Source organism: Caballeronia hypogeia, from assembly GCF_001544875.2.
Taxonomy (GTDB): domain Bacteria; phylum Pseudomonadota; class Gammaproteobacteria; order Burkholderiales; family Burkholderiaceae; genus Caballeronia; species Caballeronia hypogeia.
Genome location: NZ_FCOA02000026.1, coordinates 55,640 through 111,455, shown reverse-complemented (window position 1 = coordinate 111,455; position 55,816 = coordinate 55,640). Strand labels below are relative to the sequence as shown.

53 protein-coding genes, 1 pseudogene and 1 riboswitch (2 of these 55 cut by a window edge) are annotated in these 55,816 nt (G+C 63.5%); of the genes and pseudogenes, 20 read left to right on the top strand and 34 right to left on the bottom strand.

What is annotated here, in order from left to right:
* The 6 genes from AWB79_RS29015 to AWB79_RS28990 form a co-directional block, all read right to left on the bottom strand.
* On the bottom strand, positions 1-535 hold the 5' portion of the coding sequence (locus AWB79_RS29015; RefSeq protein WP_232471058.1) for an ABC transporter permease. Its footprint begins 416 nt before the window's first position; only the first 535 of its 951 coding nucleotides appear in the window; its start codon is at positions 533-535; its stop codon lies off the left edge, out of view.
* Between the two features lie 16 nt (positions 536-551).
* Positions 552-2,051: a sugar ABC transporter ATP-binding protein gene (locus AWB79_RS29010; protein WP_061170897.1), complete on the bottom strand. Its 1,500-nt coding sequence runs from the start codon at positions 2,049-2,051 to the stop codon at positions 552-554.
* Positions 2,052-2,067: 16 nt separating this feature from the next.
* Positions 2,068-3,087 (bottom strand): ABC transporter permease, encoded by a 1,020-nt coding sequence (locus AWB79_RS29005; protein ID WP_074169446.1) that lies wholly within the window; start codon positions 3,085-3,087, stop codon positions 2,068-2,070.
* Positions 3,084-4,163 (bottom strand): sugar ABC transporter substrate-binding protein, encoded by a 1,080-nt coding sequence (locus tag AWB79_RS29000; RefSeq protein WP_061170895.1) that lies wholly within the window; start codon positions 4,161-4,163, stop codon positions 3,084-3,086. Before AWB79_RS29000 ends, AWB79_RS29005 begins: the two co-directional genes overlap by 4 nt.
* A 62-nt stretch (positions 4,164-4,225) precedes the next feature.
* Positions 4,226-5,875 carry a GMC family oxidoreductase gene (locus AWB79_RS28995; protein ID WP_061170894.1) on the bottom strand — a complete coding sequence of 550 codons (1,650 nt, stop codon included), beginning with the start codon at positions 5,873-5,875 and terminating at the stop codon, positions 4,226-4,228.
* A 28-nt stretch (positions 5,876-5,903) separates the two neighbouring features.
* The gene (locus AWB79_RS28990) at positions 5,904-7,412 is read right to left on the bottom strand and encodes an aldehyde dehydrogenase family protein (protein ID WP_061170893.1); all 1,509 of its coding nucleotides are present in this window, start codon (positions 7,410-7,412) and stop codon (positions 5,904-5,906) included.
* Positions 7,413-7,564: 152 nt separating this feature from the next.
* Here AWB79_RS28990 and AWB79_RS28985 point away from each other — a divergent pair, with 152 nt between their 5' ends.
* On the top strand, positions 7,565-8,251 hold the full coding sequence (locus AWB79_RS28985) for a TetR/AcrR family transcriptional regulator (protein WP_061170892.1): 687 nt from the start codon (positions 7,565-7,567) through the stop codon (positions 8,249-8,251).
* Positions 8,252-8,278: 27 nt separating this feature from the next.
* Here the strand turns inward: AWB79_RS28985 and AWB79_RS28980 are convergent, their stop codons facing one another.
* Positions 8,279-9,790: an acyl CoA:acetate/3-ketoacid CoA transferase gene (locus AWB79_RS28980; RefSeq protein ID WP_061170912.1), complete on the bottom strand. Its 1,512-nt coding sequence runs from the start codon at positions 9,788-9,790 to the stop codon at positions 8,279-8,281.
* A 213-nt stretch (positions 9,791-10,003) separates the two neighbouring features.
* Between AWB79_RS28980 and AWB79_RS28975 the strand changes: the two genes are divergently transcribed.
* The 8 genes from AWB79_RS28975 to AWB79_RS28940 all read left to right on the top strand — a co-directional run bounded on the left by AWB79_RS28975 (position 10,004) and on the right by AWB79_RS28940 (position 16,154).
* Entirely contained in the window at positions 10,004-11,149 is a 1,146-nt protein-coding gene (locus AWB79_RS28975) for an acyl-CoA dehydrogenase family protein (RefSeq protein WP_061170891.1), read from the top strand.
* Positions 11,146-11,925: a 3-ketoacyl-ACP reductase gene (locus tag AWB79_RS28970; protein WP_061170890.1), complete on the top strand. Its 780-nt coding sequence runs from the start codon at positions 11,146-11,148 to the stop codon at positions 11,923-11,925. Before AWB79_RS28975 ends, AWB79_RS28970 begins: the two co-directional genes overlap by 4 nt.
* Before the next feature lie 6 nt (positions 11,926-11,931).
* Complete coding sequence (locus AWB79_RS28965) at positions 11,932-13,101, top strand: dihydrodipicolinate synthase family protein (RefSeq protein WP_061170889.1); 1,170 nt, start codon at positions 11,932-11,934, stop codon at positions 13,099-13,101.
* 20 nt (positions 13,102-13,121) lie between these two features.
* Positions 13,122-13,973: a sugar phosphate isomerase/epimerase family protein gene (locus AWB79_RS28960; RefSeq protein WP_061170911.1), complete on the top strand. Its 852-nt coding sequence runs from the start codon at positions 13,122-13,124 to the stop codon at positions 13,971-13,973.
* Between the two features lie 16 nt (positions 13,974-13,989).
* The gene (locus tag AWB79_RS28955) at positions 13,990-14,964 is read left to right on the top strand and encodes a Gfo/Idh/MocA family protein (protein ID WP_061170888.1); all 975 of its coding nucleotides are present in this window, start codon (positions 13,990-13,992) and stop codon (positions 14,962-14,964) included.
* A 38-nt stretch (positions 14,965-15,002) separates the two neighbouring features.
* Positions 15,003-15,212: a hypothetical protein gene (locus tag AWB79_RS28950; protein ID WP_232471057.1), complete on the top strand. Its 210-nt coding sequence runs from the start codon at positions 15,003-15,005 to the stop codon at positions 15,210-15,212.
* A gap of 113 nt (positions 15,213-15,325) precedes the next feature.
* On the top strand, positions 15,326-15,568 hold the full coding sequence (locus tag AWB79_RS28945; protein WP_061170910.1) for a hypothetical protein: 243 nt from the start codon (positions 15,326-15,328) through the stop codon (positions 15,566-15,568).
* 367 nt (positions 15,569-15,935) lie between these two features.
* Positions 15,936-16,154: a hypothetical protein gene (locus tag AWB79_RS28940; RefSeq protein WP_061170909.1), complete on the top strand. Its 219-nt coding sequence runs from the start codon at positions 15,936-15,938 to the stop codon at positions 16,152-16,154.
* A 78-nt stretch (positions 16,155-16,232) separates the two neighbouring features.
* On the opposite strand, the gene AWB79_RS28935 is transcribed toward AWB79_RS28940, so the two are convergent.
* Complete coding sequence (locus tag AWB79_RS28935; RefSeq protein ID WP_061170886.1) at positions 16,233-16,745, bottom strand: flavin reductase family protein; 513 nt, start codon at positions 16,743-16,745, stop codon at positions 16,233-16,235.
* A 372-nt stretch (positions 16,746-17,117) separates the two neighbouring features.
* Between AWB79_RS28935 and AWB79_RS28930 the strand changes: the two genes are divergently transcribed.
* A complete protein-coding gene (locus tag AWB79_RS28930) occupies positions 17,118-17,531 on the top strand; it encodes a DoxX family protein (RefSeq protein WP_061170908.1) in 414 nt (137 codons plus the stop codon).
* Positions 17,532-17,948: 417 nt separating this feature from the next.
* Here the strand turns inward: AWB79_RS28930 and AWB79_RS28920 are convergent, their stop codons facing one another.
* The 7 genes from AWB79_RS28920 to AWB79_RS28890 form a co-directional block, all read right to left on the bottom strand.
* Positions 17,949-19,352 (bottom strand): ATP-binding protein, encoded by a 1,404-nt coding sequence (locus AWB79_RS28920; RefSeq protein ID WP_061170884.1) that lies wholly within the window; start codon positions 19,350-19,352, stop codon positions 17,949-17,951.
* Positions 19,349-21,010 carry an FAD-dependent oxidoreductase gene (locus tag AWB79_RS28915; protein WP_061170883.1) on the bottom strand — a complete coding sequence of 554 codons (1,662 nt, stop codon included), beginning with the start codon at positions 21,008-21,010 and terminating at the stop codon, positions 19,349-19,351. Before AWB79_RS28915 ends, AWB79_RS28920 begins: the two co-directional genes overlap by 4 nt.
* Before the next feature lie 89 nt (positions 21,011-21,099).
* Positions 21,100-22,542 (bottom strand): ATP-binding protein, encoded by a 1,443-nt coding sequence (locus AWB79_RS28910; protein WP_061170882.1) that lies wholly within the window; start codon positions 22,540-22,542, stop codon positions 21,100-21,102.
* A gap of 38 nt (positions 22,543-22,580) precedes the next feature.
* The gene (locus tag AWB79_RS28905) at positions 22,581-23,720 is read right to left on the bottom strand and encodes a patatin-like phospholipase family protein (protein ID WP_061170881.1); all 1,140 of its coding nucleotides are present in this window, start codon (positions 23,718-23,720) and stop codon (positions 22,581-22,583) included.
* Between the two features lie 179 nt (positions 23,721-23,899).
* Positions 23,900-25,219 (bottom strand): MFS transporter, encoded by a 1,320-nt coding sequence (locus tag AWB79_RS28900; RefSeq protein WP_061170880.1) that lies wholly within the window; start codon positions 25,217-25,219, stop codon positions 23,900-23,902.
* A 57-nt stretch (positions 25,220-25,276) separates the two neighbouring features.
* A complete protein-coding gene (locus tag AWB79_RS28895; protein ID WP_061170879.1) occupies positions 25,277-26,056 on the bottom strand; it encodes a sugar phosphate isomerase/epimerase family protein in 780 nt (259 codons plus the stop codon).
* On the bottom strand, positions 26,053-26,898 hold the full coding sequence (locus tag AWB79_RS28890; RefSeq protein ID WP_061170878.1) for a shikimate dehydrogenase family protein: 846 nt from the start codon (positions 26,896-26,898) through the stop codon (positions 26,053-26,055). The genes AWB79_RS28895 and AWB79_RS28890 overlap by 4 nt, the downstream gene beginning before the upstream one ends.
* 93 nt (positions 26,899-26,991) lie before the next feature.
* On the opposite strand from AWB79_RS28890, the gene AWB79_RS28885 reads away from it, so the two are divergent.
* Complete coding sequence (locus AWB79_RS28885; RefSeq protein ID WP_061170877.1) at positions 26,992-27,909, top strand: LysR family transcriptional regulator; 918 nt, start codon at positions 26,992-26,994, stop codon at positions 27,907-27,909.
* A 45-nt stretch (positions 27,910-27,954) separates the two neighbouring features.
* Here AWB79_RS28885 and AWB79_RS28880 read toward each other — a convergent pair whose 3' ends face one another.
* On the bottom strand, positions 27,955-28,389 hold the full coding sequence (locus tag AWB79_RS28880; protein WP_061170876.1) for an ATP-binding protein: 435 nt from the start codon (positions 28,387-28,389) through the stop codon (positions 27,955-27,957).
* A 56-nt stretch (positions 28,390-28,445) separates the two neighbouring features.
* On the opposite strand from AWB79_RS28880, the pseudogene AWB79_RS28875 reads away from it, so the two are divergent.
* Positions 28,446-28,670, top strand: a pseudogene (locus AWB79_RS28875) (pirin-like C-terminal cupin domain-containing protein); the annotation flags it as partial.
* A gap of 223 nt (positions 28,671-28,893) precedes the next feature.
* Here AWB79_RS28875 and AWB79_RS28870 read toward each other — a convergent pair.
* Positions 28,894-30,096: a helix-turn-helix transcriptional regulator gene (locus AWB79_RS28870; protein WP_061170874.1), complete on the bottom strand. Its 1,203-nt coding sequence runs from the start codon at positions 30,094-30,096 to the stop codon at positions 28,894-28,896.
* Positions 30,097-30,365: 269 nt separating this feature from the next.
* Between AWB79_RS28870 and AWB79_RS28865 the strand changes: the two genes are divergently transcribed.
* Entirely contained in the window at positions 30,366-31,442 is a 1,077-nt protein-coding gene (locus AWB79_RS28865) for a hypothetical protein (RefSeq protein ID WP_061170873.1), read from the top strand.
* A gap of 41 nt (positions 31,443-31,483) precedes the next feature.
* Here AWB79_RS28865 and AWB79_RS28860 read toward each other — a convergent pair whose 3' ends face one another.
* The 3 genes from AWB79_RS28860 to AWB79_RS28850 form a co-directional block, all read right to left on the bottom strand.
* A complete protein-coding gene (locus tag AWB79_RS28860) occupies positions 31,484-32,281 on the bottom strand; it encodes a DUF2182 domain-containing protein (RefSeq protein ID WP_061170872.1) in 798 nt (265 codons plus the stop codon).
* A complete protein-coding gene (locus AWB79_RS28855; RefSeq protein ID WP_061170871.1) occupies positions 32,278-32,880 on the bottom strand; it encodes a DUF1326 domain-containing protein in 603 nt (200 codons plus the stop codon). Before AWB79_RS28855 ends, AWB79_RS28860 begins: the two co-directional genes overlap by 4 nt.
* 254 nt (positions 32,881-33,134) lie before the next feature.
* Positions 33,135-34,073 carry a metallophosphoesterase gene (locus AWB79_RS28850; RefSeq protein ID WP_061170907.1) on the bottom strand — a complete coding sequence of 313 codons (939 nt, stop codon included), beginning with the start codon at positions 34,071-34,073 and terminating at the stop codon, positions 33,135-33,137.
* A 598-nt stretch (positions 34,074-34,671) separates the two neighbouring features.
* On the opposite strand from AWB79_RS28850, the gene AWB79_RS28845 reads away from it, so the two are divergent.
* Together AWB79_RS28845 and AWB79_RS28840 are read left to right on the top strand one after the other, a co-directional pair.
* Positions 34,672-35,799 (top strand): YncE family protein, encoded by a 1,128-nt coding sequence (locus AWB79_RS28845; RefSeq protein WP_061170870.1) that lies wholly within the window; start codon positions 34,672-34,674, stop codon positions 35,797-35,799.
* 226 nt (positions 35,800-36,025) lie between these two features.
* The gene (locus tag AWB79_RS28840; protein WP_061170869.1) at positions 36,026-38,419 is read left to right on the top strand and encodes an EAL domain-containing protein; all 2,394 of its coding nucleotides are present in this window, start codon (positions 36,026-36,028) and stop codon (positions 38,417-38,419) included.
* Between the two features lie 63 nt (positions 38,420-38,482).
* Here AWB79_RS28840 and AWB79_RS28835 read toward each other — a convergent pair whose 3' ends face one another.
* The 4 genes from AWB79_RS28835 to alr all read right to left on the bottom strand — a co-directional run bounded on the left by AWB79_RS28835 (position 38,483) and on the right by alr (position 43,144).
* Entirely contained in the window at positions 38,483-40,060 is a 1,578-nt protein-coding gene (locus tag AWB79_RS28835) for a S53 family peptidase (RefSeq protein ID WP_061170868.1), read from the bottom strand.
* Between the two features lie 294 nt (positions 40,061-40,354).
* Positions 40,355-40,669, bottom strand: a complete 315-nt coding sequence (gene flgM, locus AWB79_RS28830; protein ID WP_061170867.1) for a flagellar biosynthesis anti-sigma factor FlgM — start codon at positions 40,667-40,669, stop codon at positions 40,355-40,357.
* Between the two features lie 217 nt (positions 40,670-40,886).
* Positions 40,887-41,915, bottom strand: a complete 1,029-nt coding sequence (locus AWB79_RS28825; RefSeq protein ID WP_061170866.1) for a MerR family transcriptional regulator — start codon at positions 41,913-41,915, stop codon at positions 40,887-40,889.
* Positions 41,916-42,049: 134 nt separating this feature from the next.
* Entirely contained in the window at positions 42,050-43,144 is a 1,095-nt protein-coding gene (gene alr / locus AWB79_RS28820; RefSeq protein WP_061170865.1) for an alanine racemase, read from the bottom strand.
* 156 nt (positions 43,145-43,300) lie between these two features.
* On the opposite strand from alr, the gene AWB79_RS28815 reads away from it, so the two are divergent.
* Positions 43,301-43,696 (top strand): DUF6632 domain-containing protein, encoded by a 396-nt coding sequence (locus AWB79_RS28815; protein ID WP_061170864.1) that lies wholly within the window; start codon positions 43,301-43,303, stop codon positions 43,694-43,696.
* Between the two features lie 16 nt (positions 43,697-43,712).
* Here the strand turns inward: AWB79_RS28815 and mntP are convergent, their stop codons facing one another.
* The 3 genes from mntP to AWB79_RS28800 form a co-directional block, all read right to left on the bottom strand.
* Positions 43,713-44,282 carry a manganese efflux pump MntP gene (mntP, locus tag AWB79_RS28810; RefSeq protein ID WP_061170863.1) on the bottom strand — a complete coding sequence of 190 codons (570 nt, stop codon included), beginning with the start codon at positions 44,280-44,282 and terminating at the stop codon, positions 43,713-43,715.
* Positions 44,283-44,290: 8 nt separating this feature from the next.
* A riboswitch (yybP-ykoY riboswitch) is annotated at positions 44,291-44,483 on the bottom strand.
* 31 nt (positions 44,484-44,514) lie between these two features.
* Positions 44,515-44,994 carry a hypothetical protein gene (locus AWB79_RS28805; RefSeq protein ID WP_061170862.1) on the bottom strand — a complete coding sequence of 160 codons (480 nt, stop codon included), beginning with the start codon at positions 44,992-44,994 and terminating at the stop codon, positions 44,515-44,517.
* A gap of 236 nt (positions 44,995-45,230) precedes the next feature.
* Complete coding sequence (locus AWB79_RS28800) at positions 45,231-46,925, bottom strand: outer membrane protein assembly factor BamB family protein (RefSeq protein WP_061170861.1); 1,695 nt, start codon at positions 46,923-46,925, stop codon at positions 45,231-45,233.
* Positions 46,926-47,114: 189 nt separating this feature from the next.
* Between AWB79_RS28800 and AWB79_RS40195 the strand changes: the two genes are divergently transcribed.
* Positions 47,115-47,252 carry a hypothetical protein gene (locus AWB79_RS40195; protein ID WP_198399121.1) on the top strand — a complete coding sequence of 46 codons (138 nt, stop codon included), beginning with the start codon at positions 47,115-47,117 and terminating at the stop codon, positions 47,250-47,252.
* A gap of 30 nt (positions 47,253-47,282) precedes the next feature.
* Here the strand turns inward: AWB79_RS40195 and AWB79_RS28795 are convergent, their stop codons facing one another.
* From AWB79_RS28795 to AWB79_RS28785, 3 genes are all read right to left on the bottom strand, one after another.
* Positions 47,283-49,844 (bottom strand): membrane-bound PQQ-dependent dehydrogenase, glucose/quinate/shikimate family, encoded by a 2,562-nt coding sequence (locus AWB79_RS28795; RefSeq protein ID WP_061170860.1) that lies wholly within the window; start codon positions 49,842-49,844, stop codon positions 47,283-47,285.
* Positions 49,845-50,005: 161 nt separating this feature from the next.
* Positions 50,006-50,329 (bottom strand): hypothetical protein, encoded by a 324-nt coding sequence (locus tag AWB79_RS28790; protein ID WP_061170859.1) that lies wholly within the window; start codon positions 50,327-50,329, stop codon positions 50,006-50,008.
* Between the two features lie 57 nt (positions 50,330-50,386).
* Positions 50,387-50,635: a hypothetical protein gene (locus AWB79_RS28785; protein WP_061170906.1), complete on the bottom strand. Its 249-nt coding sequence runs from the start codon at positions 50,633-50,635 to the stop codon at positions 50,387-50,389.
* A 120-nt stretch (positions 50,636-50,755) separates the two neighbouring features.
* Here AWB79_RS28785 and AWB79_RS28780 point away from each other — a divergent pair, with 120 nt between their 5' ends.
* Entirely contained in the window at positions 50,756-51,133 is a 378-nt protein-coding gene (locus AWB79_RS28780) for a hypothetical protein (RefSeq protein ID WP_232471056.1), read from the top strand.
* A gap of 16 nt (positions 51,134-51,149) precedes the next feature.
* Here AWB79_RS28780 and AWB79_RS28775 read toward each other — a convergent pair whose 3' ends face one another.
* Both AWB79_RS28775 and AWB79_RS28770 read right to left on the bottom strand, forming a co-directional pair.
* Positions 51,150-52,349, bottom strand: coding sequence for an amino acid aminotransferase (locus tag AWB79_RS28775; RefSeq protein WP_061170858.1), 1,200 nt, complete (start codon positions 52,347-52,349; stop codon positions 51,150-51,152).
* Positions 52,350-52,372: 23 nt separating this feature from the next.
* Positions 52,373-53,779 (bottom strand): amino acid permease, encoded by a 1,407-nt coding sequence (locus AWB79_RS28770; RefSeq protein ID WP_061170857.1) that lies wholly within the window; start codon positions 53,777-53,779, stop codon positions 52,373-52,375.
* Positions 53,780-54,122: 343 nt separating this feature from the next.
* Here AWB79_RS28770 and AWB79_RS28765 point away from each other — a divergent pair, with 343 nt between their 5' ends.
* Both AWB79_RS28765 and AWB79_RS40190 read left to right on the top strand, forming a co-directional pair.
* Positions 54,123-54,365, top strand: coding sequence for a hypothetical protein (locus AWB79_RS28765; RefSeq protein WP_061170856.1), 243 nt, complete (start codon positions 54,123-54,125; stop codon positions 54,363-54,365).
* Between the two features lie 80 nt (positions 54,366-54,445).
* Complete coding sequence (locus AWB79_RS40190) at positions 54,446-54,601, top strand: hypothetical protein (protein WP_198399120.1); 156 nt, start codon at positions 54,446-54,448, stop codon at positions 54,599-54,601.
* Positions 54,602-54,660: 59 nt separating this feature from the next.
* On the opposite strand, the gene aroQ is transcribed toward AWB79_RS40190, so the two are convergent.
* The gene (gene aroQ, locus AWB79_RS28760; RefSeq protein ID WP_061170855.1) at positions 54,661-55,107 is read right to left on the bottom strand and encodes a type II 3-dehydroquinate dehydratase; all 447 of its coding nucleotides are present in this window, start codon (positions 55,105-55,107) and stop codon (positions 54,661-54,663) included.
* A gap of 28 nt (positions 55,108-55,135) precedes the next feature.
* Positions 55,136-55,816, bottom strand: the 3' portion of a protein-coding gene (locus tag AWB79_RS28755) for a Gfo/Idh/MocA family protein (protein WP_269768012.1). It continues 378 nt past the right edge of the window; the window shows 681 of its 1,059 coding nt (coding positions 379-1,059); its start codon lies off the right edge, out of view — the gene reads right to left on this strand; its stop codon occupies positions 55,136-55,138.

The following is a 55,816-nucleotide window of genomic DNA, read 5'->3' as shown; positions in this document are numbered from 1 at the left end:
GCAGGAACACGCACAATGCGAAGACCGCCGCGCCCAGCAGGATTTCGTGCGGCACGCCGAAGGACGTTCCCGTGGTCCAGCCGAGCGATGCATTGCGCATCTCGTCGCTGATGCCGATGGACCTCGTACCCGAAAGCGTCAACGCGCAAGCCGACGCGATGCCGCCGACGGCGAGCGTTGCAATGAAGGAAGGAATGCGCAGCACGGTCTGCAACACGCCGCTCAGCAAGCCGATGCCGAACGATGCCGCGAGCGCGACGACGGCAGCCATCGGACCCAGACGCGGCAGCAGCATCGCGACGATCACGCTCGCCAGCGACGCCACCGCCTGCAACGACAGATCGATACTGCCGAGCAGCACCACGAAAGTCGTCCCGGCGGCCATGATGAAGAGGGTCGAGCTATCCGCGAGCAGGCCAAACTGTGTGGAGAGCGTGAAGAAGCTAGGCTGCGCGAGTTCGATCGCGAGATACAGCGCGATGAGCGCGGCGAACGGCGCGTTGTCGCCCAGCCTGGCCTTGATTGATGGATTCATGTTCCGCATGCTGACCTCACACCATATGTTCGACGATGTCCACCTGCGAAGGCTTGCTTCCGACCTCGCACGGCATGATGACTTCGGCGCGGCCGTCGCGCATGACCATCACGCGATGACTGAGACCGAGAATTTCCTCCAGCGTGTCGCCCGTGAGCACGACCGCGACGCCCTCCGCCGTGAGCTCGCGAATGAGCTGGTAGACCTCTTCCTTCGCGCCGACATCGAGACCCCGCGTCGGGTGATCGAGCACGAGGATCGTGCTGCCCGCGAAGCGCCACTTCGCGAGCACGACCTTCTGCTGATTGCCGCCCGACAGGTTCCGGCACGATGCATCCGGTCCGGGCGCCTTGATATGCAGACGTTCGATCCATTCATCCGCGAGCACGCGTTCGGCCGACTTGCGCACCACACCCGCGCGGCTCACCGCGCCGAGACGGGGCAGCGTGAGGTTCTGCGCGACGCTCATCTGCGTGACGAGCCCTTCGAGCTTGCGCTCGCGCGGCACGTAGCCGATGCCCAGCGCGACCGCATGATTCGCGTTCGGTTTGAGCCGCGTCTCGCCGACGAACACGTCGCCCGAATCGAGCTTCTCCAGACCCGCGATGACGCGGCACAACTCCTCGCGCCCCGAGCCGACGACGCCCGCCACGCCGAATACTTCGCCGCGATGCACATCGAACGAAACGTCTTTCAGCGCGTTCGAAAGCGACGCATGACTCACGCTCAACGCGACATCCGCGCGACAGGGTTTCTGCAGGTTCTCGCGGTAGTACTCCCCGTTCAGCGAGCGCCCGACCATCATCTCGTGCAGCTTGCCGACCGACGCCGACTGGCTCGCCATCTCGGAGACGACCTTGCCGTCCTTCATCACATAGACGCGGTCGCTCAGGGCAAGCAGTTCGTCCAGCCGGTGCGACACGAACACGAAGGATGCGCGCGTCTTCAACTCGCGCACGAGGCGGAAAAGAATCTCGATCTCCGCGGCTTCGAGCACGGACGTCGGCTCGTCCAGCAGAACCACGGGCATGCCGTTCGCGCGGCTCGCGAGCGACAGCGCCCGCGCCAGTTCGATCATCTGCCGCTGGCCGAACGAAAGCGATTCGCAGAGCGCGAGCGGGTCCACGTCCAGGCGCACGTTGGCGAGTTCGCGTTGCGCCGCGTGTTTCAGCTTCGTCCAGTTGAGTCGGCCGAACGATACGAACTCTTCTTCACGCCCGAGGAACAGATTCTCGGCGACCGTCAGGTTCGGCAGGATCGACTGCTCCTGATACACCATCGCGATGCCCTTCGCCGTGGCGTCGCGCGGATTGCGAATGGAAAGCGGCTGGCCGTTCAGTGCGATCTCGCCCGAATCCTGACGGTATGCGCCCGTCAGCAGCTTCATGAGCGTGGACTTTCCCGCGCCGTTCTCGCCGATCAGACCGACGATCTCGTTCGGCCTGATTTCGATGCTCACGTCATCCAGCGCGAGCACGCCGGGAAAGCGCTTGGTGACGTTATTGAGTGTCAGCATGTCGTGTCTCCCGTCCTTATTTCACGATGCGCCGGCGCGAGCGGTTCAGCGCGAGCGTCACCGCAGCGATGATCAGCACGCCCTGAATGCCCTGCTGCACGTATGGCGGCACGCCGAGCAGCACCATGCCGTTGCCGAGCACCACGACGATCAGCGTGCCGACGAGCGTATTCAGCGGGCTGCCGTTGCCGCCCGCGAGCGAGGTCCCGCCCACCACGATCGCCGTGATCGCGATGAACAACTGGCCGCTGGCGATCATCGCGTGTCCCTGTCCGTACTGCGCCACGGCGAGAATGCCCGCGAGACCGTAGAACGCGCCGGCCAGCGCGAAGATCGCCACGCGCACCTGACGCACCTTCACGCCGGAGAGGCGCGCGAGATCCTCGCCGCCTCCAATGGCGAGTGTGTGCCGCCCAAGCAACGCATGCCGATGCACGCCCCAGGCGACGGCCAGCGCAAGCAGCGCGATCCACACCGACAACGGCAAGCCCGCATAACGCGTGATCGAAATGGAGCGCAGCGCCATGTCGCTCACGCGAATGGTGTTGCCCGACAGCCATGCCGTGCCGATACCCGACGCCACGAAGCCCACCGCCAGCGTCGTGATGAACGACGGAATGCGCAGGAACACGTGCAGCACGCCGTTGGCGAGCCCCAGCGCCACGCCCGCCGCAATGCCCACGGCGAGCACCCACAGGCCGAAGTGATTGTCGTTGTACGAGTTCTCGACCAGCATCGAAATGGCGATGGCCGCCACAGCGACGATTCCCTCCGCCGACAGATCGATACTGCCGAGCTGGATCACGAAGGTTCCGCCGAGCGCGATGGTGAGCGGAATCGCCGCCGAAATCGCGATGCGCGACAGGTTCATCGGATCGAAGAAGTCGTGATTGAGCGCGCCGATGCACAGGCCGAGCGCGACCAGCACGAGCAGTGGAGAAAAGCGCCGCAACGCCGATCGCGCGGCGGCGCCCCTGATCCCGGTCATGACTGGAGCGATGGCCTGCCGGGAAGGCGCCACGGTGAGCTTGTTCATCGGTACACCACCGGACCCGACACGCGGGCATAGACGTTATTCCAGTCGGCGGCGGGCTTCGATGCGCGCGCCATGACCTCCTGCACGTTGGCCTTCGTCACGAAGGTCGCCTTGCAGAACGATTCGCGCTTGTCCTTTGCCATGCTGGCGACATCGAGCTTCTTGTCCTTCGCCTGCAAACCCATGGACAGGCCGATGCCGCCGAGCCAGTACGGGTCCCAGTCCACCGACGCCACCAGTTCGCCCACCTTGATGGCGGCGAGTCCCGGCTGCGTGCCGTCCATGCCGGTCACCGGAAGCTGCCCCGCCAGCCCTTCCGCGCGCAATGCTTCGATCGCGCCGAGCGCCATGTCGTCGTTCGCGGCCCATACGCCCTTGATCTTCGAATTGAAGCGCGTCATCCAGGCCTGCATGATCGGAAACGCCTTCTGCGAGTTCCAGTCCGCCACCTGGAAATCGAGCAACTGAATGCCCGGATACTTCTTCAGCGCAGCGTCTAGACCGGCCTTGCGCTCGATCGCGGGCACGTTGCTGAAGATGCCGCCGAGCGCGACGACGCCGCCCTTGCCGCCCATCGCCTCGAAGAGCTTCGTCGCGCACTCCTCGCCGTAGGCAACGCCGTCGTATGAAAGATGCGCCACGTAATTCGGATTCGCGTCCCACGGATGCAGATCCTTCGGCTTGTTCCAGATCGTCGTCACGAACGCGCCCGCCTTCGAGCACGCTTCGACGATCACGCGGGCGTCGGCGGAATCGTTCGGATCGACGTTGAGCACGAGATTGCCGCCGGTCTTCTGCAGCAGCGCGCGGATATCGGCGATGCCCTTCTCGGAGCTGCCTTCGGTCGTGAGCGGCACATACGGCAGGCCGACGCTCTTCGCGAAGTTTTCGGCGCCTTTGTTGAACGCGCTGTAGTAGGGGTTGGTGAGCGAGCGGAACGAGCACGCGAGCGTGGTCTGTCCCGCACCGAACGAAAGACCCGAGAGGCCTCCGCCCGCCACGGCGAAAGCGGCGCCGGCGCCGAGCCTCATGAAATCGCGGCGCGAGAAAGTCGAGTATGAGTCGTGTCGTGACATGATGTCTCCTCCAGGAGAGCAATAAATATCTGGATATTTACTTAACAGTCGCGTCGCGACGATCAGCCTATGATCGCCGGCATGTCGCGCTTCTTTTCGGCGGACGCATCCACGCGCGGCGCACGACCGCGAATCAGGTCGGAGGCTTTTTCCGCGATCATCAGCGTCGGCGCGTTGGTGTTGGAACTGACGATGCGCGGCATCACCGACGAATCGGCCACGCGCAGTCCTTCGATGCCGCGCACGCGCAATTGCGGATCGACCACCGACATCTCGTCGACGCCCATCTTGCAGGTGCCGACCGGGTGATATCCGGTGCGTCCGTATTGCTGCGCGTAGGTTTCATAGTCGGCTTGGGTGCGCACGCTGTCGCCGGGAAAATGCTCGCGCCGGATGTACTTGCGCAGCGCGTTCTGATTCATGATCTCCCGGCTCTGGCGAATCCCTTCGACCGCCACCTTGAGGTCATGGGGATCGCGGATATAGGCCGGATCGATGATGGGCGCGTCGGCGGGATCGGCGCTGTGCAGCGTGACGTGGCCACGGCTACGCGGGCGCAGGAAATACGAATTCAGCGTGCAACCCGAACCCGAAGGCACTGGCGGCACGCCCGCCTCCACGCCCGCGCCCGGCAGGAAATGGAACTGCAGATCGGGCGTCGCCACGCTCTTGTCCGAGTACCAGAACGCCCCGCCTTCCGCGATGTTCGAGGTCACCGGCCCCTTGTTGAACAACTTGTACTCGAGGCCCGCGAGCAGCATCATGTGCTTCTTCGCGTACTTGTCGAGACTGTACGGACCGTTCAGCTCGTAGACGATGTCGATATCGAAATGGTCCTGCAGGTTCTCGCCCACGCCCGCAAGCGCATGCAGCGGCTTCACGCCCGCGCGCTCCAGCGCGACGGGATTGCCGATGCCCGAGAGCATGAGCAGCTTGGGCGAGCCGATCGCGCCGGCGGTCACGATCACTTCGCGTTCCGCGCGCGCGACGATCGCATCGCCGCGCGCGTCCCGGTCCGCATACTCCACGCCCACCGCGCGCCCACGCTCGATCACGATGCGCGCAACCAGCGCATTCGTTTTGATCGTCAGATTCTTTCGCGCACGCGCTTCGCGCAGATAGCCGACGGCGGCGCTGCATCGCCTGCCGTTGCGTTGCGTCACCTGATACACGCCGACGCCTTCCTGACGCTCGCCGTTGAAGTCGCTGTTGTACGGCATGCCGGCTTCCTGCCCCGCGCGCACGAACGCCTTCGTCAGCTCGTTCACGCTGATGAGATCGGACACGCCGAGCGGCCCGCCCGTGCCGTGATACTCGTTGCAAAGACGCTCGTTGTCCTCCATGCGGCGGAAGTACGGCAGCACGCCGTCGCGAAAGCTCCAGCCGGCACAGCCGTCGCTCGCCCAGCCGTCGTAGTCGGCGGCCTGGCCGCGCGTGAACACCATCGCGTTGATGGAGCCGCCGCCGCCGAGCACGCGGCCTTGCGCGAACGGAATCTGCCGGCCTTGCGTTTCAGCCGCCGCCGCCGTGCGATAGCCCCATGTCAGCGGGCCGCCCGTCATCTTGAAGAAGCCGACCGGCATGTGGATGTAAGGGTCCGTATCGGGCGGGCCGGCTTCGAGCAGCAGCACCCGGTTGCCGGCGTCCTCGCTCAGGCGCGCGGCAAGCGCGCATCCCGCCGCGCCGCCGCCCACGATCACATAGTCATACATGGTTGTCTCCGATGCTCATATCTTGCTTTCAGCCGATCCAGCGCGTCCGGTTGCCGAGTTGCACATGGGCCGATTTCAGTTCCGTGTATTCATCGACGCCATGACGCCCCGTCTCGCGCCCGATGCCCGACTGCTTGAATCCGCCGATAGGCAGCTCCGGGCCGCCGGTGATCGTGCAGTTGATCCACACGCGTCCCGCCTGCACTTCGCGCATGCTCTTCATCGCGCGTTGCAGATCGCGCGTCCAGATGCTCGCGGCGAGTCCGTACGGCACGCCATTGGCGAGCGCGATGGCTTCATCGAAGCTGTCGAACGTGCTGACCGCCAGCACGGGACCGAAGATTTCCTCCTGCGCGAGCGTGCTGCGCGGATCGACGCCGCGAAACACCGTCGGCTCGATGAAGAAGCGCTCGCCCTCGCTGCTCGCGCGGCCGCCGCGCACGAGTTGCACGCCGTCCCGCTTTCCCGCTTCGATGAAGCCGCGAATCTTCTCGAACTGCCGCGCCTCGACGATCGCGCCGACATGATTCGACGCATCCAGCGGCTCGCCGACGCGCACTTTCTCGAGCAAAGCGCACACGCGCTCGACCAGCTCGCCCTCGACCGACCGATGCACGATCAGCCTGCTACCCGACACGCAGCATTGCCCCGCATTGAAGCTGATGCCGAACGCGATGGCATCGGCGGCGTCGTCGAGGTCCGCGTCGGCGAATACGATCTGCGGATTCTTGCCGCCCAGCTCCAGCCCGACCTTCTTCATGTTCGCGCCGGCCGCGGTCATCACCGCGCGACCCACGGGCGTCGAACCGGTGAAGGAGATCATGTCGACGTCCATGTGCTCGGCGAGCGCCTGTCCGACGACGGAGCCCAGGCCCGTCACCACGTTGACCACGCCGTCGGGCAAACCGGCTTCGGTGAGCAGCGCGGCCAGCTTGAGCGTCGTGGTCGATGTCAGTTCGGCGGGCTTGACGACGACCGTGCAACCCGCCGCCAGCGCGAACGGCAAGCGCTCCGAGAGAATGAAGAACGGAAAATTCCACGGCGTGACGATGCCCACGACGCCGACCGGCTGACGCATCACGAGTCCGAGCACGTCGGGGCCGAGCGTGTCGTGCGTATCGCCGTGCACGACGCGCGCAAGACCCGCCGCATATTCCCAGATGCCCGCCGCCGCGTTGATCTCGCCGCGCGACTGCGCGATCGGCTTGCCGCTTTCCAGCGTCTCGAACCACGCGAGCGTCTCGCAGTTGGCGCGGATCAGCCGGGCCGCTTCGAGCAGCACGGTCGCGCGCTCTTCGCCCGAGATGCGCGACCAGCGTCCGTCGTCGAAAGCGCGGCGCGCGGCGGAGACGGCCAGGTCGAGATCCTTGCGGCTGCCGCGCGCCGTTGCCGTCACCGGCACGCCATGACCCGGACTCCTGCGCGTGAAGAACTCGTGTTCGGCAGTGGCGTAATGCTTGCCGTCGATATACATCGGCGTGCGTATCGCCTCGCGCGGAAGATTCAGGGCTGCTTTCGATTCACTCGTCGTCACCATGTCTGCCTCTTTGAAATTGCCTGACCGAAGCTTCGGATCTCCGGTCGCTTATGTACTATCCGGTTACTCTCTTGAGACGACCGTTTTGGTTTATAGTCGTCGCCAGAACGCCGGTATTCGCCGGCTCCCGGACTCTTGCGCATGAGAACCCCATGACCATTGCGACTACGCCAGAAAAAGCCGCCGCCAAAGCCGCCAAAGCCACCCCCACTCGTCAACCCAGACAGCGCGACCCCGAACTCACGCGCGCCCGAATCCTCGAAGCCGCGAAGAAGGAGTTCGCGAAACTCGGTCTCGATGGCGCTCGCGTCGAAGCCATCGCCGCGCGGGCGAAGTCCAACAAGCGGATGATCTATCACTACTTCGGCAGCAAGGAGAATCTGTTCCTCGAAGTGCTGGAGGACGTCTATGCCGACATCCGCACCGCCGAACGCAAACTCGATCTCGATCACCTGTCACCGGAGGACGCGATCGGCGCCCTCGTCACGCATACCTGGAACTACTACCTCCGCAACCCGGAATTCCTGAACCTCGTGAGCAACGAAAATCTTCACAAGGCGCGTCACGTGAAGAAGTCCGCGCGCTTCAAGGAACTGCATCAGGGCTTCACTTCGATGCTGCAACGCATACTCGATCGCGGCGTCGAATCCGGCGCGTTCCGCAGCGGCGTCGATCCACGACATCTGCACATCACCATGGCCGGCATCAGCTACTACTATCTGACCAACCGTTTCACGAGCGGTCTGATCTTCGACTTCGACTTCATGGACAAGGAAGCGCTCGATTCCCGCCTTGCCTTCAACATCGATACCGTGCTGCGGACGATCCGCAAGTCCTGAGCGCATCACGCGCGCCGAGAGCGCGGCTCATGCGCTTTCACCTTCCGCCGCGACGAGAAGCCGTTCATCGATGAGCGGACGAAACGCCATGCGCGCCAGCACATCGCGCTCGATATCGATGCCGGGCGCCACTTCGATCAGACGCACGCCCGCATCTTCCAGACGGAACACCGCGCGCTCCGTCACGTAGAGCACTTCCTGACCGGTGATGCGCGCACGCTCCGCGCTGAACGTGATGTGCTGAACGCGCTCGACGAGCTTCGGCACGCTGCCCGGTGAACGAATGCTCACGCGCCCTTCGTGTTCCTCGACCACGAGTCCCTTCGCCTCGAAGCTGCCGCAGAACACGATCTTCTTAGCGCCCTGCGTGATGTCGATGAACCCGCCCGGACCCACGACCGTCGCACCCAGCTTCGACACGTTGATGTTTCCCGCGCGATCCATCTCCCCCATGCCGAGGAAGGTCACGTCGACGCCGCCGCCACTGTAGAAATCGAACTGATCGACGCTCGACAGGATCGCGTCCGCGTTGCGCGCGGTGCCGAACATCGCGCCATCGAGCATCGCGCCGTTGTGAATGCCCTGCTCCACCGAGCCCCAGAAGCTGCCCATGCGCCCCTGATCCGCGAGCAGGGCGGGAATGCCACCAGGAATGCCGAAGCCGAAATTGGCCGACTGTCCGGCCTGCAACTCGCGCGCCGCACGCGTGGCGATGATGCGGCGGATGCCCGTAGGCAGTTCGTAGAAGCCGTCGTCGATCGGCGTCTGCACTTCGCCGCTGATCGCCGGGTCGTATTCCGCCACCGCGCATTGCACCTGCGGCCCGTGTTCGACGAGCGCATCGACGAGAATGCCGGGAATGCGCACGAGCCGCGCCGGCACGTAGTCGTCCTGCGCCCGCGCCTTCACCTGAACGATCACGCGGCCGCCGCTGTTGTGCGCCGCGAGCGCCGCGGCGTAGACATCGAGATCGGCCGGCTCGCGACGCAACGTGACGTTGCCAGCCTCATCGGACGTGGAGCCGCGCACGATCGCGAAGTCCACCTTGAAGGGCTTGTAGCGAAGGTATTCGCGACCATCCAGCTCGACGAGTTCCACCAGATCCTCGGTCGCGCGGGCGTTGATCTTGCCGCCGTCGATGCGCGGGTCCACGAAGGTCCGCAGCCCCACATGCGTGACGAGGCCCGGGCGTCCCGCGCCGATCTCGCGCAGCAAGGTCGAGATCGCTCCAGCCGGAAAGCTGTACGCCTCGATCGATTCGTCCTGCGCCAGTTGCTGCATTGCAGGCGACCAGCTCCAGTGTCCGCCGATCACTCGTCTGACCATTCCCTTATGCGCCAGGCGGCCTAGTCCGCTGCCTTTGCCATCGCCTATGCCGAGTGCGTGAACGATCGTCAGATCGCGCGGATGCCCGGTCGCAAGGAAACGCTCCTCCAGCTTCGCGAGCACCGCGTCGGCTTCCAGCAAACCGCCGCCGGAACCGGCCAGCGCGATCGTCGCGCCATCGAAAATTTGCCCGACCGCGTCCGCGGCCCGCATCCACTTGCTCAAGTCATCCTCCTTTCTGATCGGCCGCGAAACTCGTTGACAGCGCCGATCCGTTGGTCTTAAATAACCCACCAGATGGTTACTTGTTGCGAATACTGGCACACGAAACCACGTAATTCAAGGGCTTTTGCGAGGCGCTCGGGTTTACCTGAACCGGTCGGCCGAACGCAAATTCCGGGCCCTTCCCTATCGATTGGAGACGACATGAAACTCTCGGAAACACATCAGCAGATTCGCGACACGACGCGCCGCTTCGCGCAGGAAGTCATTCGTCCGCTCGCGGAAGAACTCGATCGCGAGGAGCGCTTTCCCGCGGAGATTTATAGGCAGATGGGCGAGCTCGGGCTGTTCGGCATCACCGTGCCGGAAGATTTCGGCGGCGCGGGGCTCGATGTCGCCGCGTATGCGCTCGTCATGGAGGAGTTGTCACGCGGCTATGCGTCGGTGGCGGATCAATGCGGCCTGCTCGAACTCGTCGGCACGCTGTTGAGCGTGCATGGCAGCGAGGCGCAGCGTGCGCAGTACATGGAGCCCTTGTTGCGCGCCGCGCTGCGGCCGGCCTATTGCATCACCGAATCCGATGCGGGCACCGATGTCTCCGGGATCCGCACGACCGCCACGCGCACCGCCGACGGCTGGGAACTCAACGGCGCGAAGCTGTGGATTCATAACGCGCCCGTCGCCGATGTCGCGTTCGTGCTCGCGCGCACGAATCCGGCCGCGGGCAAGCGCGGCATGAGCATCTTCATCGTCGACTGCCATCTCGATGGCGTGTCGAAAGGCCCGAAGGAACACAAGATGGGGCAGCGCGCGTCGCAGGTGGGCGAACTGCATTTCGACCGCGTGAAGCTGCGTCATGACGCGTTGCTCGGCGAGGAAGGACGCGGCTTTCACATCATGATGAGCGTGCTCGACAAGGGCCGTGTGGGCATCGCGGCGCTGGCGGTCGGCATCGCGCAGGCCGGTCTCGAAGCCGCGCTTGAATATGCGCAGACGCGCAAGCAGTTCGGCAGTCATCTCGCGGAGTTCCAGGGCGTGCAATGGATGCTCGCCGACATGGCGAAAGACATCCAGGCCGCGAGGCTGCTCGTGCACGACGCGGCCGAACGTCTCGATGCGGGCGACCGCGCGAGCATCGCCTGTTCAATGGCAAAGTGCTTCGCGGGCGATACCGCCGTGAAGCACAGCGCGAACGCCGTGCAGATTTTCGGCGGCAGCGGCTACATTCGCGGCTATGAAGTGGAGCGCCTGTATCGCGACGCGAAGATCACGCAGATCTACGAAGGCACCAATCAGATTCAGCGCACGATAATCGCGCGCGATCTCGTCGTGAACGGAGCATCGCTGTGAGCGCGCGGCCCATTGCACTCGTCACGGGAAGCCGGCGCGGCATTGGACGGGCGATCGCCATCGAACTCGGGCGCGCGGGCTTCGATATCGCCCTTACCGATATCGCCGCAAGCGACGAACTCGATCACGCCGTACGCGAAGTCGAAGAAACCGGCGCGCGCGCGATTGCCGTGGTGAACGATCTCGCTGATCTGCAAAGCCATCGCGCGATGCTGCTTGAGATCGAAGCGCGCCTCGGCAGCACGATCGATTGTCTCGTGAACAATGCGGGCGTCTCGGTCATGTCGCGCGGCGATCTGCTCGATGTCACGCCCGAGAGCTTCGACCGCTGCATGACGGTGAACACGCGCGGCACGTTCTTTCTCATGCAGACGTTCGCGAAACACATGCTGGCGCGCACGCGTGCGAGCATCGCGGCGCATCCGAGCGTCATCACGATCACGTCGTCGAACGCGGTCGCGGCTTCGCCCGCGCGCAGCGAATACTGCGTCTCAAAGGCCGGGCTTTCTATGGCGAACACCTTGTTCGCGTTGCGGCTCGCGCCGCACGGCATTGGCGTGTACGAGGTTCAGCCGGGGCTCATCGCCACCGAGATGACCGCGCCATCGAAAGAACGCTACGACGCGCAGATGGAGCAAGGTCTCACCGCCATCAAACGCTGGGGCACGCCGCAGGAAGTGGCCGTCGCCGTGCGCACGCTCGCGACCGGCGGTTTGCCCTATAGCGTTGGCCAGGCCATCCGCGTCGATGGCGGCCTGCTCGTCACCAAATACTGATCCGACATGAAATCGACCATCAAACTCCCTACCGCTTGCGGCGCACTGGAAACGTATCGCGTGCAAGGCGTGCCGCTCGATGTGCGCACGCCTGTCGCGCCCTTCAGCCGCATCGCCTATTCGGCGGCGCATGTCGTCGCCGATCCACTGCGTGCGGGCGAGCTGAACGGCGCGCCCGCCATCGACTGGACGCGCACGCTCGAATATCGGCGTTACCTGTTGCAGCAGGGATTGGGCATCGCCGAAGCGATGGACACCGCGCAGCGCGGCATGGGCCTGCCCTGGCCGAGCGCGCTCGAACTGATCACGCGCACCATGGAAGGCACGCGTGACATTCCCGGCGCGCGAATCGCTTCGGGATGCGGAACCGATCATGTCGCGCCCCAGGACATCTCCACGTGCGATGAAGTCATCCGCGCTTACGCACAGCAACTCGAAGCCGTGCAGCGCGTGGGCGGCCGCGTGATCCTGATGGCGAGCCGCGCGCTCGCGAAAGTCGCGCGCACGCCCGATGATTACCGCCGCGTCTATCGCGAGGTGCTCGCGATGTGCGATCAGCCGGTGATCCTTCACTGGCTCGGCGAGATGTTCGATCCGGAACTTCGAGGCTATTGGGGCGCGGATGAATATCCGGACGCGGCGGGCGTCTGCCTCGATGTCATCGGCGAGAGCGTGGACAAGGTGGACGGCATCAAGATCTCGCTGCTAGACGATGCGAAGGAAATCGCGTTTCGCCGGAGTCTGCCGCCCTCGGTGAAGATGTACACGGGCGACGACTTCAACTATCCCGGTCTGATCGCCGGCGATGAACACGGCTATTCGCACGCGCTGCTCGGCATTTTCGATGCGATAGCGCCAGCGGCCTCGCAAGCGCTCGCGGCGCTGGCCAGCGGCGACGTTGAGACTTATCACGCGCTGCTCGCGCCGACCGTGCCGCTCTCGCGCCATATCTTTCGCGCGCCGACGCAGTACTACAAGACAGGCGTCGTGTTCCTCGCCTACCTGAACGGCTTCCAGGACCACTTCTTCATGCTCGGCGGCCATCATGGCGTGCGGCCGCCCGCCTATCTCGCGGACGTGTTCCGCTTCGCGGATCAGGCGCGCCTGTTGCGCGATCCGTCGCTTGCAATCGAACGCATGGGGCGCGTGCTCGCACCGCTCGGTCTCGATGCATGAACACGCGAGAACAGCACATCATGCGCGATCTACATCAACGGCTCGACCTGTGCTCGATCAATACGGCGACGCTCGGTCATCGCGAACCGATTGGCCGCGTGATCGATCGCGTGGCGGACGCCGGCTTCGGCGGCATTGCGCCGTGGCGTCGCGATCTGGAAGGCGAGGACGTGAGCGCCATCGCGCGACGGATCGAGGCGCGTGGTCTCACCGTCACCGGCTACTGCCGGTCCACCTATCTGCCCGCCGCGACGCGCGAGCAATTCGCCCGCAATATCGCCGATAACAAAGCCGCGCTGCACGACGCGGCCACGCTCGGCGCGCGGTGTTTCGTGATGGTCGTGGGCGGCATGCCCGATGGATCGCGCGATATCGAAGGCGCTCGCGCGCAAGTCTCGGACGGCATCGGCGCCCTGCTCGACACCGCGCGCGAGTTGCGCGTGCCGCTCGCGCTCGAACCGCTGCATCCGATGTACGCGGCGGACCGCTCGGTGATCAATACGGTCGCGCAGGCATTGCACCTGTGCGAGGCGATCGATCCCGGAAGCTCGGGCTTTCTCGGCATTGCCGTCGACGCCTATCACTGCTGGTGGGACCCGGCGCTCGCCGATTCGGTCGCGGCGGCGGGCCGCGCGGGACGGCTGCTGGCGTTCCACGTGTGCGACTGGCTGCGTGATACGCGCGACATGCTGCTCGACCGCGGCATGATGGGCGACGGCGTGATCGATCTGCGCGCGCTGCGCCGCTGCGTCGAGGATGCGGGTTACGACGGGCTCGTGGAAGTCGAGATCTTCTCGCAAGCGAACTGGTGGCGGCGCGAAGCCGTCGAGATTCTGGGAACGTGCGCGCATCGGCTACAGGCCGTGTGCTGATACAGGAGCGAATCGAATGCCGGAAATGATCAGATGGGGCGTGCTCGGCGCGGCGAATATCGCGGACAAGTTCGTCGTGCCCGCGATTCAACGCTCGCGCAATGGACGCGTGACGCACGTCGCCGCACGCGATGGCGTGCGCGCGCAAGCGTTCGCCGCGAAGCACGATATTCCCGCGACGTGCGCGAGCTACGACGCGCTGCTGCACAGCGATGACGTGGACGCCGTGTACATCCCGCTGCCCACCGCGAGCCATTTCGACTGGTGCAGGAAGGCGCTCGAAGCGGGCAAGCACGTGCTGTGCGAAAAGCCGATCGCGATGAACGCCGTGCAGGTGCGCGAGCTCATCGCACTGCGCGACGCAACCGGTCTGCTGTGCGTCGAGGCGTTCATGGTCGCGCATCATCCGCAGTGGCGATATGTTCGCGAACGTCTCGCCGCTGGCGTCATCGGCAAGCTGGAACACGTGGAAGGGAGCTTCACCTATTTCAACGACGATCCCGACGCCCTGAAGAACAACCGTGACCTGGGCGGCGGCGGCGTGCGCGATATCGGCGTGTATCCGGTCGTCACCACGCGTATCGCCACCGGCGCGGAGCCGCTCGACGTGCGCGCCGCGGTGACGATAGATCCTCGCTACGGCACGGACAAGCTCGCCGTCTGCGATGTGCGATTCGACGCATTCTCACTGCATTTCTACTGCGGCACGCAGCGTGCGCGCCGGCAATCGATGGTCTTTCACGGCACCCGCGGCTGGATCGCGCTCGATGCGCCGTTCAATCCCGGCGTCTACGACTGCGCGCGCGTGCGTACGAGAACCGACAGCACGGGCGAAGTCGAAACGGTCACGTTCGACGACACCGATCAATATCGGTCGATGGTGGAGAACTTCTGCTCGAAGCTCCTGGGCGAGGATACGGAAATCGCGTTTGCGCTTGAAAGCTCGCTCGCCAATCAGGCGGTCATCGACCGGATTCTTTCTTTCGCCTGAACGGCAATCTTACTTTTTGCTCAATGGACAACCGGACAATGCGTGCAAATCGCGCGCACGCGGCGGCGCTCGCCAATGCGGAAGATGCGTCACTCTGGCGATGGTTCTCGGCATTGCTCGATGCCCGCGACATTCGATGGTGTCTCTCGGAACAGGGATGGCTTGTCAGCGTGAGGCATCGGCATGTGGCTACCGCTGCGAGCTTCGACGAAGCCATCAGAGCGGCGAAGGCGCGCAGCGATACCTGAAACTGCCCGGTCGGAATGCTTTATCAAGCAGTTAAGTGAAAATGGTAAAAGGCCTTGCGACCCATCGCTGTCCGACTAAAGTCTAGGTGTTCGAGACGCAATTCGATATCGCCATGCTCTTCTACCACCACGGTGCTGCCGTGCACCCCTCCGCGGTGCGGGTGGGAAATGCTTTCGTCGCCCGCGTGATTGTTCGGAAGAAAGAGGGAGAAGTCAACTCGCTGATCAACCTGGGCACGTTCGCCAGTCGAACCGCAGCCGTACAGTTCGCTATCCGTTCCGGGATCGCATATGTCGACGAGCGGCCACTGCCCGCTGCTCCGTTTCAGCGAGACAATGACAGCGAGCGGGAATAGCAAACAAGCCAGCGCCGAAGTGTGCGCTGGATACCCGCCGGCGAAAAGGTGAACTCGCGGACGAAGTGCGTACCGTTCGTTAGCCGCGCGATCATGCAGGCAACCGTACCGGCGGCGCGACCCTGGACTGCGCCGTCGATCACCTCGGCGGATAGCCCCTGGCGCTGACCGCTCACACAACGCGGCCACTCCTGCCCGCCACACGGAACTTCTCGATCAGCGGTTCGTTCACACCGCCTGAATGGTCCTTTGTCAATCAATTCACACCAACGACGGATGCCTCGCCGGCCAACGCGCCGACGAACTCGACCATGGACGAGGGTGTACTTCGTATCTCGGCTATGCCGACGATGATCTGGAGACGATCATGAATTTCGACTACCGGCAGTTCCAAATTGAAGCATTCTGTCTTGAGGAGGGTGGCCATTACTACGCACGCGCAAAAATCTTCCGGCGCGCTCAGGGGGATATGAATGCCTCCGAGGTCAAGTGGTCGGGCGATATCGGCGACTATCGAAGCGACGCGGATGCCGTCGAAGCGGCTCAGAGATGGGCGATTCAATGGTGCGACGGGCACGAGCACTGAAATTCAGGCTCTTCCTTTAGCCTCGAGACGGCGTCGACGTTGCCCACAGTCGCGAGCCGCACTTGCTCCACGTGCCGCTTACTTCCAAGAGTTGAAATCCTTCGCGTAGAGATCGGCGCTCCGATCCAGGTCACCGGTCGCCGCATAGATCAACTGCTCGGCATCCGGACAAAGCACCGCTCCGTCGACGACTCGACCCACGACGAGACGATGATCTCCAGCCTCGATTTCGCTATCCACCTGACAGTCAAAATAAGCTAGCGCGTCGAGCAGCAACGGCGCTCCGCTCCGGCCTGCTCGCCAGGCTACCGAGGACAGTTTGTCGACCGAGCGGCCCGACTGTGTTCCGAAGTGCCTGGCCAGCGCCAGATGTTCTGCGCGCAACACGTTTATCGCGAACACCCGGCCGCTATTGAGAATCGGATAAGACGCGTGAGTCGGGTTGATGCCAAGCGCGACCATGAGCGGGCGAAAGGAAACCAGCATTACCGAACTTGCCGTGAATGCATTCCGGAGGCCGCCATGGGCGACGCCGATCACATAGACGCCTGCAGTTAGACGCCGGAAGAGGTCTGCCATGCTGTCAGCCATAGCGCTTCCCGTTGAATTCCAGGTTCTGCGATTCCACCGCGACGCATCCCGGCCGAGCCTTCGGCGCGCAACGAGCACGAACGGTGCGAGGCCGTTGTACACCGAACCGCTCGTGAACGTTAGCGAACCGGAAGGCATGTCGCAGAAATTTCCGAGAGCTTCTGCCTCTCGGCGAGAGAGCGTCAATCATTAATTCTCCGTATTGCCCGATAAGGAAGCGCTAGACTGCGACGACCCGGCCGGTCCGTTTGGCATCCGCAAGCGCACGGGTTTATTCGAATGTCGCGCGCTCGAAGAATGTGGATAGGCTTCACATCAGCCGGCACTGTTGACCAGCGCATGTTTGGCGCTCATCAAGATAAGGAGCTTGCCATGCGATATCTGACTTTCGAACAACGGAACGACTCGCTCATCCTCGTCGCCCGTGTATTGCTGATGGGCCTCTTTATTCTCTTCGGCTGGAAAAAGCTCATTGGATTTTCGGGCACGGTCGCCTACATGGCGTCGACCGGTGCACCGGTTCCAACGATCTCCGCCTTCATTGCGGTCGTGATGGAATTCGTGGTTGGCATTGCGATCGTGCTTGGCTTCTTCACACGCCCGCTTGCGCTGCTCCTTGCGCTCTATACGCTCGGCACGGCCTTGATCGGTCACCACTTCTGGACAATGCAAGGCATGGAGCGGTACGCGAACACGATCAACTTCTACAAGAACATCAGCATCATGGGCGGACTGCTTTTGCTGTTCGTCACGGGCCCGGGGAAGTATTCAATCGATCGAAGATAGGGCGGCGCGACGCGATCCTGTCTCATCGACCCGCGCCGTGGCGTCGGGATACCTATATGCCCGCCCATTGGAAAGCCGACCTCGTCCATCTCGACGACAGTCGACGTTGCGGCGATCCGACCTAGTGCAGCTTCCCGACCGATTGCAGTACTGCGCGCCCTTGCTCCGTCAGGCGTCGATGTTCGATCCCGGACGTCAGCTTTTCCAGTCGAACAAGCTGTCGCTCGCATAAGGCGTTCAGATCGCAAAGATCGAGTTCGCTTTGGAAGGGGTTTGCATCGAGCAGCATCAGCGCTGCGATCTCATGTGGACTCAGCATCTTCGTCTCCCGTGATCCGCGTATCGCTCGCGGCCGATAGAGACAGAGTAGTTCCTCAGCACTTCATCGCGACGCGCGAATTGTCGCACTGGAAGGAGCTAACCGCCGGGCGCGTGCCGATGCACGAGTGGAAGGCGCACCTGAAACGTCGTTCCGACTTCGGTCGCCACGACGCCGAGTCTCCCCTCGTGCCGATGCACCACTGTCCGGTAAGCGATATGCAGCCCGAGACCGTTACCCTTGCCGGGCGGCTTGGTCGTGAAGAACGGCTCGAAAAGGCGCGGCAGGACATCCGCGGGAATGCCATGCCCGGTGTCCGTGATTTCGATCACCGCGCAGTTGCCTTCGCGATGCGAGCGAATCGTGAGCTCGCCGCGCTCATCCATCGCGTCGATGGCGTTGTCGATCAGATTGGTCCACACCTGATTGAGTTCGCTGCCATAGACCGGCACGGGCGGCAACGCGCGATCGTAGTCCCGCGTGACGACGACGCCGTGCTTCAGCCGATGCTGCATGATGGTCAGCGTATCCTCGATGCCGCCATGGATGTCCACTTCCTGCAACGGCGCCTGGTCCATGTAGGAGTACGACTTCATCGCCTTGACGATCTCCGAGATGCGCTCGGCGCCGAGCCACGTCTGTTCCGACAGAAAGCGCATCTCGAATGTCGCGGCCAGCCAGCGGATGCCCGCGCTGAATTGCTCGCGGCTCACACGGGCCGTCAAGGGCTCGAATTCTTCCGGCGCGAAGCCGGCAGCCACGAGCCGCGGCGCCATCAGCCAGGGTTTGTCGATACCGTGCGTGGACAGCCACTGCGCGAAGCGGTCTTCCGCTTCACTCCGACGCAGCGAGCCGGCAGGCGTGGCGTCGATGGCGGGCGGGGCGCGGCGCGCCCATGTATCGAGCGTCTCCATCACGTCGACGGGCATCGCGCAAAGCACCAGCGCGCGCGTCGCGCGATGCAGGCTGTCGAGCGCGTCGCGCATGCCGTCCGCCGCGCGCGCGACGGCCGCCGCCGGGTTGTTCAGTTCATGCGCGAGGCCGGCCGACAGCCGTCCCAGCGCGGCCAGTTTCTCGCCGCTGAGAATGAACGTGTCGTAGGCGCTGATGCGGCCGTACATCGAACGAAAGATCTGCTTGCCAAACGCCTCGCACTCGTTCATGAGCGTGCGCACGGTGCTCTCGGCCAACGAGATCAGATAGCAGTCCGTGTTCGCGCTGAACGTGAGCGGCAGCGGCATGCCCGCGAGCAGCGATGCCTCCGCGACCGAAACGGGCGCGCTGCGCGTATCGTCGATCACCTGGCGGCCCGCCACGCGTTTTTCCGTCAGCAGCTCGCCTTCGAGGAGCACGAACTGATGCGTCACGGTCTGCCCTTCGTGCATCAGGATTTCGCCCTTCTTCAGGCGATGCTCGCTCAGGTTCTCGCGGACCCATTGCCTGCGCTCCGCGGACAGGCCCGCGAAGAGCGGCATATCGAAGAGCTTCGACGGATCGCTCATGGATTCGCGAGGTATTGATGAATGAAGTGCACCGCGATCGAGCCTTCGCCGACCGCTGCGGCAACGCGCTTGACCGAATCGGCGCGCACGTCGCCCGCCGCGAAGATGCCGGGAACGCTCGTTTCGAGCAGGAACGGGTCGCGTCCGGGCTGCCAATCCGCCGGCGCCCGCCCGCCCCGAACCAGCGCGCGGCCCGTCAGCAGGAACCCATGCTCGTCGCGCTCGACCACGCCGCGCAGCCATTCCGTGCACGGCGCCGCGCCGATGAACACGAACAGGCCGCTGGCCGGAACGGTTTCCGAACGCCCGGTCTGCATGTCGTGCAGTGTGATTTCCGCGAGGTGGCCTTCGCCGCTCACGCTCTCGACTTCGGTATGAGGGCGCACATGAATGTTCGCAGTCTCGTGGATCTGCTCGACGAGGTAATGCGACATCCCCACGCTCAGCGAAGATCCGCGGCAAAGAATCGTGACCGAGCGCGCGTACTTCGAGAGAAACATCGCACCCTGCCCCGCCGAATTCGCGCCGCCCACGATATAGATATCCTGGTTCGAGCACGCGACCGCCTCCACCAGGGCCGCGCCGTAGTAGACGCCGGCGCCCGTGAGTTCGTGCACGCCGCGCGCTTCGAGCTTGCGATAGGACACGCCGCTCGCGACCATCAACGCGAGACAACTGACCTCGGAGCCATCGGAAAGCTTGACGAACTTGTACGGCGGCTCGATTCGCAACCCCACGGCGTGCTGCGTGAGGATCATCTCCGCACCGAACCGCCGCGCCTGCGCGAGCGCCCGCCGTGACAGATCCGCGCCGCTCACGCCCGACGGAAAGCCGAGATAGTTGTCGATATGCGAGCTCGTGCCCGCCTGCCCCCCGGGCGCAGCGCACTCGATGATCGCGACATGCAGCCCTTCCGATGCCCCATACACGGCCGCGGCCAGTCCGGCCGGCCCGCCGCCCACGATGACGAGGTCGTAGAACGGCGTCGTCGAGCGCGTGTGCAGTCCGACTTTTTCGGCGATCTGCGCGATCGTCGGCCTGCTCTGCACCGTGCCGTCTTCGAACACGACGACGGGCAACTGATGCTGACCCGTGCTCAGCGCGTTCAACAGAGGATCGGACTCGGTGTGCCGCTCGACGTCCAGCCAGCGAAACGGAATGTGGTTGCGCGCCATGAAATCGCGCAACTGGTGTCCGTGCGGCGACCAGCGGTGATCGAGAATCCGGATGCCCTGGAACCCCGTACGGAAGGACGCATGCCAGTCGGCGAGCAAATCGTCGAGCGCCGGATAGAAGTTCTGCTCCGGCGGATGCCAGGGCTTGAGCAGATACTGATCCAGATGCACCTTGTTGATCGCGCGAATGGCGGCGTCGGTGTCGGCGTAGGCCGTCAGCAGCACGCGCTTGGCTTCGGGAAACAGTTCGATGGCTTGCTCGAGGAACTCGATGCCGCTCATCCTCGGCATGCGTTGATCCGCGATGAAAAGCGCGACCGAACGATTCTGCAGGCGCAGTTGCTGCGCCGCCTCCAGCGCCGCCGGCCCCGACTCCATGCGCACGATCTGATAGTGCTCGCCGTAAGCGATCTGCAGATCGCGCGCGACCGCGCCGGCCACGATGGGGTCGTCGTCCACGGCGAGGATCACGGGTTTGTCCATGACGATTCAAGTGCCGATGCCGGCTCGCGCGGCGTTCATTGCAGACATTGTAGGCGCTGCGCGAGCGGGGTTTCGCGAACCTTTCGGCATTACAGGACCGGGCCGGCGAGTCGCGCGTTCACCTGCGCCTCGTCGTGCGCGCCGGCAAGCGGGAGCGTGACGCGGAAAACCGTTCCCCCGGCCCCCGACCGCACGCCGATCGTCCCTCCATGCCGGTTCACCACGATACGGTACGCGATATGCAGGCCGAGCCCCAGACTCGGACCTTGCGTGTGAAGCGTGTACTTCGACGTATAGAACGGCTCGAACAGATGCTGCGCCGCATCGGGCGGAATGCCGGGACCGCTGTCGGCGATCTCGACCACGGCATCGTCGCCGTCGCGACTCGTGCGGATCACGATGTCGCCGTGCCCGTTCATCGCCTCGATCGCGTTCTCGATGATCCGCGTCCACACCTGATTGAGCTCGCTTCCGTACGCCTGTATGCGCGGCACGCTGCGGTCGTACTCGCGGATCACCGCGATGCCGCGCTTCGTCTCGTGCATCATCACCATCAGCGTGTTGTCGATGCCGTCGTGAAGATCGATTTCCTGCTGCGGGCCCTGATCCATGAACGAATAGGATTTCATCGCCGCAACGATGTCCGAGATGCGCTGCGCGCCCTGCATCGCATCGTCGAGGACCGAGCGAAGGTCGAGCATGCGGGCGATCCAGCCGATGGACGCGTCGAGTTGCTCCGGGCTCAGCTCGCCGGCGAACCGTGCGAGCACGTCGGGCTCGACGCCGTGCGCGGCGAGCACCGGCGCGACGCGCCACGGCTTCATGACGCGCCGCGCGGCGAGCCACTCCGCGAGCCGCGACTCGCGCTCGCTTTGCCGCAGCGGATTCGCCGTGCGCGCACGCTCGATCGATGCCTCGCCCGCTGCAACGGCGGCGAGTCGATCGATCGTTTCTTTCGGCACCGCATGCTGGCCGAGCGCCAACGCCGATGCTTCGAGACCGGCGAGATCCTGACGCACGTAATCGAGCGCGCGCGTCAACGCCGATGCCGGATTGTTCATCTCATGGGCGAGCCCCGCCGCGAGCTTTCCCAGTGCAGCAAGGCGGCTCCGATTGAGTGCGGCGGTTTCCAGCGCGGTGAGCCAGTCGGTCATCACGCGCGCCACGGCACGGCTGAAAGGTCCGCATGAAACGAACAGCTCGTGAAACGCCGCTTCCGGCAGGTGGGCGATTCGGCCCGCACTCATGGCCGTGAGCGTTACCGGATAGGGTATCGATGCGATCAGGCAGGGCGTGCCGAACGCCTCGGGGACAAAGTAACGCTCGACGGTGTGGCGGCCCTCGGCGCTGCGCGTCGCGTTCAGTTCTCCTTCGAGGAGAATCGTCAGGCGGGTGGCCATCTCGCCCTCGCGCATGAGCACGTCGCCTGCGGAAACGGAAGACTCCGTCATGCGATCGCGCAGCCATTCGAGACGATCCTGCGGAAGGTCGTTGAATATGCGCACTCTGGCGAGTTTGTCGAGCTCGATCATGATTTGCTCCCTCGTCGTCGAGAAGGGAGATCGGCGTCTCAGGTCTGGCCTTCGCGGACCAGGTCGTCGTCGGCGCTGGAAACCGCCAGCCCTTCTATGGGATCCAGCGGCGTGTCCCACGGATGCGCGGCAATGGCGCGCATCGCTCCTTCATAGCCGGCGCGCTGGTGGGCGGCAACGCCGGCCGGGGTGAAGTCGATGTCTTTCAACGGATCGTCGCCATCGAGGCGAGGGGCCGCGAGCTTGATCAGGCGCATGGTGGTCTGGCATCCCCAGGCCGCGAGTTCCTGAACCTCGGGCGTGTTGCGCTCGGATTCCGGAAGGCGCTTCACGAGTTCGCGCACGACATGGCGGAGGCGGTGAATCTGTTGCTGCCGCGCGATATGGCTGTCGGTGCGGCTGGCGTACTGAATGTCCTTTTGCCGCTCCGAAATCTGCCACAGGTTTTGCGGTTCGGGGCCGGCCGGATTCCACAAATGGACGGAGAAGATGACCGAACTCTTGCGCGGCTTGTCATCCAGCACGACTTCGATCGGCGTGTTGGAATAGATGCCGCCGTCCCAGTATGGCTCGCCATCGATCCGTATCGCGGGGAACGCCGGCGGCAGCGCGCCCGAACTCATGACGTGCTCGACACTCAGACGCTCGTCACGCGAATCGAAGTAGCGCATCGCGCCGGAACGGGCGTTCACCGCGCCGACGGTCAGACGCGTGGGACCGGCATTCAACAGGTCGAAGTCGACAAACGAAGCCAGTGTCTTGCGCAACGGCTCGATCCGGTAGTGAGACGCACGATCCACGCCGAGAGGGGCGAACGGCCCGAACCAGGACGCCGGATTCGGCTCGAAGAATCCTGCGATGCCGCCACCGATGATCATCCCTCTCGCGAGCGCTCGGTCCACGCCGGGCCATGCAGCGAGCAGGTCGAACCGGGCCCGGCCGGTGATCAGGTTCCAGAATTCCGCCATGCGCTTAAATCGGCGCTCTGGCGGATTACCGGCGATCAACGCCGCGTTGATCGCTCCAATGGATGTGCCGATCACCCAGTCCACCTGGATGCCCAGTTCATGTATTGCCTGGTAGACACCGAGCTGATACGCACCCAGTGCGCCTCCGCCCTGAAAAACGAGGACGACTTGTCCTGGCAACGCGATGCCCTGCGGACAGTTCGTTGTCATCGATCGCCTCCCTCGGGATTGCGCCGGGTTGGCCTCCGCGGGGAGCGTCTTGGCGCGGGTGGAGGCCATGGTCAGGAGTATAGGACTGCGACGAGCGCGCGGCGAGAATCGCCGCAAAGACCGCGACTCGGCGCGACGGTGGATCGTCCGCGCGTGCGGCACGCGACGCTCCGGCGAATTCAGACGGCGGCGCCGCTCTTCGCGAGACGCGATGGCCGAACTGAACGCCGCGCACCGACGAACAACAGAGATCCAAGCAGAACGATACCGCTCAGCAAGATCAGTCCCGCGACGTTCGAGCCGAAGCTCGCGTCGGCCCATGTCTTGACGTTCGGCGACACGAAATTGCCGATGTTGCCGATCGTGTTGACCATCGCGACGCCCGAGACCGCTGCCATGCCGCCCAGGCAGTTCGTGAGCATCGTCCAGAAAATCGGCTGCACGGCCCAGAGTCCCGCCACTGCAAGACACAGCGCAATCACGGAGACGAGCGGCGATCCGCCCGCCGACGCGAACATGGCGACAGCGGCGACGGCAAGGCTCGAGCAGCCGAAGAGCGTCAGACGTCCCGCACGTCCGGCGGCTTTCGGGACGGCGTAGGTCGCGATGAGCGCACACGCCCACGGAATCGCCACGACAAAGCCGACCAGAGCATTCGGTCCAGTCCCGAGCAGCTTGCCGATGAACGTCGGCAGATAGAACACGACGACGGACACGCCCATCTGGATCAGGAAGAACACGAAGCCGAAATACAGCACCGTGCGATTCGCGAGCGTCGCCCCGAAGCCATGCGGGCCGTGCGAGACCTTCGCCGCGTCTTCGGCCTCCAGCGTGGCGCTGAGCGCCCGCTTTTCGCCGGTATCGAGCCACGTTGCATCGGCAGGCTTGTCGTCGAGATAGAAGTACGCCCATACGCCCACCGCCGTCGCCGCGAGGCCTTCGAGCAGGAACATCCACTGGTAGCCGTGCAGGCCGAGCATGCCGTCGAAGCGCAACAGATAGCCTGACAACGGCGCACCGAACATGAACGCGAGCGGCGCGCCGAAGTAGAACAGGCCCATCGCCTTTGCGCGGCGCGCATCCGGGAACCAGTACGTCAGATAGAGAATCACCCCGGGAAAGAAACCCGCCTCGCACGCGCCCAGCACGAAGCGCAGCACCTGGAAACTCGTCGGCCCCCGCACGAACATCGTCGCTGCGGATACGAGTCCCCACGTCACCATGATGCGGCACATCCAGATACGCGCGCCGACCTTGTGCAACGCGAGATTGCTCGGCACTTCGAGCAGCACATAGGCAATGAAGAAAATGCTCGCACCGAACGCGAACGCCGCGTCCGATATGCCAACGACATCATGCAGCGCCTGCTTCGCGAAGCCGACGTTGGCGCGGTCGAGAAACGCAAGCACGTACATGAGCAAAAGAAAGGGAATCAGGCGACGCGTCGCCTTGTCGGCCGCGCGATCGGCGGCGGCATTGCCGAGTGAATCAGCTTGCATGATGTGTCTCCTCCGTTCGAGGTATGCGGGCCTGTATCGGCCCGTTACATGAAGATGTCAGGCGTCGCGCCATGCGCGTCGCATGAACGCGGCGCTTGCTCGCATCGACGCGAGCGGTTCGCCGTTGAAGCCACATTCGGCGCTCAGGAGCCCGCTGTACCCGCACGCTTTCAGGTTGCCGAAGAACGTCGGATAGTCGTACAGGCCGGTGCCCGGATTCAGCCGTCCCGTGTCCGCGAGATGGATATGCGCGAGCCACTCGCCGTGTTCGCGCAGCTCGTCGAGCGACTCGTTCTCTTCGTCCATGTGATAGAAGTCCGCGAGCCCGCGCACTTCATCGCGACCGAGCAGCTTCGCGAGCCGCGCGCCATCGCCCACGCTGTTCACGAGATTCGATTCCTTGCGGTTCAGCGGCTCGATGACGAGCGTGGCGCCCGAGCCGCGCAATACGTCGGCGCACCAGGAAAGCGTCGTCAGGAATTCGTCTTCGGCCTGACGCCGTGACCAGCCATCGGGGAGGTTGCGCGTCCATCCGCTGCCGAGCACGACGATGCGCGCGCGCGCCATCGTCATCAACTCGACCACGCGATCGAAATAAGCGCGATTGCGCCGCTCATCCTTCTCCGGGCCGACAATGCGCGCGTCGTGCGGAAACAGATAGCTGAACGCGAGCGCGGGCAGCGGCAGATCCGCAACGAGCGTTTTCGCATGCGCGAAGGCGGCATCGTCTTCCAGCTTCATTGGAACCAGTTGGGCCTCGATGTAATCGAGCCCTGAGTCTTTCATCGTCGATGCGTTCTCCAACAGGCCGCACCAGCCGAACTTCGGTGTTTTCATCGTGCTTCTCCGTAGCTCAGCTTCGCGAGCGAACGCAGCACTTCCGGTGTCGTGCCCGGCAAGCCGAAGAATTCGAGGTAGGCGGGAATCTGTTCGAACAGCATGTCGGAGCCGACCTGAAAGCGGCATCCGCGCGCCTGAACGGCTCGAAGAAAGGCGGTCATTTCCGTCTTCATGACGACTTCGCCGACGAAGGTTTCCGGTGCGATGCGTGTCACGTCGACCGGTAGCGGATCGCCGTCGTTCATGCCCATGGGCGTCGCATTGACGACGAGGTCGTAGCCTTGGGGATCGTTGGAGCCGGTCGTCACTTCGAGCCGCGGATAGTGCGCGCGCAGACGTTCGCCCAAACCGCGCGCGGCCTCGTCGCGGGCATCGGAGAGTGCAAGCCACGCGACGCCCGCTTTGGCCAGCGACGCCGCGATCGCCGAGCCGACGCCCCCACAGCCGACGACGAGCACGCGCGCGCCTTCCAGCGTGCAGCCCTTGCGGCGCACGCCGCGTACGAAGCCTTCGCCGTCGAACATGTCGCCGATGAGCCGTCCATCCTCCGCGCGACGCACGGCATTGCACGAACCCGCGATCTTCACCGCCGGCGACACGTCGTCGAGCAGGCCGGCGGTCGTGACCTTGTGCGGCATCGTGACGAGCGCGCCCTGGATATTGTCGAGCGCGAACACGCTTTTGAGGAATTGAGCGTAATGCTCGGTGCGACAACCCATCGGCACGACCACGGCGTTGATGCCTTCGTGCTCGAAATACGGGTTGTAAATCATCGGCGACTTGAACGCGTGCGTCGGAAAACCGATGTGGGCGATGAGCCGGGTGCTTCCGTCGATCATGCTTGTCTCCGGGGTTATCAAAGCATGGCCGGAGCTTACTATCGACGAATCGGTTTATTATTCGTCAATTCGGCACGTCATTATCACCATATCATGCTTAATGATCCTCTCGTGGGCGATCTCCGCCTGTTCTGCGAGGTCGCGCGACGCCTGAGCTTCGTCGCGGCGGCACAGGCTTTCGGCAACTCGCAGACGCACGTGAGCAAGCGCATCGCCTTGCTGGAAAAGACCCTCGGCGTGAAGCTGCTGCACCGGACGACGCGCCGGGTCTCGCTGACCACGGACGGCGAGACGGTGAATCGCTGGGCGCGGGCGATCCTGCAGGACGTCGATTCGATGCGCGACGATCTGTCGGACCTTCGGGAAAGTCCCAGAGGCTCGCTACGCATCAGCGCGAGTCTGCGGCTCGGGCGCAGCCACATCGCGCCGATCGTCTCGCTCATGAAAAAGCGCTTCCCGGAACTGGAAATCTGGCTGGAGCTGGTCGATCGCCGGGTGAACCTGGTGGAGGAAGGATTCGATCTGGATATTCGCGTGGGCGCGGCGCAGGAGCCGGGGCTGATCGCGCATCACATTGCCGCCAGTCCGCGCGTGCTGTGTGCGTCGCCCGTTTATCTCGATGCGCGCGGGCGGCCGAAGAGCGTCGAGGAACTCGCGCAACACGAATGTCTCGTGTTCCGCGAGCGGGACGAGCCTTTCGGCGTGTGGCGTCTTCTGGGACCTTCGGGCTGGGGCACGGTCAAGGTGACCGGGACGCTTGCATCGAATCACAGCGACGTCGTTCTCCGATGGGCGCGCGATGGACATGGCATCGTGATGGTCGGTCACTGGTACGTCGCGGAAGCGCTCGCGGCCGGTACGCTCGAACGAGTGCTGCCAGCGTGGGAACAGCCCGCCGACGTATGGGCGATGTCCGCGGCACGTGCGGCGCAATCGGCGAAAGTGCGCGTGTGTATCGAGTTTCTGAAACAGGAGCTGGCGCAGGGCGAGTTTGCGCTGTGGAAATACTAGATTCCGGGGGAACGACACACGGGCCAGGAGCACGCCTTCGCGCTCTCACGTCGGCACGGCATGCAGGATCCTGCTCAGGGTGGCCATCGCAACAGCCCTCTCGACATGATGATCGAAGCCGACGCCACGCGCGACGATCTTGTCATGCGACTGACATGCGTCGCTCACCGCGATGTATAGCGTGCGCTCGTGTGGATGCACCGCATGCAGTTGCCTTGCGAGCGTGTGGCCATCCAGACCGGGCAGCGCGGTGCGGATCATGATCGCGTCCACGCCGATGCCGTTGTCGGCGACGCTGATCGCTACCTGCCCGTCGCGCACGCCCGCCGTAAGCGCGATGCGACCGCCTTGCTGGGTATATTTCGCGGCATTGTTGAGCAGGTTGGTCAATACCTGGATCAGCCGGCTGCCGTCGCCCAGCACGGTGAGCGGGTCATCGGGGAGGTCCAGCGCCAGTTCCTGCCTGAGCGCCTCGATCAATGGGAGAGATTGCTCGACCGCGCTGCGGACGAGGGAGGCTACGCTCACGTCCTGGTGAGGCGCAACTGGTTCTGCTTTCGCAGGAGGATACCGACGTCCGGCTAGATGCGATCGGCGACGCCATCGTCCTGGTGTTGAGTGGAGAGCCCATTGACGAACCCGTTGCGGCATATGGCCCGTTCGTCATGAACACGGCCGAAGAGATTCGCGAAGCCGTGGAGGATTTCAACAGCGGGCGTTTTGGAGGGATGGCCGCGGCGGAGCAACATACTATGGCGTAGCGACGAGCGCGAGTCGCGAAAAGATAATGACATCTCTACGCGGCTCGCTTTCGATCCTGGTCTGATTTTCGCCGGAATCGCTTCGAGCGCGACATCTCCTGATATGCCTGGTTCGAAGCGCAAGTTTGAAGTTGGCGATCCCGGCTGCGTTCGCATAGACGGCGCGCGAATAGGATCATCTCTGGAAAATGACGCGGCGTGCTCTCAACCCTCTTCAATTGCATCAGAAGCGGTGCCTCAAGCCGACAGTCGCCTCGATCTGATTACTCGTGGAAGTCAGTCCGTCAACCGAATGAAGGCTTGCCCGCAACAGTACGGAAACGAGTTCAGCCTGACGGTGCGTGTCCGTCTTCGCGAGTATTCGCTTCACATAACTTCGAACCGTTCCGATCCCGATATTCATCTCGGTCGCATCCTGTCGCAGGTCCGCACCTCGTGCGAGCACGATTGCAAGCGCCGCTTCTCTGCGGGTCAGTCCGAAGACGGCGCGAACAGAAGATTCATCTATTCCGGAAGGACGATCGGGTTCCATCACAAACACGAGCGTGCGGGCGCTGGGAACGTCGATACGATGAGAGTCCGCCACCGCCAGCGGAAAGACTCTCACAACGAGCGGGCAGCGTGGCGGCTTCCGGCGGATCAGCGAGGTCCACGCCGACATGGATTCGACGGTGAAATCCGGCATTGACCGCCTGAATATGCCGAACCGCGTAGCCGATGCGATGGCGTTGGCGAGCGCGTCTGCATCGTCGGATCTTTGCGCCGACACTTGACGCGCGTTGAGTATCAAGCCGTCTTGTGCCCCGGCCAGCGCTTCAGCGCAAGGGTTTGCCAGAACCGGACACATCGCCTCATCGAGAAAAATCACGCCGATACTCAACTTCGAGAGCGCTTCGAGACTGCCCGACGCCTTCCCTTCTGAATTCGCAATGCGTTGCCAGACTTTGATTGCGGTGGCGATGTGCGGACCGATGATATCCGCCGTTCTTACGTTATCGGCTGTGAAGTCAGCGGCCCCTACATTTCGAGCCAGTATCAGCATTGCTTTGAAATCGGCGTTGCACAGTACTGACGAAACGAGACCGTAGAACCCTCCGGCCGGACGCACCGCCTCGTTATAAAGTTCGCATTTCTTGAAATCTGCATCGCTTACCGCCGATGTTTGCAGCATCGACGTTCCCACAGGAATGGCCTCTACCCATCGCGGGGGTCTGTCATGAAGCTCCCGCCGAATGCGAACCACGTCGTCCTCGACGTCGAAACCGCTGGTTAGCGTAAAACCAAGCCGGCCCGATGCAAGCAGCAGCGCCTTATGTGCTCCGCCAGCCTTGACTACGGCATCGATGGCGCTTGGCCAGGTCTCGGGCGCCAGCGCTGCTTCGTAGATGCCTCGGATGGCGCGATGTATCGCATCTTCCTGGTGCATACAGCCTCCACGATCGGTCCTTACGCTTCCGACAGGAGGAGTCTAGCAATTTGTAATGTGCCGTGGAACGCGTCCCTACTTTCTCGTAGCGCGTGACGAGGCGCAAATTCCCGGACGGTCGGTCTTTTAGCGCGAAGTGAAACGATTGAAGCAATGCTGAAGAAGTCGAATCTCCCAATTGGCAGTATTCACGCCCATCGATTGCTGTTTGAGTTGAAACCACGGAGTCGAGGATGCCTTAATGTTCGCTAACCGGTGCGCGAACTGTCATGAGCGTGAAACTGCCTTCAGGTTCAGACCACCGAAAGTCATGGTTCGTGAGGACGCAGTCGCGTTTGTATCGCTCCTTTTCGAGCGCAAAGGTTTATGGCGCGGCGGCGATCGCATCCGCTCTCTTCACGTATGTCGAGTCGACCGTAAAGCCGGCGGGAGCGTATGCCACGCCGGAGCTATACATTCTCGCCAGGGCCGCGCTTCTGTTTGGAGCTTTCGCAGCCTACATTCCTTTGACCAGGCTGTGGAAAAAAGAACGGCAAGCCTGTTTTTCATCTTTACTGGACATCAAGGTCGAAACCTGGATTCGAGGATCGTTCGGATCGCTATGCTTATTGTTCATGTCGATTGCGCTGTGGAAGAATCCGACGCAGACCTTTAGTTACTCGTTCTTCCTTTTACATCCCCTGTTCACGCTGTTGCTTACGCCGTTTCTGATCAACCGCAAAGTGGATTACAGGGGGCAGTTCTGGCCTATCACCCTATCCGTGACTGGCGCCATTGGGTACTCCGTCGCGAATCAGCTATCCGAACAGGGAGTCGCCGGACTCGAAATCGCCGACAGTGAACAACTGTTCTTCGAATATGCGGCGCCAGCATTGGCCGGCTTGGCTTTCGCCGGCGAGAATCTCATGTCCAAAAGAATCGACGAGAAATACAAGCTCGACTCGACCACTATCTCGTTTCAGAGCGCGTTTGTCATGGCTATCACGATGCCGCTCTGCGCTCTCATGGCCTACCTGATCATGGGACAAACGCCTCGCTTCCAATGGGAAACGCCATTCATCGGAAATTTGATGATTGCCAGCGCGCTCGGACTTGCCGCGAACATTCTCATCACAACGGCCTTCGCCGAAGCATCGGACGCGCAGTTGCCCACGGTGGCGGTTCTGGATCTGGCGGTGCTTCCATACGCGGTCCTGATCGGCCTCGCAGCGACCGACATAACCGTAATCGGCGGCGAACGATCACTCATCAGCCCGGCCGGCGGGATGCTTTTCATCATCATGGTCGGCGCGACCTGGAGCGTTGGGATAAGAAACAGAAAAGGCCGGCAGCAAAAGCCATCGTGACGCCTGCTTTTTCGGGAGGTGGCGTTCCCGCGCCGTGCGCCTCACACGAAGCGCGCATTCTGCACGACGATCCAGGCCGACCACGCAAGCAACGCGACGCCTAGCGGCCGGCCAATAACCCTTCCCCAGCGCAGATTCTTCTCGGCCGCCATGATCGCACCCAGCGCAAGCATCCAGCCGACACTTCCCGTGCCCACCGCGAACATGAGCAACATCAATGCCCAGCAACAGCCGATGCAGAAAACGCCGTGACTCACGCCGAGCAGGAAGCTCTCGCGGCGCGGGCTACGGCCATGCCAGTGCTCGGTGATGAACATGAGCGGCGAGCGGCATTTGTCGAGACAGCGGTGCTTGAGGCTGCTGAATTGATAGACGCCCGCCAGCGCGACGATCGCGGCGCCAATCAGCCAGCCATCCGCGAGCAACGTCGAGGATCGCTCCGCGAGCAAATGGAGCGCGGCATCGAAGCCGTGCGCGACGAGGCCGAACGCCGCCCACGCAGTCGCGTAACCGGCAATCAGCAACGCGGTCAGCGTGCGCCAGCTCGTGCGCGAGAGCGTCATCCGCCTGAAGGTATCGAACAGCGGGAAAGCGGTCGGCAACATCATCGCCGCGATCATCAGGAGCCAGGCGACGCTGTGCAGCGAGGCCGCGAGCGTGATGCTCGCGCCGGGCAGCGCGCGACACATCGGCCCAATGCCCGGCAACTCGGTCCAGCTCGCGTGATGCAGATAGCGTGCATACGGCCCCGCATCCCAAGACCACAGTGCGATCCACGCGCCCGCCGCCAAAGCGGCGAAGAGCGACGCGAAAAGCCGCGAGCGCAGAGGCGTCTTCACGACGTGAAGCTGAACGATCCCTGAATGGCGTTATGGCCTGTCAAGTCGAGATCGAGATCGAGCGCTTCGTGCCGCAGGCGGAACGAGTTCGCCCGTCCCACGAAGGCGGGCGATCCGGGTATCGTCGAGAAGATGCTCTCGACCAGTTTCGTCGGCTCGCCGGTCGGACCGCGATAGGGTTCCAGTTCGGCCTCGATGGTTTCGCCTACCTTCATCCGGCCCTTGCCGGCTGCAACCGTATATTCGATCGCAGCGCGTTCCACCGACACCATCTCGCCGATCAGCTTCACGATATCCGCGAGCGGTCCGCCGCGTTCGCCACGATGCGCGCTCACCAGCGCATCGAATTGCGCGTCGCTCGCGCGCTCGTCGACGAACATCGCGACGCGCCAGCCGCCTTTCAGGACGTTGCCGGGAATGAACGCGGCGAACGCGACCGTCACGCCCGCCACATCGACGCCGTCGATCGCGCCTTGCTCGTAATGGTAGGCAATCGCGCTGCGGCAAATGCCGTTGTCGGGATCTTCTCCGATCCAGCATGGACACAGGACCTTGCATTCGCACACTTCAAGGATGCTACCCATCAGTTGATAGCTCATTTGCGCCTCGTCTGCGGGTTGAATCCGGCCAGGAGAAACATCGCCGGACACCTTTGTTGTAGGCGTTAAGCGCACAGGAATCAACGCGTCCGGGCGTGCGTGTCCGGAGCGAATGAATTAGGCTATACAGGCATTGGCTCCCTGGCATGCGGAGCCGCTACTTGCGAGTGATTTCTCGAATCGCGCCCGTCACGAAGCCGACGAAAAACAGATCGCCGTAAGGTCCGCCCTGAAAACCATTCTTACGAGCTACATTATTCGTCGCCGGACGATTCGAAGTTTGCGGACGACAGGATCGACTCGCCGCTCCAACGATAAGCGACGAGAGGACCGCCTTTCCCCGCGCTGTAATCGACACACGCGACCGTGGGCGACAACACTTCAGGACGGCCGGTCAGCCAGTAATGACCCAGAAAAACCGGCTTGTCGCCGCTGTAGCCTATCCTTGCGCTCCCCGGAATCTCCGTATCGGGCAATTGCGCCTTGTCGTGGGGCGGAACGAATGCCGCCTGTCGATATGTCGTGGCGGACGGATCCCACCAGCGGGTCCGTGCCTCATGTCGCGTGATGCCCGACTTGTCCTTGAACGAGCAGCCGTCTGGAAGCTTCACCTCGATGCCTTTCAACAGCGTCTCGACCTGCCGGTATTCTTTTGAACCTCTCCGGCTCGCCTTGATCATCATCTCTTCATCGAGCAGCCGGCCGGGCTTCAGGTGTGGCTCCAGCGCAGCCATGAATTCCGGATGCCAGCATGCATGAACCACCCGCAAGTCGGGAAGCTCCAGCCATAGCGGCAAAGAGAGGAACCAGTCGATGATTTCGGCGTGCAGGCACGGCCTGTGTTCCACTTCGGCGAGAAAGGCCGCGTGTTGATGACGATTCTTCTCCCCAACTTCGCCCCGACGCGGCCGAAGATACTCGCCGCTTTGCGCAGGGTCACGCATATACCAGGCGATCGCGTTGAATTCATGGTTGCCCATGACCGCCAGCGCGCTGCCCGCGTCCATCATGGAGCGCACGATGTCGATGGTCTCCATCTGATGAGGACCTCGATCGACGAAGTCACCTACGAAGATGACGGTCCGTTCCGGATGCCGCATCGCCCCGTTTCGCTCGGCATAACCCATGCGCTTCAGCAGCGCCCGGAGCTTGTGCGCCTGCCCATGAACATCCCCGACAATGTCAAAGTGCATCCGCGACATACCTTCGAACAGTAGTGGTCCCGGAGCATACATTATCAGACGCGCTATCAAAGCGTGCGCCGCCTCGAACGCGGCCGCCATTTCTATTTATTTAGCATTACCAATCTAATGATATTCATTAAAGCTATCCGCCGATTGATCTTAAGCCATATAACCTTAGCCCAAGCTTAAGAACATGAATGACTTAAAAAGTCCTTTGATTCATGGCTCGACAGGTCTCATTGCGCGTGTCGGTGTTTTTACCAAGGCCGCCTTTGGCGGATGCCGAACAGCATCTTCTTTGCTAAGAAAGTGACTTTCGATTGCCCAACCATCGATTTACAACGCACTGCGCCCGCTCATCCCGGACGGCGGGGATGAAGACGCAAGCCCGCCGCGATTTTCGCGTCGTGCCGGGCCACGAGGTGAAGCCTTCCAGGCGCTTCCAGGATTACTAAAACAGGACCGCGCCAGCGACGCGCAACTTTCAGTCTTCGTACGTTCATCAACGGTTCCATATGGGAACCATCAATTTATTTGTTGTGCATTGTTAAAGAGGCTTGCGCATGCTTACGCCGTGAATTCTGGTCCACCAAAGGGGAGTCGATCCATGAGAATGCCTGTGCTCGCGTTACTGCTTGCTGCCACTGTTGTCGTCGCCGGATGCGGCGGAAACGACGATTCGAGTCCGACTGCATCGAGTCCGAATCTGATTACCAATATCGCCGTTCCCAATGCATCGAGCCCGCCGTTCAGTTTCGATATCGGCTATGCGGAAGCGGGCCGCTACTATCTTGCCGATCGCAACAACAAGGCCGTCGATGTCGTCGATACGAAATCGAACGCGCTGATCGCGCAGATCCCCGGCCCGTTCGCGGGCGTAGGCGCGACGACGGACGTTTCCGGTCCCGATGGAATCGTGGGCATTACCGGCACGAACACGATTTACGTCGGCGATGTCGATTCGGTCAAGGTCGTCGATACCAATGCACTGAAGACGGTCAAGACGATCGCAATCAGCAATTCCGGCTCACGCGTCGATGAAGGCTGCTACGACCCGGACGATCATCTCGCGATGTTCGCAAGCCCCGGCGAGACGCCGCCCTACGTCACGGTCATCTCGACCACGACGCAGGCCATCGTGTCGAAGCTGGTCTTCAACGGATCGTCGGGACTCGAAGCATGCACTTATGATTCGACCACGAAGAACTTCTATATCAACAACGATGGAACCACCGCGAACCCCGATGGCGAACTGGACGTCATCGCGGCGAATACGGTCACGTCCGGTACGCTCAAGATCAGCAAGGCGTTCCCGCTTGGCAAGTGCTCGCCCGCCGGCATCGCGCTGGGGCCGAACAGCGACATTCTCGTGGGATGCGATCCTTCGGCCGGCGATCCGCTCATCACGCTGATTCTCGATCGCAATACCGGCGCGCAACTGGCGTCGGTGCCATTCGGCGGTGTCGATCAGGTGACGTACGATTCCGCCTCGAACCGATACTTCCTGCCAGCACGGCACTATGTGTCGAGCGGCACCGCGGCAGCCTCGGGCTTCAGCCCGCAGATGGGCGTGATCGACGGCACGACGCGGCAGTTGCTCTACAAGGTGGCGATCGGAGCGGGCGCCCACTCCGTCGCGGTGGACGGCACGCTCGGCCAGGTTTATGTGCCCTTCCAGCCTGGCTCGTCCAGCCAGTTCCCGAACGGCGGCATTTCGGTCTTCACGACGAAGTGAGCGCCATGACGAAATAGCGTGAATGCGAATGCGCCGGAGACCGACTGAACTCCGGCGCATCTCGACCGACAGGACAAAATTACCTCACTGGCACTTTGCCGGCAGCGTGGCGCGGTCCTCGCGCCTAAAGCATCGGAATTCGGATGACGTAAACAAGTGGTGAGCCTCGCCGAATGCGAAGCTAATCCCGCTGCATCGTTCATCGAAAGTCCGCGTCGTACACGAAATGTCCCTGTCTCTCAATTCCGAATCGTGCAGCACCGTCGCGAGTGGCGACGCTTCACGACAGGGACCCACGACCGCCCAGAACCAGGAATTCCTCGCGTTCTTCCTGTCCGCGCGGTCGGACCGCGCGACGCTCTCCTGGCCGATCCTCCTGCAGATCGGTCTCGCGGTTTGGGGCGCTTGTGTCCTGACCTACGTGGCGCTGGGCGTCATGCTGTCCGTCGTGCCGAGAGGTGTCGCGCCCGGCATCAGCGTCGCGGTCGGCGTGGCCGTGTTTGCGATCTGCCTGCGTCGCGCGCGCCGGGATGTCACGCGTGCGAATCGTACGACCGCGCTTTCCAGAGCACTTCTGGACGCCAACCGCGAGTGTCTGAAATGGCTCGACGCCGACGGCCGCATGGTGCGCATTTCCGAGTATGGCGCGAGACTCATGGAAGCGAGCGGCCCCGAGCAACTCGCCGGTTCGAACTGGCTCGGCTTCTGGTCGAACGAAGACGCGATCGCCGCGCACAATGCGTTTCACGGCGCGATGAACGGCGCCCGCACCGCGTTCAAGGGAAGCTGCGCGACCACGTCGGGCATCCCCAAGGTCTGGCATTCGCGTCTGATTCCTATCGAAGATGGCAAGGGCGGCGTGGACGGCATCATCTGCGCGTCGATGGACATGACGCAGGAAGAAGAACTCGCCGCCGCTCTGCGCGCCAGGGAAACCTTGATGTCCGAGATGGAGGCGCACGTCGGCCTTTGCTTCTACTCGTATAGCGCGGATTTCACCGGTTTTCATCACATCAGCGCGGGCTGTGCGTCTGTTTTCGGTCTCGATGCTCAAACGTTTCGCGAATCGCCGCAGGCATGGATGGATCTCGTGCTGCCGGAAGATCTGCCGCAACTCAAGTCGGCCATGGGTCGGATTTCCGAATCGAAGATCAGCCAGAAGGCGCTATACCGCATCCGCCGCTCGAACGGCGACGTCCGATGGATCCAGAGCACCGGTTCTCCCGTGCTGGACAGTGCCGGAAACGTGGCGCGAATCGTCGGCATCAGCGAGGACATTACCGCGGAGCAGGACCGTCTCGTGGAACTGGACCGCCTGGCCTTCACCGATTCGCTCACAGGACTCGCGAATCGCGCCGCGCTCATGCGCAGGATCGACGAGGATTGCCGCAAGAAAGCCCCCTTCGCGCTGATGTTCGTCGACCTGGACAGGTTCAAGGTTCTCAACGACACGCTCGGCCATACGGCGGCCGACCGGCTGCTCCGATCGCTCAGCAGGATCATCAGCGCGGCGCTGCCGCCCGGCGCATTTCTCGCGCGTCTCGGCGGCGACGAGTTCGCCGTGCTGATCGAAGGCGAACGGGACAAGGAGCGGCTCGCCGACATCGCAAGAGGCGCGCTCGGGGCGCTCGTGCAGGCAGACCAGGCGCGTCGCGCCGGCACCATCACGGCGTCGATCGGTATTTCGGTCTTTCCCGACAACGGGGCGAATCGCGAGACGCTTCTGACGAGCGCGGACATCGCGATGTATGCGGCCAAGAAGGCCGGGCGTAACGGCTACCGTTTCGCCGACAAGGACTCGAGCGAGCGGATCGTCGACTTCGAACTCGAACGCGACCTGCCCGCGGCGCTCGCCAGGAAGCAGTTCCAGCTCCACTATCAGGCGATCCACGAGCCGCGCACGCTCGAAGTCCGCAGCGTCGAAGCGCTCATTCGCTGGCGGCATCCGAAGCGCGGGCTCGTTTCGCCCGGCGTCTTCATTCCGATTCTCGAAGAAAGCGGCTTCATCACCGAGGTCGGCGCATGGGTAATGGACGACGCCTTGCGCCAGCTTTCTCAATGGCGCCGGGGCGGCGCCCGCTCTCTCGGCGTATCCGTGAACGTGTCTGCGCGTCAGTTGCGCGATGCCGCCATCGTCGACGTGGTGGACAGCGCCTTGCGCCGGCACGCGCTTCCGCCTTCCACCCTCCAGCTGGAACTGACCGAGAGCGCGTTGATGGACGATCCCAGCCTTGCACAAAGCACGCTCGGTGCGTTGAAGAAGCTGGGCGTGCGCATCGCTATCGATGACTTCGGCACGGGCTATTCGAGCCTGCGCTATCTGGCCGATTTCGCGCCGGACTGCGTCAAGATCGATCGCTCCTTCATCGCGCGCCTGGAGCAGGACAAGGCGACGCGCAGCATCGTATCCGGCATCATCCAGATGTCTCACACGCTGGGCATGAGCGTGATTGCGGAAGGGGTCGAAGAGACCGCGCAGCTGGAATCGCTCAGACGCGCCGAATGCGACTTCGTGCAGGGCTTTCTGCTGAGCCGGCCGGTCGCGCCGGAGGACATGTCCGGGCTTTCGATCGCGGCACAGGCCGTCGATGACCGGTTACGCTCGCCCGCATCGGCATGACCGATGCGGACGGCGCCGAAGCGTCGCCGTGGACGCGGGCGTGCTCGCGTATGCGTGAGCGCTTCAACTCACCGCGCTCTGCACCTTCTTGCCATCCGGTCGTCCGAGGCCGGTACACGCATCCCATCCGGCCGACGCGGCGAAATCGCCGTTGTTGCCCTGCGTGATGTCCACGAGCAGCGACGGGTTCTTGTAGAGCTGCGGGTTGATATATCCCACCGGTGCGCCCTTGATCGCATTGATGCGCGCGATCAGTCCGGCCCATAGCGGCGCGACCGCGCTCGTTCCGCCGATCACCGTGTTGTGACCATCGACGCGCACTTCGTAACCGGTCTCGGGATCGGCGTCGCCGGCGACGTCGGGCACGCCGCGCTTCGTGAGCGGACTCTGCTGACCGCCGGCGCGCGTGACCTGCAGGCCCTCCTGCCACGCCGGCAGCGCAAAGTTCGCGCTCACGCCGCCGCCGCTCGCTCCGCCGCTCGCGCCGTTGTTCCAGACGGTCTCGCTGGCGGCCTGGCTGCCGTTCGCCAGAAGCGAGGTGCCGCCGCAGCCGAGCGCATACGTGCTGGACGCCGGAAAGTCGGCATGATCGGCGCCGTCGTTCACGCCGTCGCCCGAACCGTTGTCTCCGGATGCGACGCATACCGTGATGCCGAGCGCCGCCGCGGACTGGAACGCCTGATCGAACGCGTTCAGCGCCTGCTGCGTCCATGCGGATTCCGGACCGCCCCAGCTGATCGAAATGACCGACGGCTTGTTCTTCGTGTCATGGATCGCCGTGCTGATGGCATCGAGAAAGCCCGCGTCCGTGTTGGGCGCGAAATACACGGCGATCGTCGCACCGGGCGCCACGGCGCCCGCGACTTCGATGTCGAGCATGACTTCGCCATCGGGACCGTTCGGATCGCCGGTCGGATGGTTCCGTCCGTGGTCCACGGAAACCGCGATCACGGAAGGCGGCGCGGCCACATTCAGCGACGCGAAATAGGTCTGGAGATCGGCGGGCCTGAAGCCGCCGCCAAGCTCGATCAGCGCGATACATTGGCCCTGGCCGTCGCCCGCAGGGAAGTCATAGAGCGACGCGATCTGCGCAGGCGTGAACGCAGCCGGGCCCGCAGCCTTCGCCGTCCACCGCACGTTGCCATGCGGCGCGCGAGCGCGGAAGTTGGGCCGTGCCTGCTGGCGGTTGTCGAGACCCATGACGGCATCGACCACGCCGTTCAGTTCATCGGGGAGATGGATGGCTCCGACGCGGCCGCGATAGGTGCCGCCGGCATGCTCATACTGCTCCAGGCTCACGCCGAAGGCAGCTTCGAACTGCGCGACGCTGCCCGAAAGCACTACCGCGCGCCGCCCCTCGTGACACTCGACTACCGCCAGATCGTGCTTCTGCGCGAACGATCGAATTGCCGTCAGGTCCGCGGCGTCAGCGCCGAACTGCTTCGTGAACTCGTCGTGACCGATGTGTTTCGTCGCCGCGCCTTGCGCCGCGAGCCCGGCGATATGCTTCTCGAACGCATCGCTCGATCGCCGTCGCACCAGCATGGTGACTTCCAGGCGCTCGTTCGGGTCCGCCTTGCCGATGGCCTTCGCGCCCTGAACGGGCACGCGCTCGCTTCCATTGAGTGGATGGGTTGCCATGTCTCAACACTCCTAGAGAACGCCGCCATCGTGGCTGTCGCATCGATGCCTCGCGGGCGGCGAGCGGGCATCGAATGAGAGTCAGGTGTCCTGGGCTTGAGATCGGGAGATGGGCGATACGCGTGTTTGTATCGTCGTGAGGTGGCGAGCGGAGGGTGCCGCCACCGATGCAGTGCATTCTGGTCTTGTGACGCGCGTTGCACCATCCTCCTTGGTCGTATCTCCGAAAGGAGGTGCCGCGCGATTGATGTGAATGCCTGCGTGGGAAAAAGTCGCCGCTGGAAGCGACAGCGATCAGCGGGTTCTCGTTTGCAGCATGTCGCGCGCGGCGCCCAGCATGCCGTCGGCGATCTTGCCCGAGTCGATCTGGTAGCTGCCGTCACGGAGCGCCGCCTTGATCGCTGCGACCTTCTCCATATCGATGTCCTCGGCGTTCGCCGCACGCACGGTCGACAGCGACGACAGGTTCACCGCCGAGCTGTCCGCGTCCGTGGCGCTGCCTGGTTGCACGGCGCCGACGGCGCTCGTTCCCGCGACCTTTTGAGTGACTTGTCCCGAACCGGTCTGGAGCGTTGCAAGCGTGTCGATGTTGCTGGATTCGATCTTCATGGTGTCCGTTCCGTATCTGTTGAGAGCTTTAACGGACCATGGTTTGAAGTCTTTACCATGCCGCGGACCGCGCAACCGTTTTCATCTGCGGCCGCTGCCCGGGAAGCCTTGCCGGGCGGGCTTCCCAGCCACATGCAACAAATTGAAACAAAGTGTGAGGAAGCGCACAAAGTAGGCCATGACGTCTGAATTCGGGACATGCACCTCCTCGAACTAGCTATCGCACGCCAGCCAGTTCCCTCACCGCCTCCCGAACGAACGCAAGCAAGCTCTCGTCGGCCCAGGAACCCTTCATCAGTTCCGGCTCCCTTTGCAACGCCTCGCGAATCTTCGCGTGCGTCTTCGGGTCATCGCCGGCATAACTGCGAAACAACTCCATCCACCTGCGCGCCAACCCCTGCCCGCGCTCCGACTCGGGCGTCGCGCCTGCATCGATGGCATCCCGCACATCCGCCATGAGTTCCGGCCACTCCATCGCCCGCTTGCCGTAGCTCTCCCTCAGGAACCGATACTCCTGCGCCGACAAGTACCGCTCGTAAATCGCCATCTTGGTCTCGGAAAACGACCGAATTACGTAATCGCGCAACTCGGGCGATATCCCGATGCTCGCCTGCATCGACGGCTCGTTGTCATGCATGCGATTCAGCTTCGCGAGCAGCCTCGGATCGTTGTTCGTATCCCGCGCCAGCAAGGTCATCCATCGATCCGCGAGCGCCCGTGCACGCGCGTCGGCAGGCGGCGCGCCCGCATCCATCAGCGCGCGCACTTCGGCCACGAGCTCGGGCCATTCCGACTGCTGCGTCTGCGACTTGCGATACATCGGCATGCGGTCCAGTTCTTCCTGCGAAAAGTAGCGATCGAACATCGTCATCAACTCCAGCGTGTTGAGCCAATCGGCCAGCTCGGGCTCCCTGCCGTCCATCAACATGCCGTGCAGATCGTGAAGACGCGCGCGCAGTCGCATCGCGCGCTCGACTTCACGATCCAGCATGTCGATCTGCCGCGCGATGAGCTCGGCGAGAGAGGTATCGGGCCGGGTCAGATAAGCGCCGATGTCGGCCAGCGACAAACCGAAGCCGCGCAACGCCTGAATCCGGTGAAGCCGGGCGATGTCGTCGCGGTTGTACAGCCGGTAGCCGTTGTCGGCGCGCGCGGAAGGCGTCAGCAGGCCGATGGCGTCGTAGTGATGCAGAGTGCGGACGGTCATTCCGCTCTTCTTTGCCAGTTCTCCTACCTTCAACAGCATGCAAGCCTCCGTTCGGTGCGCACGTTGGAGGCTAGAACCTTACGCTACGTGAGGGTCAAGCGAAATGGGCGCGGCAAACACGAAGGCCCGCGAGATCGCCATCTCGCGGGCCTCGTTTCCTGCGCTGGGCGGATTCAGACCGGGTGCGCGCTTGTCACGCCCGCATCGACGCTCACCGGCACGCGCCGGGCGAGCGCGCACATCAACTCGTAGCCGATCGTGCCGGACGACTCCGCCACTTCGTCCACGCGAATCCGCTCGCCCCACAGCTCCACCTGCGCTCCGGTGCCGGCGTCCGGGCACGGCGTCAGATCGACGGTGAGCATGTCCATCGATACACGGCCGACGACGCGCGTGCGCACGCCATCGACCATCACGGGCGTGCCGGTCGGCGCATGACGCGGATAGCCGTCCGCATAACCGCACGCGACCACGCCGATCTTCATCGCGCGATCCGCCGTGAAGGTGCGTCCATAGCCGACCGTCTCGCCCGCCGCCAGCGACTGCACGCCGATGATGCGGCTCGAAAGCGTCATCGCGGCGGCAAGCGGAAAGCCCTTGATATGGCGTGCGCAGCCGGTCGGCGACGCGCCATAGAGAATCGTGCCCGGCCGCACCCAGTCGCGATGCGCGCGCGCATGCCACAGCACCGCCGCCGAATTCGACAGCGAGCGTTCGCCGGGAAGATCGCGCGTGGCGGCGTCGAATTCGTCGATCTGCCAGTCGATCTCGCCGTCGTCCGCGTTCGCGAAATGGCTCATCAGGCCGATCGCGCCAATCGCCTCGACATCCGACGCGCGCGCCCACGCGCGGGCGAATTCGCCTGGCCGGAAACCCAGCCGGTTCATGCCGGAATTCATCTTCAACTGAATGTCGATGCGCTCGCGCGGCCGCGCCGCCTTCAGCAACGCGAGCTGATCGTCGCAATGCACCGTGACGGTCAGCCGGTGACGATCCGCCGTCTCGACATCCGCCGGCTCGAAAATGCCTTCGAGCAGCAAGACCGGTTTCGTCCAGCCGAGTTCGCGCACGCGCACGGCTTCATCGAGATCGAGCAGCGCAATGCCGTTCGCTTCGGCCAGCGCCGGAAAAATGCGCTCGATGCCGTGGCCGTACGCATTCGCCTTGATCACGGCCCAGACCCGCGATGACGATGCCGTGCGTTTGACCAGGCGGAGATTGTTGCGGATGGCGTCGAGATGGATGCGAGCGGAAATCGGACGTGGCATGGCGTGCTGTAAACTGGATTAAAGGCAGTTGATTGATGAATCGTATCGACCAAATAGCAGTTGTTGTTAATGTATTTACGCCGATTTTTGGTTGAAACGTCCACCGCCTTGCGGGTCGCGATATCGTTGCAGCACCGCGCCACGAAGGAAACCGCCATGGACGACGCCCGCCGTCTCGCCTGTCTGCGCATCGTGCTCGTCGTTGTCGGGCTGATCGCGCTTTTCGGGCTTTATCCGCTGATGCTGCTATGGCCTTCGGGATGGGCCTGGGAGCACGGCCACGAAGGGCTTTCCGAATACGCGCTGATGATCGTCGGCATCTATGCGACGCTCGGCGTGTTTCTGCTGATCGCGTCGCGCGATCCGCTCAGGCATCTGAGCCTGATCTGGTTCACGGTGTGGTCGAGCGTCGTGCACGGCGCGATCATGGCTGTGCAGTCGTTCGGCGGCGAGGGACGTCATCTCGGGCATCTGGCGGCCGATGTCCCCGCGCTTTTCATCGTCGCCGCCGCGCTCGCCATCTTCACGCCGCGCGGTAGCACGTTGCGTTGAGCGCGTTCAATTCAGTTCAACTCAGATAGCCGAGATGCTCGGCCAGAATCACGCTGCCCACGCCGATCAGAATCAGCCCGCCGACGATCTCCGCCCGCTTGCCGATGGTCGCGCCGACGAGCCGCCCGACCATCACGCCGATCGTCACCATCAGCATGGTCGCGAAGCCGATGGTCGCGGCCGTCGAGAAGATATCGACATCGATGAACGCGAGGCCCGCGCCGACCGCCATGGCGTCGATGCTGGTCGCGAAGCCCGTGAGCGCGAGCACCCAGAACGAATGCGAGTTCGGCTTTTCCTCTTCGTGACGCGCGGCGCTGAAACCTTCGCGGATCATGCGCGCGCCGAGCAGCCCGAGCAGGCCGAATGCGATCCAGTGATCCCACGCGGTCACGTACTGCGCGGCGGCGCGGCCGAGCGCCCAGCCGACGAGCGGCGTGAGCGCCTCGATAACGCCAAAGATCACGCCGGTCTTCAGCGCCTCGGCGATGCGTGGCTTGTGCAGGGTCGCGCCCTTGCCGACCGCGGCGGCGAAAGCATCGGTGGACATGGCGAAGGCAAGGAAAATCGTGGAGGCGAGGTTCATCGAGTAGCGCTCTGGTCGGGCAAGATGGAACGACAGAACGCGCGCCCGACCGGTCGCGAATCCTGTCGATGGTCTTGCCAACCTTGTGTGGTTGCTCATGCCACGGTCTGACGACCGAGCGTGTTGACATGAGCGCTTTTCAATATCGGAAGCGATGCGCGCATCGATACGAAAAGCCGGCTACTCCCCAGCGAAGAAGCGTGAGCTTAACACGGGTTCGTGACTGTTCCGTCTAGACGCGCCGCGCATCCGGCTTCGCGTCGCATGGCGCGTTCGCTCTCATCACGTGCTCCACGCACAGACCGACGAGCGTCGCGTCCAGACGCTCCAGTTCGCGCGCGGCGTCGCGCAGCGCGGGCGCATCGGTGGCGAAGGAATCGCAGAACAGCGCTTCGCGCTGCCGCGCCGCCGCGCGCGCCGCCAACACGGCCGCGTTCAATTCGGGCATGCGCGCAAATCCCGCCGCGCGCGCCTTCTTCTGCAACAGTCCGACGAGCGCGTCCAATGACCGCGCCTCATGGCGCGTGCGGCCATCGTCAAAAAGGGAAAGAAAGCGCAGCACGCTGCTCTGCAACCGCCGATGAGCATCCACGAGATCGCGGATCGATTCCGCGCGCCCATGATCTCGCGCCGCCTTCAAAGTGGTGATGGTCGCGCCGAAACCGCTCGCAGCGGATTCGGCAGTCTGGGCGTGGACGGAAAGCGTCAGCATGATGCTCGGTTACCAAGAAGTCCGGCGCACGGCGATGCGCTGTATATTTTTGAATATAACGCATCCGGGCCGGGACAGGTAAATCCGATCGTTCGGGTGATCACGTAACGCCCGGAATTTCGACGCGTGATTCGATCAGCGCGCCGAATTGATTAGCAACGCCAGGTCTTGCGCATCTGCGACGCCCCGGACGGCGGCGAAGGCGCCTGCACCGCCGGCTGGGGCGTCCATCGCGATCACGGCGACAACAGCCCGAACACCGCGACGCCGTTCTTCGTGCCCACGTACACCTTGCCGTTCGCGATCATCGGCGTGATGAACTTGTTGCCCGCGCCGAACTGGTCGCGACTGCCCGCGTCGTTGCTGCTCCAGAGCGGTCGGCCGAGATTGGTCGCGTCGTAGGCGCGCAGCACGGCGGGGTTGCCGTTCTCCGACGCCCACAAAATGCCGTTCGACGTCCCGTTCGCCGAAATGGCAGGCGTCGCGCCCGGGAAGCCGAACGTCGTCGGCGTCTGGCTCGTGGGCGTGGCGGACAGCGCGGCGTTCCTGACCGCGAACGCCTTGATGCTGTCGCCCACCGCGCCGAAATAGACCGTGTTGTTGAAGTACGCGGGCGCGCCGAACATCGATCCGCGAATCTGGCCGACGAGTTCCTGATAGATGAAATCCGCGTTCGAATCGTATTTGCCCATCGACCAGCGGTTCACGACGTAGATCGTCTTGTTCTTGCCCGCGCCGACCGCGAGATGCCGGATCGTGCCGCTGGCGTCGGCGAGATCGGGCAGCACCATCGCGCCGCCCGAGCCGAGATCCTCGTCCTGATTCGATTCCTGCACCGTGTTCGACGGCTGGAAATAGTCCTGCACCCTGAGCGGCCCCAGATTGAGCCTCAGGAAGCCGTTGCCGTAGTTGCCGTTGATCGGCATTTCGTGCTCGTTTTGCGTCGGATCGAAGGTGCCGTTGCCGTCGAGGAGATAGATGGCTTCGCCGTCCGACGCGAGGCCCGCGCCGCTCATCCAGATCGCGCCCATCTGGCCGTTCGGCGTCACGTTGAGCACGCTCGCCTGCTGCAGCGTGTTGGCGTCGTAGCCCATCACCCAGCCGGTGTACGGCATGAAGTCGCAATGCGAGGTCCATGCGAGGTAGATCACGCCGTTGAGCATCAGCAGCCCCACGCGCTCGACGTACTGGCCAGGATCGAAGGTCAGCGTGCCGTTCTGGCTGCCCGCGCCGTTGCCGGGATAGGTCGCGCGGATTTCCGTCGGCCCGTTGAAGAGTTCCGCGCCGGTCGCGACATCGAGCGCGTGAATGCGATGGTGATAACCGCCCGACGCGTCCTTCGACATGCCGACGACATAGATCGCGCCATTCGGCCCGCGCGAACGGTCGATGACCGGCGTCGCCGTGATGCCGATCTGCGGCGTGATCTGGCCGCAGCCGTGATCGTCGCTGGTCGTTTCGCCGCTGCCGAGCGTCGAGACTTTCCAGAGCACCGCGCCGCTGTCGGCGTCGAAGGCGTAGACGCTGGCGTTTTCCGTTTCGACGAACACCACGTTGTGCGCGGCCCCGCCGACTTGCACGTTGGAGAGAAACAGCGGCTGGGCGTCCACGGCGCCATCGACACCGAAAAAGGCGCGCTTGCCGAAGCTGTTCACAGTGACGTTCGCGGGCGTGAGGGTCGTTTCCGCGAGCTGCTGGCCGGTGCGGGCGATGTCGTTGTGCCAGGTGAGCACGTCCATCGGACTGCCGACGCTCGCCGCGGCCGTGGACGATGCCGCCGCCGGAACCGATGCCCCGGAACCCGAGGTGCCACCCGAGGCCGCCGCCGTCGATTCGCTTCCGGAGCCGCCTCCGCCGCTACACGCGCCGATGATTGCCGTGATCAGCACGGCGCCGAGTGCGGCGGAACAAGCCGGGATATGTGCCTTCATTGCACTCTCCTTTTCCCGCGAGGCGGAGGCGGTCGCCCGGAATTCGCGCGGCCGTGTCGCAGCGGTGGAGCATACGGAATGCCCACCCTTTGTTCACAGTCAATTTACAGAAAGAAATTTGTTGCAGCGCGTCACAATATGCTAACCTAGGGTTATTACCTAGTTAGTTACCCTTAGCCGGAGTTCATCATGGGCATCATCGCCGCTACGCCTATCGCACTCGTTTCTTTCCTCGCCGCCAAGCTGCGCGCGGCCACGCGCGACGCGCTCAAGGCGCGCGCCCGCGTGAGCGCGCTGATGGCGGAAGCCTACCGCCGGGCACATTGACGTCCCGGCGCGCGCCGAAAATCATCCGCGTCATTGCAGTGTGTAAGCAATGACGTAATCGCCGGCCTTCGTGCCGAGCGAGCCATGTCCGCCCGCCGTCACGAGCAGGTATTGCTTGCCGCTCGAGTCGGCGTAGCTCATCGGCGTCGCCTGGCCGCCAGCGGGAAGACGCGCTTCCCAGAGTTTCCTGCCGTCGTGCACGTCGTAGGCGCGCACGTACTGGTCGAGCGTGCCGGTCAGAAACGCCACGCCGCCCGCCGTCACGATCGTCCCGCCAAGGCTCGGAACGCCGAGCGGCATCGGAATCGGCAAGGGCGCGCTGTCGATAATCGTGCCGTTCTTGTGCATCCATGTGATCTTCTGCGTGCGCAGATCGACGCCCGCCATGTAGCCCCACGGCGGCGCCTGGCACGGAATGCCGAGCGGTGAAAGAAACGCGCTGATCTCAAAGCCGAACGGCGTGCCGCGCGCGAGCTTGATGCCGCTCGTCTCGCTGCCCTTCTTCTCGCCGTTTTCCTCGGGAATCTTCTCGCGCGGAATCAGTTTCGACGTGAACGCCATGTAATCCGGATTCGCGATGAGAATCTGCCGCACCGGATCGACCGAAATCCCGCCCCAGTCGAACACGCCGAAATTGCCCGGAAACACCAGCGAACCCTGCTCCGATGGCGGCGTGTACGGCCCGTCATAGCGCAAGCTCCTGAACTTGATCCGGCACCACAACTGATCGAACGGCGTCGTGCCCCACATGTCCGCTTCCGTCAAGCGCGGCGGATTGAAGTTGAGCGCGGAGACGGCCTGCGTCGGCGCAGTGTGATCGCCCTTTGCGGCGCCGCCCGGCACGCTCACTTCGGTGATCGGCACGATCGGCTGGCCGGTTTCGCGATTCAGCACGTAAATGCTGCCCTGTTTCGTCGATGCGATCACCGCCGGCTGCGTGCCCTGCGCAGTCTGCAGATCGACGAGCGTGGGCTGGCCGCCAACATCCATGTCCCACAGATCGTGGTGCGTGAACTGATAGTTCCAGCGCACCTTGCCGGTCGCGGCATCGAGCGCGACGAGACCCGCTCCGTACTTCTCGGCCTGCGGCGTGCGCTGGCCGCCCCATTGGTCGGGCGTCTGATTGCCCATCGGCAGGAAGATCATGCCGCGCTTTTCATCGACGCTGAACATCGACCACATGTTCGGCGAGTTGCGCACGTAGGTGCCGCCCGGCGCGATCGGCTCGGTGGCGTCGGGGTTTCCCGAGTCCCAGTTCCAGACAAGATGGCCGTCGTTCACGTCGAAGGCGCGGATCACGCCCGAGGGCTCGTTGTTCGATTCGTTGTCGGTCACGTGACCGCCGACGATCACGAGATTGCGGAACAAGGCGGGCGGCGAAGTCGAGTAATAACCGCCCGGCGTGAACGGACCGATGTTGGCGCGCAGATCGATCGCGCCGTTCTTGCCGAAGCTCGCGCAGGGCTTGCCGGTGTCGGCGTCGAGCGCCATCAGGCGGGCGTCGGCGGTCGGCAGGAACAGGCGGCGCGGGCATTCGGCGAGCGCCGTGGTTTGCGCGGGCGTCTGCGCGGGCGCAGGCGCGGATGCTTCGACAGCCGCCGATGCCTCGGCCGGCGCCGATGCCGCCACCGATGCGTCTGATGCCTCGGCCGGCGCCGATGTCGCCTGCGCATCCGAAGCCGTCGGCGCGGCGGGCGCACTCGCGGCCGCCGCCACTTCGGGCGCCGCCGCATGCATCGCCGCATCGTAATAAGCGACGCCCCGGCAAGTCATGTGCTCCCAGTGCTTGAACCCGATCGGGCTCTGGATCTGTGGATCGAAACGCCACTTCTCCTTGCCGCTGGCCGCGTCGAGCGCGATCACCTTGCTGTGCGGCGTGCACAGGAAAATCGTGTCGCCGACCTTGAGCGGCGTGTTCTCATCGGTGGTTTCGGTGGGATCGTCGGCGCCGGGCATGTCGCCGGTGCGATACGTCCACGCCACTTTCAACTGATGCGCGTTCTGCGGCGTGATCTGCGCGAGCGGCGCGTAGCGCTGCGCGAGCGGCGAGCCGCCATAGTCGATCCAGTCGCCCGGCGCGCGTCCGGTGGCGGCATTGGCGTCGGGCTGATTAGCGTCGGCGGCGACATCGACATCGATGCGGCCCGGACGGTCGTGCGGATGGAGAAACCACGTCCCGACGCCCAGCAGCAGCGCGAGAACGATCGCTGCGGCGAGCGGCGTGCGCGCGGCGCGCGCGGTCGAAGGCGGCCCGAACAGCGCGCCGCGGTGCACGAACGGAATCAGCAGCCAGATCGCCAGCAGCAGCCAGATCCACAGGCGCGGCAGCAATTGCCAGAAATCGAAGTGCACTTCGAAAACAGCCCAGATGGTCGAACCGAACAGCACGAGCGCGAAGAGCAGCAGCGCGGAGCGTCGCCGTATCAGCAGCAACAGCCCGGTTATGACGATGGCCGCGCCGGTGATCACGTAGTACCACGATCCTTTCACCGCGACGAGATACGCGCCGCCCACGCCGAGCAAAAGGCCGATGACGATGAAAACGATGGCCGTGAAGAACGTGAGGGGATGAAGTCTTCCGTTGCCAGCCATGCTGAAACCCTCCGGGACGATGAATGGCGGAACACGGCCGGCGCGCGGTCGTGGTTCGGACGCTGTCGCGTCGTCGGATGGAGCAAGCGGCGTGCCGTTTCGGCAGCGTGGGAGGGCGCGTGCGAGGAGTGCTTACAGATGGCTTTCCCGTGAAAGCCGGATCACAGCGGTCGCGGCCAGAGCCCGCCGTGCACGTTCGCGGCGATCACGCCGGAGGCGAACGCGGCCTTCAGATCGTCGCGTTCGGAAAAGCGCGGCGCGTCGAACCACAGGAGAAACTCGTCGCGCCACTTGCCCCACGCGTTTTCGTCGAAATCGAAATCCTCGTCGATCCGGCCGTTGTCGCGCAAATACGCGCCGACCAATTGCGTGCCGTTCCAGTACGCGACCGCGACATCGGTGAGATCGGCGGTCATGCCGCGCGGCAGATCGCGCAGCATCATCGCGACATGCGCCTTGAACGATTTGAATTCGGTCGGTCTCATCGCGAGCTCCGCGTCAAGAATGTGCGTGGAAAAAAAACCTGCCTGCGGCGTGAGCGTTCAGCCGAACACGCCTTTGTTCAAATCTTTTTCGAACGCGACGGTCCATCCGGTGCCGTGCCCGATGCGGTATTCGCGTTCCTTCAAAGTCGAGCGCCGCGTGATGGTGACGAGGCCCTGCAATGGATAGACATCGTCCACGACATCCGATGCGCCGCCTTCCTGCACCAGAAAATCGCTTTCCTGCAGACGATGACGCGCGAGAATCGCCAGGAAATCCGCTCTTTCATCTGGTGCGATCACGGTCATCTCGGCCTCCGCCATCGAACGCTGCTCTCATTCAAAGTAGCACACGCGCGGCGGAACGTCGGCGCATATCTTGCGTGAAGGGCGGCGGTGCGCACGCGCTGTTTCTTGCGAAGGAGAGGCATGACGATGAATCGCGGAACCATCTTTCTATGCGCGACGGCGCTCGCCGTCTGCACGCACGCCCGCGCCGACGATGTCGTGTGCGGCAGGCTCGAAAGCGCCACGAACGGGCAGGACGGGCCGATCGCGCTGCGCGAAGGGGAAAGCGTGAACTTCTGGCGCGGCGGCACGGTGCGGCACGGCGCGCTGCACGTCTACAAGGACGGCGAGGTGTATCGCGTGTACTGGCAGCCGGAAGGAAGCGGCGATGTGTACGTGCTCGCGAACGAGGGCATCGACAGCGTGCGGCTCATCCTGACGCCGACGCGCGGCACGAAAGTGGACACGGGACCGGGCAGCCTGCCGCCGCAGAAGGTGCTGTCCTGTCCCGCGTTGTAATGCTTACCCGGCCCGCTTACTTCGCGGCGAGCACTTGGCCGATGGCATCGGCGACGATCTGCACGTTGCTGTCGTTCAGGCCCGCGACGCACATGCGGCCCGAGCGCAGGATATACACGCCGAATTCCTCCTTCAGCCGGTCGGCCTGATCGGCGACCAGACCGGTGTACGTGAACATGCCGCGCTGCTTGATGTAACGCGTGAGCATTTCGCCGCGCACGTGGTCCTTGAGGCCGTCGTGGATCGCCTGACGCATGCGCGCGATGCGCTGGCACATCGACGCGAGTTCCTGCTCCCACGACTGCTTGAGTTCCGGCGTGTTCAGCACCTTCGTGACAATCTTCGCGCCGTGCGTCGGCGGATTGCTGTAGTTCGCGCGCACCGCGCTGGTCAGTTGGCCGAGCACGCGGTCGGCTTCGGCGGCATCGTCGCAGATCACGTGCAGGCCGCCGCAACGCTCGCCGTACAGCGAGAAATTCTTCGAGAACGAATTGGCGATGAACGCCGGCACGCCACGGCGCCCGAGTTCGCGCACGGCGAACGCGTCGTCGTCCAGCCCCGAGCCGAAGCCCTGATACGCCATATCGACGAAGGGCAGCAGATCGCGCTTTTGCAGCACGTCGATGATCTTCACCCACTGCTCGGAATCGAGATCCACGCCCGTCGGGTTATGGCAGCACGCGTGCAGCAGCACGACGCTCTTCGCGGGCAGCTTGTCGATGGCGGCGAGCATCGCGTCGAACAGCAGTCCGCCGGTGGCTTCGTCGTAGTACGGGTAGGTGTTCACCTCGAAGCCCGCGCGCTCGAAGATGAAACGATGGTTCTCCCACGTCGGATCGCTTACCCACACTTGCGACTTCGGGAAATAACGCCTGATGAAGTCCGCGCCCACCTTGAGCGCGCCCGAGCCGCCGAGCGTCTGCACGCTGGCGATGCGGCCATCCGCGCGCGCGGGGTTGTCGTTGCCGAACACGAGGCCCTGCACGGCGTCGCGATAATGCGCGAAACCGGCCATCGGCAGGTAAGGCTTCGGGCCGAGGTCCTTCAGGATCGACAGTTCCGCTTCGCGCACGGCCTGCATGACGGGCAGGCGGCCTTCGTCATCGAAGTAGATGCCGATGCTCAGATTGACCTTGTTGGTGCGCGGGTCCTTCTGGAAGTTTTCGTTCAGCGAGAGGATCGGGTCGCCGGGGTATGCATCGATATGTTCGAACATGGTGATTGGATCAGGACGAGAAATCAGCGAGATGAAGGGCGACGATTCGCGTCACCGCCCCTTTTTCTGAGATAGTAGCCGATTCCGAGAACGGCCAGCCACACCGGGATCAGGTACACGGACAGACGCAGGTCGGGCGTCTCGAACATCACCCATACGACGCCCGCGAGAAACGCCAGCACGATGTAGTTCGTGAGGGGATGCCCGAAACTCGGGAACGACGTGGGTTCCTGGCCCGCGCGTTTGCGCCGCCGGAACATGAGATGGATGATGCTGATCATCGCCCAGTTGATGATGAGCGCCGACACCGCGAGGCCCATCAGGAGGCCGAATGCGCGGCCGGGAATCAAGTAATTGATGATCACGCACGCCGCCGTCACGAACGCCGACACACCCACCGCCCCAAGCGGAATGCCGCGCGCGCTCACGTGGGCGAGCGCGCGCGGCGCGTTGCCCTGCTGCGCGAGGCCGTACAGCATGCGGCTGTTCGCGTAGACGCCGCTGTTGTATACGGACAGCGCGGCGGTCAGCACGATCACGTTGAGCACGTTCGCGACGAGCATGCTGTTCATCTCGCGGAAAATCAGCACGAACGGACTGCCGCCGGTGGCGACCTTGTCCCACGGATACAGCGACAGCAGCACGCCGAGCGCGCCGACATAAAAAATGAGAATGCGATAGATGACCTGATTGGTCGCGCGCGGAATGCTGCGCGACGGGTCTTCCGCCTCCGCCGCCGTGATGCCGACCAGTTCGAGCCCGCCGAACGAGAACATGATGACGGCCATCGACATGACGAGCCCGGAGACGCCATTCGGAAAGAAGCCGCCGAGCCGCCACAGGTTCGCGACGCTCGCTTCCGGTCCCGCCTTGCCCGAGGCGAGCAGAAAGCCGCCGAACACGATCATCCCGACGATCGCCGCCACTTTCACGATGGCGAACCAGAATTCCGTCTCGCCGTAGGACTTCACGCTCGTCAGGTTGATCGCGTTGACGATGACGAAGCACGCGAGCGCGGATACCCACGTCGGCAGTCCCGGCCACCAGTACTGCATGTAGATGCCGATGGCGGACAGCTCGGCCATGCTCACGAGGATGTAGATCGCCCAGTAGTTCCAGCCGGAAACGAAGCCGGCTGCGCGGCCCCAGTATTTATCCGCGAAATGGCTGAACGAACCGGCGACGGGTTCGTCGACGATCATCTCGCCCAGTTGTCGCATGATGAAAAACGCCATGAGCCCGGCGATCGCATAGCCGAGCAGCACGGAGGGACCGGCGAGTTTGATGGTCTGCGCGACGCCGAGAAAAAGCCCCGTGCCGATGGCGCCGCCGAGCGCGATCAGCTGAATGTGGCGGCTTTTCAGTCCGCGTTTGAGTTCGTCGCGCTGTGCGTCGTGCTTCGTTGCTTCGTTTCTGTTGCCTGAAACCATGTCGATGCCTGTCTTAACCGCAAAAGTTACCGTGATCGGGTTTTCCGTACTCTCGTTTGTGTCATTTTGACCACCTATCCGTCCGACTTTTGAGTTAAAAAGTGTTGCTTTTTTGTGCGGATGGCCCCGAGCGGGCACGGCGAACAGGCTGACCGCCCGAAAACGAATCTGCAATTTTACCGTCCGGCGAACCGCAAAGCCTTGCTGGACGGACCTGCCGCAGGCGCGCCAAGAACTTGAGAACCGCACAACAAACGATTTGAGGCCGGAATCGGGTGTTGTTCGGAGGATTGAATCGCGCGCGACGGCGGGAGAATCACATCAAACACACACGGGGGTCGACATGTATCAGACGATGGAAGGGAACGCAGCGCCATATCAGGCTTCGCAGGACATCGCATCGGCCACGCAAGCCGAGCTGCTGCGCACGCTGCAAACCGTGTCGGACAACATCATGCGCCTCGCCGGCAAGCTGCACGCCGGACCGGACGCCGCCACCGACGACGTCGCGAGCATCACCGAACAGCACGCGCTCGCGCAGCAGCTGATCGGCCGATTGCTGGTCATGCCTGCATCGCAGGCGTGAGGGAATAAAGGGAATACCGGTTGGGGCGGCGCGGGCCGCCCGGGCTTTTCGCACCAGAAAGACGGCATCAGGAAGACAAAATGAACTACTTGACGATCATCGCGGCTGTCTGGGCCATCTGCGCAATCTGCGCGGTGTTCTTCATTCGCGGCGCGACGCAGCGCAAGCCGGTGCACGTGCAGAGCGAGCGTGAGCGCAACGCGGACCGGTCGAAGCATTACGGCCGAACGTACTGATCCGTCGAATCCGGCGCGACGCGCGCGAAGCATCCGCCGCGCGCCCCGCCGGGATTTCCTTACTTGGCTGCCTTGATCGCGGAAACCGCCGCGCGCAGACCCAGCAGATAACTCTCCACGCCGAAGCCGGAAATCTGTCCCTTCGCGATCTCCGCGAACACCGACTTGTGGCGGAACTCCTCGCGCGCGTGCACGTGCGACATGTGCACTTCGATGACCGGCGCCGTCAGAATGGCCAGCGCGTCGCGGATGGCGTAGCTGTAATGCGTCCACGCTCCGGCGTTGATCACGATCGCATCGACCTTCTCCTCGAACGCGCGATGGATGCGCGAGCACATCTCACCCTCGATGTTCGTCTGGTAGCACTCCACTTCCACGCCCAGCTCCTTGCCGAGCGCCGCCAGTTCGGAATCGATCTGCGCGAGCGTCGCGGTGCCGTACTGCTTCGGGTCGCGCTTGCCGAACATGTTGAGGTTGACGCCGTGCAGCGTCAGGATCTTTGCCATGACTAGTCCTTTTTTTCGATGAGTGAATTCAAACCGTTTCGATGATCTTGCCCGTGCTCGCTGCCAGGGCGATGGCCTCGGTAATCCGCAGATTCTGCAGTCCGTCGCGCGCGCTGACAATAGGCTCGGCCTCGCCGCGCGCCACGCGCCCGAAATGCTCCATCTGATGCGCGAGCGGATCGTCGCGCTGCATCGGCACGATGCTTTCCCCGAACGGCTTCCACCACGAGCGGTCTTCGGCCTTCGCGTAGGACTTGAGACGCATGGTCGGCACGGCAAGCGAGCCGAACGTGCCCGCGATCACATAGCAGTCTTCGTCGGGATAAGTCGAATAGGCCTTGTTCTCCTGCGAGGTCTGCTCCCAGCTGCGCGGGCACGCGGCCGTGTCGGACAGCATGAAGGTGCCGAGCGCGCCGCTCGCGAAGCGCAGGTTGATCGCGACCGTGTCCTCGACGGGAAAGCCGCGAGTCGCGTGCGAGGCGAACGCCTGCACCGCGACGATATCGCCGCACAGCATGCGCAAGTTGTGGATCTCGTGAATCATGTTGAGCAGGATCGGACCGCCGCCCGGCTCGCGCCGCCACGGCGCGCTCGCGTAATACTCGTCGGGCTTGAAGAACACGGCGCTGCCCATCACCGCGACGAGCTTGCCGAGCCGCCCTTCGTCGATCACCTGCTTCGCGCGCGCCATGATCGGGCTGTGCGCGCG

Excerpts from the sequence above, each read along its gene's own strand:
- alr (WP_061170865.1), bottom strand. The coding sequence starts at position 43,144 with ATGCCACGTCCGATTTCCGCTCGCATCCATCTCGACGCCATCCGCAAC.
- AWB79_RS28975 (WP_061170891.1), top strand. The coding sequence starts at position 10,004 with ATGAAACTCTCGGAAACACATCAGCAGATTCGCGACACGACGCGCCGC.
- AWB79_RS28950 (WP_232471057.1), top strand. The coding sequence starts at position 15,003 with ATGCGTGCAAATCGCGCGCACGCGGCGGCGCTCGCCAATGCGGAAGAT.
- AWB79_RS28985 (WP_061170892.1), top strand. The coding sequence starts at position 7,565 with ATGACCATTGCGACTACGCCAGAAAAAGCCGCCGCCAAAGCCGCCAAA.
- AWB79_RS28790 (WP_061170859.1), bottom strand. The coding sequence starts at position 50,329 with ATGAGACCGACCGAATTCAAATCGTTCAAGGCGCATGTCGCGATGATG.
- AWB79_RS40195 (WP_198399121.1), top strand. The coding sequence starts at position 47,115 with ATGGGCATCATCGCCGCTACGCCTATCGCACTCGTTTCTTTCCTCGCC.
- AWB79_RS40190 (WP_198399120.1), top strand. The coding sequence starts at position 54,446 with ATGAACTACTTGACGATCATCGCGGCTGTCTGGGCCATCTGCGCAATC.
- aroQ (WP_061170855.1), bottom strand. The coding sequence starts at position 55,107 with ATGGCAAAGATCCTGACGCTGCACGGCGTCAACCTCAACATGTTCGGC.
- AWB79_RS29005 (WP_074169446.1), bottom strand. The coding sequence starts at position 3,087 with ATGAACAAGCTCACCGTGGCGCCTTCCCGGCAGGCCATCGCTCCAGTC.
- AWB79_RS28955 (WP_061170888.1), top strand. The coding sequence starts at position 13,990 with ATGCCGGAAATGATCAGATGGGGCGTGCTCGGCGCGGCGAATATCGCG.
- AWB79_RS28805 (WP_061170862.1), bottom strand. The coding sequence starts at position 44,994 with ATGCTGACGCTTTCCGTCCACGCCCAGACTGCCGAATCCGCTGCGAGC.
- AWB79_RS29010 (WP_061170897.1), bottom strand. The coding sequence starts at position 2,051 with ATGCTGACACTCAATAACGTCACCAAGCGCTTTCCCGGCGTGCTCGCG.
- AWB79_RS28845 (WP_061170870.1), top strand. The coding sequence starts at position 34,672 with ATGAGAATGCCTGTGCTCGCGTTACTGCTTGCTGCCACTGTTGTCGTC.
- AWB79_RS28890 (WP_061170878.1), bottom strand. The coding sequence starts at position 26,898 with ATGATCGACGGAAGCACCCGGCTCATCGCCCACATCGGTTTTCCGACG.
- AWB79_RS28840 (WP_061170869.1), top strand. The coding sequence starts at position 36,026 with ATGTCCCTGTCTCTCAATTCCGAATCGTGCAGCACCGTCGCGAGTGGC.
- AWB79_RS28885 (WP_061170877.1), top strand. The coding sequence starts at position 26,992 with ATGCTTAATGATCCTCTCGTGGGCGATCTCCGCCTGTTCTGCGAGGTC.
- mntP (WP_061170863.1), bottom strand. The coding sequence starts at position 44,282 with ATGAACCTCGCCTCCACGATTTTCCTTGCCTTCGCCATGTCCACCGAT.
- AWB79_RS28965 (WP_061170889.1), top strand. The coding sequence starts at position 11,932 with ATGAAATCGACCATCAAACTCCCTACCGCTTGCGGCGCACTGGAAACG.
- AWB79_RS28870 (WP_061170874.1), bottom strand. The coding sequence starts at position 30,096 with ATGCACCAGGAAGATGCGATACATCGCGCCATCCGAGGCATCTACGAA.
- AWB79_RS28900 (WP_061170880.1), bottom strand. The coding sequence starts at position 25,219 with ATGCAAGCTGATTCACTCGGCAATGCCGCCGCCGATCGCGCGGCCGAC.
- AWB79_RS28825 (WP_061170866.1), bottom strand. The coding sequence starts at position 41,915 with ATGCTGTTGAAGGTAGGAGAACTGGCAAAGAAGAGCGGAATGACCGTC.
- AWB79_RS28960 (WP_061170911.1), top strand. The coding sequence starts at position 13,122 with ATGCGCGATCTACATCAACGGCTCGACCTGTGCTCGATCAATACGGCG.
- AWB79_RS28815 (WP_061170864.1), top strand. The coding sequence starts at position 43,301 with ATGGACGACGCCCGCCGTCTCGCCTGTCTGCGCATCGTGCTCGTCGTT.
- AWB79_RS28795 (WP_061170860.1), bottom strand. The coding sequence starts at position 49,844 with ATGGCTGGCAACGGAAGACTTCATCCCCTCACGTTCTTCACGGCCATC.
- AWB79_RS28980 (WP_061170912.1), bottom strand. The coding sequence starts at position 9,790 with ATGCGGGCCGCGGACGCGGTCGGGCAAATTTTCGATGGCGCGACGATC.
- AWB79_RS28850 (WP_061170907.1), bottom strand. The coding sequence starts at position 34,073 with ATGCACTTTGACATTGTCGGGGATGTTCATGGGCAGGCGCACAAGCTC.
- AWB79_RS28935 (WP_061170886.1), bottom strand. The coding sequence starts at position 16,745 with ATGGCTGACAGCATGGCAGACCTCTTCCGGCGTCTAACTGCAGGCGTC.
- AWB79_RS28775 (WP_061170858.1), bottom strand. The coding sequence starts at position 52,349 with ATGTTCGAACATATCGATGCATACCCCGGCGACCCGATCCTCTCGCTG.
- AWB79_RS28920 (WP_061170884.1), bottom strand. The coding sequence starts at position 19,352 with ATGAGCGATCCGTCGAAGCTCTTCGATATGCCGCTCTTCGCGGGCCTG.
- AWB79_RS28915 (WP_061170883.1), bottom strand. The coding sequence starts at position 21,010 with ATGGACAAACCCGTGATCCTCGCCGTGGACGACGACCCCATCGTGGCC.
- AWB79_RS28865 (WP_061170873.1), top strand. The coding sequence starts at position 30,366 with ATGAGCGTGAAACTGCCTTCAGGTTCAGACCACCGAAAGTCATGGTTC.
- AWB79_RS28835 (WP_061170868.1), bottom strand. The coding sequence starts at position 40,060 with ATGGCAACCCATCCACTCAATGGAAGCGAGCGCGTGCCCGTTCAGGGC.
- AWB79_RS29000 (WP_061170895.1), bottom strand. The coding sequence starts at position 4,163 with ATGTCACGACACGACTCATACTCGACTTTCTCGCGCCGCGATTTCATG.
- AWB79_RS28945 (WP_061170910.1), top strand. The coding sequence starts at position 15,326 with ATGCTCTTCTACCACCACGGTGCTGCCGTGCACCCCTCCGCGGTGCGG.
- AWB79_RS28780 (WP_232471056.1), top strand. The coding sequence starts at position 50,756 with ATGACGATGAATCGCGGAACCATCTTTCTATGCGCGACGGCGCTCGCC.
- flgM (WP_061170867.1), bottom strand. The coding sequence starts at position 40,669 with ATGAAGATCGAATCCAGCAACATCGACACGCTTGCAACGCTCCAGACC.
- AWB79_RS28895 (WP_061170879.1), bottom strand. The coding sequence starts at position 26,056 with ATGAAAACACCGAAGTTCGGCTGGTGCGGCCTGTTGGAGAACGCATCG.
- AWB79_RS28930 (WP_061170908.1), top strand. The coding sequence starts at position 17,118 with ATGCGATATCTGACTTTCGAACAACGGAACGACTCGCTCATCCTCGTC.
- AWB79_RS28990 (WP_061170893.1), bottom strand. The coding sequence starts at position 7,412 with ATGGTGACGACGAGTGAATCGAAAGCAGCCCTGAATCTTCCGCGCGAG.
- AWB79_RS28770 (WP_061170857.1), bottom strand. The coding sequence starts at position 53,779 with ATGGTTTCAGGCAACAGAAACGAAGCAACGAAGCACGACGCACAGCGC.
- AWB79_RS28995 (WP_061170894.1), bottom strand. The coding sequence starts at position 5,875 with ATGTATGACTATGTGATCGTGGGCGGCGGCGCGGCGGGATGCGCGCTT.
- AWB79_RS28905 (WP_061170881.1), bottom strand. The coding sequence starts at position 23,720 with ATGACAACGAACTGTCCGCAGGGCATCGCGTTGCCAGGACAAGTCGTC.
- AWB79_RS28910 (WP_061170882.1), bottom strand. The coding sequence starts at position 22,542 with ATGATCGAGCTCGACAAACTCGCCAGAGTGCGCATATTCAACGACCTT.
- AWB79_RS28800 (WP_061170861.1), bottom strand. The coding sequence starts at position 46,925 with ATGAAGGCACATATCCCGGCTTGTTCCGCCGCACTCGGCGCCGTGCTG.
- AWB79_RS28855 (WP_061170871.1), bottom strand. The coding sequence starts at position 32,880 with ATGAGCTATCAACTGATGGGTAGCATCCTTGAAGTGTGCGAATGCAAG.
- AWB79_RS28940 (WP_061170909.1), top strand. The coding sequence starts at position 15,936 with ATGAATTTCGACTACCGGCAGTTCCAAATTGAAGCATTCTGTCTTGAG.
- AWB79_RS28785 (WP_061170906.1), bottom strand. The coding sequence starts at position 50,635 with ATGACCGTGATCGCACCAGATGAAAGAGCGGATTTCCTGGCGATTCTC.
- AWB79_RS28765 (WP_061170856.1), top strand. The coding sequence starts at position 54,123 with ATGTATCAGACGATGGAAGGGAACGCAGCGCCATATCAGGCTTCGCAG.